Source organism: Jatrophihabitans endophyticus (assembly GCF_900129455.1).
Taxonomy (GTDB): domain Bacteria; phylum Actinomycetota; class Actinomycetes; order Mycobacteriales; family Jatrophihabitantaceae; genus Jatrophihabitans; species Jatrophihabitans endophyticus.
Map to the genome: position 1 here is coordinate 222704 of NZ_FQVU01000005.1, position 55835 is coordinate 278538.

The following is a 55835-nucleotide window of genomic DNA, read 5'->3' on the forward strand; positions in this document are numbered from 1 at the left end:
CGTCCTGGACGCGCTCGTCCCGGCGATCCTCGAGCAGAAGGTGACCGGGGTCGAGGCGCGGCGGGCCTGGCGCCTGCTGCTGTACCGCTTCGGCGGCGTCGCGCCCGGGCCCGGTCCCGAGCTGCGGGTGCCGCCGTCGCCGCAGCAGCTGCTCGACCTGCCGGGCTGGGAGTGGCACCGGCTCGGTGTCGACCTGAAACGCCAGCGTGCCATCCGCGCCGCGGCCCTCCATTCCCGCCGGCTGGAGGAGTGCGCGGCCATGACCCCGGCCGACGCCGCGGCCCGGCTGCAGCTCGTCCCCGGCATCGGCGTCTGGACGGCGGCCGAGACCACGCAGCGCGCGCTCGGCGATCCCGACGCCGTCAGCGTGGGCGACTACCACCTCAAGAACATGATCGTGCACCTGCTCACCGGCCGCGCCCGCGGCACCGACGACGAGATGCTGGCGCTGCTCGCGGCCTGGCCCGGGCAGCGGCAGCGCGTCATGCGCCTCGCCGAGCGCACCGGCATCGGCGCCCCCCGCTTCGGTCCGAAGTTCCGCTACACCGACATCAGGGCGATCTGAGCGGCTCGGTCGCGGCGGCCAGTCGGTCCGCGAGCGCCCGGACGAGCGTGCGCAGGGCGTCCGGACGTTCGACGACGAACGGCAGCCCGAGCCCGGCGAGCACCCCCGGCACCCAGTCCAGCTCCTCGACGCGCAGGGCGACGCGCACCCAACCGGGCCGCTCGTCGGCCGGCTCGACCGTCGCGACGCCGACGGGCAGCGTGGCCGCCACCCGGTCCGCCGGTCCCTGCACGAGCACGGACACCTCGTGGCGGTGGGGCGCCCGGGCGATCGCGGTCAGCACCTGGGCCGCGGCGTCGAAGTCGGCGGGGACGTCGAAGCCGCCGTCGAGCACGCGCGGCGCGGCGACGCGGTCGACACGGAACGTCCGCCGCGCGCCGCTCGTGCCGTCCTCGCCGGCCACGTACCAGCGTCCCGCGTGCGCGACGAGGCCGAACGGACGGACGATCCGCTCGCTGTGCCGCCCGTCGGCCGAGGTGTAGCGCACCGCCACCGGGCGCCGGTCGCGCACCGCCTCGGCGAACAGCAGCAGGGTGCCGGCCGCCGGCTCCACGACCGGCCGTGGCGGCGCGGTGAACGCGGTGGCCGTCTCGATCGCGTCCAGCCGCCGGTCGACGCCCCGGGGGAGCACGCGCCGCAGCTTCGCCGCCGCGCTCTGCGCCGCGGTCACCGACGTCGTGACGAGCCCGGCCCGCCGGCCGGCGACGAGGCCGAGGAGCACGGCCAGCGCCTCCTCCTCGGTGAGCAGCAACGGGGGCATGCGGTAGCCCGTCGCCAGCCGGTAACCGCCGTAGCGGCCACGGGTGACCTCGAGCGGGATGCCGAGCTCGCCGAGGTGGCCCGCGTAGCGCCGCAGCGTGCGCTCGTCGACGCCGACGCGGCGCGCCAGTTCGGCGACGGTGTGGGTGCCGCCGGACTGCAGGATCTCCAGCAGCGCGAGGACGCGGGCGGTGGGCCGGGGCACGAGCCCGAGTATCGCGCGAACTACCGGGCGGATCCTGCCCGGTATCGCGCCTACCGTCCTCGGCATGACAGCTGACAGCACTCCTGCCGCCCGTCCCGTCACTCTCGTCTCGATCCGCGTGATCACCGACGACGTCGCCCGCCTGGCCGACTTCTACCAGGAGCTGACCGCCGTCCCGGCGCGCTGGTTCACGCCCGACTTCGCCGAACTGAACACGCCCGTGGGCACGTTGGCGATCGGCAGCGTGCGGACGGTCGCGCTGTTCGGCGAAGGCACCGCCGCGCCGGCCGCCAACCGCAGCGTCATCGTCGAGTTCCTGGTCGACGACGTGGACGCGGTGCACGACCGCCTCGCCGCGGCCGGGACGCCGGTCGTCCAGGAGCCGACGACGATGCCGTGGGGCAACCGCTCCCTGCTGTTGCGCGACCCGGACGGCAACCTGGTCAACGTCTTCACGCCCGTCACCGAGGCGGCGATCGCCAAGTTCGCCCGCTGACCGGTGCCCTTCGCGGCGGTGTCACTCGGCCCGCATACGGCCCGTATACGGGGCGTAGACGGGGCGTACGACACTCGGCGGAGAGGCGCCGGTGCCGAGCCGCCGGTCCCCGCCGCGGTCAGCCGAACTCGGCGAGGACGGCGTCGGCGAGCGCCGGCCACGCTGCGCGGGCCCAGTCGCCGAAGTCGCGGTCGGCCAGCGCGACGAGGGCGAGGCCGGCCTCGGGGTCGACCCAGAACATCGTCCCGCGCTGACCGAAGTGGCCGTAGGTGGCCGGCGAGTTGTGGCTGCCCGTCCAGTGCGGCGACTTGTCGCCACGCAGCTCGAAGCCCAGCCCCCAGTCGTTGGGCGACTGGCCGCCGTACCCGGGCAGCACGCCGCGCAGGCCCGGGAACTGGACCTCACGCAGGGCGGTGAGCGTGGCCGCGCCGAGCAGGCCCGAGGGCGCCAGCAGTTCGCTCACCACGTGGGCGAGATCGGCGACCGTCGAACGCCCGGCGTGGGCGGGTGACCCGGCCAGGTCGGACGAGCGCATGCCGAGCGGCTCGAACACCGCCTCGCGCAGGTAGTCGGCGAACGGGATGCCGGTGGCGCGCGTGACGAGGTCGCCGGCCAGCTCGAAGCCGGCGTTGGAGTACACCCGTCGGTCACCGGGTGGGCGTTCGCGGCGGCGCTCGTCCGCGGCGACGCCCGAGGCGTGGGCGAGCAGGTGACGCAGGGTCGCGCCGGGGAGCAGGTCGGCGTCCGCGGGATCGTCCAGCGACACCGCCTCCTCCTCGACCGCGACGAGAACGGCGAGCGCGGCCAGCGGCTTGGTCACGGACGCGAGCGCGAACTCGTGGTCGACCCGACCGTGGGTGGCGAGCACGCCGTCCGGACCGACGACCGCCGCGGCGGCGGTGGGGACGGGCCAGCCGTCGAGCCCCACGAGGGCGCGGCTGCCGCCCCCGCTGCGGCCACTGCCCGCGCCGCCGGTCATGCCCCGATCCGGGCGCGGGCCGCCGCCACGAGGCGGGGCAGCTCGGGCGAGGTGGTGCCGGGCAGATCGGCCCACGGGAACCAGCGCAGGTCCAGCGACTCCGCGCTGCGCACCGGCTCGGCGCCCGGCGCGCTCAGGGCGAGGAAGCGGACGTCGAAGTGCCGGGTCGCGACGCCGAGCGAGCAGGTGATGGGGTGCACGTCCAGGCCGAGCGGGGTCGGGTCGAACGACAGTGACCCCAGCCCGCTCTCCTCGCGGGCCTCGCGGGCGGCGGCATCGAGCATCGTCTGGTCCCCCGGTTCGCAGTGCCCGCCCAGCTGCACCCACATGCCGACGCGCGGGTGCAGCGTCAGCAGCACCGCCTCGCGCGTCGGGTCGACCACGAGCGTGCTGGCGGTGAGGTGCCCCGGCACGCAGGAGCGCCACGTCGCGTCCGAGCGCGCGGCGAGGAAGCCGAGGAAGGCCTGCCGCACCGCGGCCTCGACGACGTCGTCGGTGGCGAGCGCGGTGACGACCTCCACCGCGTCGTCGTGCAGCGGCGGCGGCGGCCCGGACGAGCGCTCCGCGTCGGCGCGGCCGACCGCGATCGCCTCGGCGGTGCCGAGCCGGAACATGTCGCTGTCGGCCCCGCGACGCAGCTCGGCGCCGCCGCGCCCGTCGTCGGGCAGCCGGCCGCCGGTCGCCAGGCCGCGCACGATCGCCACCGGCACCCCACCGAGCTTGCCCTTGACGAGGTCGGCGGCCGACGCGATCTCGTCGGCCAACGCGACCTGCGTCGAGGCGATGACGTTGCCGTAGGCGTCGGTGTGCCCGCGCGGGTCGGTGACCGCGGTGAGACCGGCCACGCCAATGGCCTGGTCGATCACGCCGCCGCGCCAGGGGCGGCCCAACGTGTCGGTGACCACGACGCCGACCGTCACGCCCAGCCGCTCGCGCAGCTGCTCGCGCAGCAGCGCGGCCGACGCGTCGGGATCGACGGGCAGCAGCGCGAGCTCGTTGCGCGCGACGTTGGACGCGTCCACCCCCGCCGCGGCCAGCACGAGGCCCTGCCGGTTCTCGACGATGCGCAGCGACCCGCGGCGGGCCACCACCCGGACCGTCTCGGCGTCGATCGCCGCCTGCCGCGCGGCCTCGCGGACGTCCGCGTCGGTGGAGTCGAGCACGACCATGCGGCCCTCGGCCTTCGACACCACCTTCGAGGTGACGACCACGACGTCGCCGTCCTGCAGCGTCGCGTGGCTCGCGACGATCTCGGCGAGGTCGTCGCCGGGGTGCACCTCGCCGATGCCGGTGACCGGCAGCAGCTCGAGCCGTGCGGCCGCGTGGTCGCCGTTCACGCGACCAGCTCCAGCGCCGTCTTCACCATCGCCGCCGTCGCGTCGTCGTCGCTCATCAGCAGCGGGACGGCCGCCACCGCCACGCCGGGCACCCGGGCGGTATCGGTCTCGTGCACGAGCCAGCCGTCGAGCAGACCGCCCTCGGAGCGGGCGCCGTAGTGCCGCCCGACGCCCTCGGCGCTGACCTCGACGCCGATGGCGGGCAGGCACGAGTCGGCCATGCCGCGCACCGGTGCGTTGCCGACGATGGGGGACAGCCCGACGACCGGTGCGGAACCGGACACCAGGGCGTCGCGGATGCCCGGAACGCCGAGGACGGTGCCGATCGAGACGACCGGGTTGCTGGGGGCGAGCAGCACGACGTCGGCACCGGTGATCGTCTCGAGCACGCCGGGCGCGGGAGTGGCGTGCTCGGCGCCGACCTGGACGAACGCCTGCGCCGGCACCGACGCGCGGTGTCGCACCCACCACTCCTGGAAGTGGATCGCCCGCCGACGTGGCGTGCTGCCCTCGGCATCACCGGGCTCGGCCAGCTCGACGACCACGTGCGTCTCGCAGCGGTCGTCGGTCATTGGCAGCAGGGTCACCCCTGGTTGCCATCGTTCGCACAGCGCCGCGGTGACCTCGCTCAGCGGAAAGCCCGCCTCGAGCATGCGGGTGCGGACGAGGTGCGTGGCGACGTCGAGGTCGCCGAGACCGAACCAGGACGGCTCGGCGCCGTAGGCGGTGAGCTCGTCCTTGATCCGCCACGTCTCGTCCTTGCGGCCCCACCCCCGCTCGCCGTCGTGCACGCCGCCGAGGGTGTACATGACGCTGTCGAGGTCGGGGCAGATGCGCAGGCCGTGCAGCGTGACGTCGTCGCCGGTGTTCACGACGGCGGTGATGTCGTCGTCCGGGCGGGCCGCCCGCACGCCGCGCAGGAAGCGGGCACCGCCGATGCCTCCGGCCAGCACTGCTATTCGCACGGGTACCGAACCTACGCGATGCCGCGCGGCGCGACGCCGCGAGACGCGGTCAGCGCCGGGCGGCGACGAGCAGGCCGTCGCCCACGGGCAGCAGGGCCGGGATCAGCCGCTCGTCGTCGCGCACCGTCCGGCCCAGCTCGCGCAGCACCGTGGTGTCGGGGTCGCGCTGCGAGGGGTCGGCCACGCGGTCGTGCCAGAGCGCGTTGTCGAACGCGACGATGCCGCCCGGACGCAGCAGTCGCAGCGCCTGCTCGTAGTAGACGGCGTAGGCGGTCTTGTCGGCGTCGACGAAGACGAGGTCGTAGGCGGCGTCGCGCAGCCGGGGCAGCACCTCGGCCGCCGAGCCGTTGATGAGCCGGTAGCGCGACGCGCCGATGCCGGCCTCGCCGAACGCCTCCTTGGCCGCGCGCTGGTGCTCGCCTTCGACGTCGATGGTGGTGAGGACGCCCCCGGGCGCCATGCCGCCGAGCAGGTAGAGCCCGCTCACGCCCGCACCGGTGCCCACCTCGACGACGGTGCGCGCGGCGGTGGCGGCCGCGAGCAGGCGCAGCGTCGCGCCGCCGGCCGGTCCGATCGGGGTGCAGCCGAATTCGGCGGCCCGGCCGCGGGCGCGGGCGGTGACGTCGTCCTCGATGGCGAACGACTCCGCGTACGCCAAGCTCGCACCGTTCAGCATCGCGTCGGCCATGGAGGAACCCTAGCGCCGCGGCGGCCGGCCGGTGACTAGCCGAGCGGGTCGGCCATCGAGTCGACGAGCAGTTCCAGGTCGGCGACGGTCGTCTCCGGGTTGACGATCGCGAAGCGGGTGCAGACCCGGCCCTGATGCTTGGTCGGCGTCACGAACCCGACCTGCTCGTCGAGGATGCGGCTGCTCCAGCGCGCGTAGTCCCCGGCCTCCCAGCCGACGCGCTCGAAGACCACCACGCTGAGCTCGGGTTCGAGCAGCAGCCGGACGTGCTCGCGGGAGCGGATGACCTCGGCCCCGGCCCGCGCGACGGCGATGGTCCGTTCGATCGCGTCGGCGTAGGCGGCGGTGCCGTGGACAGCGAGGGAGAACCAGAACGGCAGCCCCCGGGCGCGTCGCGTCAACTGGATGGCGAAGTCCGACGGGTTCCACTCACCCTCGACGTTGACCGGGTCGAGGTAGCTGGCGTGTTGGGTGTGGGCGGCGCGGGCCTGCACCGGATCGCGGTAGATCAGCGCGCACGAGTCGAACGGTGCGAACAGCCACTTGTGCGGGTCGACGATGAAGGAGTCGGCGTGCTCGGTGCCCGCGAACAGCGGCCGGACGCTGGGGGCGGCGAGGCCGGCGCCGCCGTACGCGCCGTCCACGTGCAGCCACCAGCCGTGCTCGCGGGCGACGTCACCCACGCCGGCGATGTCGTCGACGATCCCGAGATTGGTCGTGCCGGCGGTCGCGACGACGGCGAAGATGCCGTCCCGCGTCGTCTCGTCGAGCCCGGCGACCGTGTCGCGCAGGGCCGTGCCGGTCATCCGTCCCCGCGCGTCGCCGGGGACGACGACCACGTCGACGTCCATGACGATGCGCAGGGCGTGCTCGACCGAGGAGTGGGTCTGCTCGGTGATGCACACCGCCCAGCGGGCCGGCCGGGTGCCGCGCCGGTGCAGGGCCGACTCGCGGGCGGCCACGAGCGCGGACAGGTTGCCGATCGTCCCGCCCTGCACGAACGCGCCCCCGGCCTGCGCCGGCAGCCCCGCGAGGTCGGCCAGCCAGCGCAGCGCCTGGTTCTCCGCGTAGACCGCGCCGCCGCCCTCGAGCCAGGACCCCGAGTACATGCTCGTGGCCCCGACGAGCATGTCGAACGCGGCCGCCGCCTTGGTCGGCGCGCTGGGGATGAAGGACAGGTAGCGAGGATTGTCGACCGACAGGCAGGCCGGCCCCAGCACCTCGCTCCACACGCGGGTCGCCTCGGCGTGGCCGATGCCCGCGGCGGTCACCGTCTGCCCGGCGCGCTTCTCGAGCTCCTCCGGGGTCCGGGGCCGGTCGAGCGGGGCCTGCATCGCGAGCCGGTCCAGGCACAGCTGCGCGAGCACCTGCGAGAGGTGTTCCTCGTCCGCGGTGAAACGGTGCACGGCGGGTCAGCGTACGGCGGTCGCCCGCGCTCACCGCCCGCGGGCAGGTGCGGGAACGCTGAGAGCCGCGCCGGCGTTTAGGACAGGTACAGGTTGCCCTGGTTCCCTCGACATGCGGGTTCGCCGCAACCGTACGACGAGCGAGGTGAGCAGATGGCGGTCGACACGGCCACCACCGACAACCAGGTGTGGCAGCCCCCCACCTGGGACGAGGTGGTGCGCGAGCACGCCGACCGCGTGTACCGACTCGCCTACCGCCTGGCGGGCAACCGCGCCGATGCCGAGGACCTGACGCAGGAGACCTTCGTCCGCGTGTTCCGCTCGCTCGCCGAGTACAAGCCGGGCACGTTCGAGGGCTGGCTGCACCGCATCACCACGAACCTCTTCCTCGACATGGTGCGCCGCCGGCAGCGCATCCGCTTCGACACCCTCCCCGAGGACGCGAACGACCGGCTCGCCGGTGCCGACCCCGGCCCCGAGCACGTCTACGACGAGATGCACCTCGATCCCGAGATCCAGGCCGCCCTGGACGACCTGCCGCCGGACTTCCGCGTCGCCGTCGTGCTGTGCGACCTCGAGCAGCTCTCCTACGAGGAGATCGCCGCCACGCTGGGCATCAAGGTCGGCACCGTCCGCTCCCGCATCCACCGCGGGCGGGTGCTGCTGCGCGAGGCCCTCGCCCACCGGGCGCCGGGCGTGCGTCCCGCCGAGCCGGGGGTCGAGCTCGTCGGATGAACCCCTCCTCCCAGCACCTGTCCGACGAGGCCGTCGCGGCCTTCGCCGACGGCGTCCTGTGCGGTCTCGCCCGGGCGCGCGCCACGCGTCATACGGCGGCGTGCACGGAGTGTGCCGAGGCCGTCCGGGTGCAGCGCGAGGCGGCCGCGGCGCTGCGGGCCGCGCCCGCTCCGGAGCTGCCGACCGAGCTGCTGGCACGGCTGTGCGGGCTGCCGCAGGTGACCCCGCTCGAGGCGTCGGCGCCGCCGGCCACCGTCGTCATGCCGGACGGCACCACGATGTTCGCCACGGCCGGCCGGGCACTCGGCACGCTGGCCGCCCCGGCCGCGGCCCTCGTCCCGTCGCCGGAGCGACCACGACACCGGGGCGGTTCGCTGCTCACCGCCGCGACCCTGGCCGTCGTCACCGCGGGCACGCTGGCCGTCGGGGCGGTGGCGACGACCGATGACGATCCGACGACCGGCGGGGTCGGCGTGAACACGGTCGGCTACCGCGGGCCGGCCGGTGCAGGCGTCTCGCACGGCCCGACCCTCGGCGTCACCGACGCCTCGCGCACCGGCCTGCTGGACCCGGCCGGATTCGGCAGCGAGCGCTTCGGACTCGCCGTGTTCCGTGCAGGGGGACGCTGAGCGTGTCCGCACCGGCTGTCCGCAGCCGCCGCCGCTGGGGCAGACTCGACGGGAACCGGGATCGACCGAGCAGCAGGACGGGAGTTGGCGCGTGACCGAGCGCAGCGACGAGGGCAGGCACGCCGCGCCCGAACCGCCCGCCGCCCCCAACGCTGCCGACGCCAAAGACGACGCGTACGGCCGGCCCGCGGGCGTCAGCGGCGGGTTCGCGCCCCATGACGCGCCCGAGGCCTACCAACCGCCGCCCCCCACCGTGTCGCCCGACGAGCGCGCCACCTACGGGCGACCGGCCGGCGCGGACGCCTTCGAGCCCGGGCCGGGCGAGCGCCTCGTACCCAAGCACAGTGCGCCCCCTCCCGTCCCGCGGGCGTTCGCCGACTCCTTCGGCGAGACCGCCGGCGCCCGGGACGGGTTCGACCCGGCACCGGGCGACCGGCTGCCGCCGAGCGGCCGCGGCCCGGAGTCGCCCTGGTGGAAGAGCGACGCCGGTCGCGATCCGTGGCGCGATCCGTCCTCGCAGTTCTGGCTCGGCCGCGGCGCCGTGTTCGGCCCGGCGGGCCCGGCCCAGCTCGGCCCGGACGAGGACAGCGAGAGCGCGCCGGACGAGCTCGCCGAGGCCGGCGAGGACGAGGACCTCGACGAGCCGGGCAAGGACGACAACGTCCGTCGCGTCCGCTTCGGCATGCGCACCTCGCTGGTGCTGGCGCTCGTGCTGCTGCTGGCCGGCGCGATCGGCGGTGCCGTCGGCTACTTCCTGACCGACAAGCTGGACGACGAGCTGCACCGTCCCGACGCGAACATCGCGCAGGTCGAGACACCGATCAGCCGGCCGGCCGGGTCGGTAGCCGGCATCGCCAAGCGCGTGGGGCCGGCCGTCGTCTCGATCTCGGTGACGACGAAGACCGAGTTCTCGATCGGTTCCGGCGTGGTCATCGACTCCTCCGGTGACGTCCTCACCAACAACCACGTCATCGCCGGCGCCGTGGGCGCCGGATCGGCCGCGACCATCATCGTCACCTTCAGCAACGAGGCGACCGCGCAGGCCCGCATCGTCGGGCACGATCCACAGAGCGACCTGGCCGTGATCCGCGTGCCGAACGACGACCTGACGGTCGCCACGCTCGGCAAGTCCGCGAAGCTGGCGGTCGGTGACCCGGTCATCGCGATCGGCTCGCCGCTCGGGCTGCAGGGCACGGTCACCTCGGGCATCGTGTCGGCGCTGAACCGTCCCGTGCACGTCAGCAGCGAGGACGGCGGCTCCGGCGCCTATCTGAACGCCATCCAGACCGATGCCCCGATCAACCCCGGCAACAGCGGCGGCGCGCTCGTCAACGGCAGCGGCGCGCTCATCGGGATCAACTCGGCCGCGGCGCTCGGCACGGTGGGCCCGGGCGGCTCGGGCACGGCGATCACCGGCATCGGGTACGCGATCCCCATCGACTACGCCCGCGGCATCGCACTCCAGCTGATCCGCACCGGCAAGGCCGAGCACGCTGCGATCGGGTTGCAGGGCCGGACCGTCGTCTCGCCGACGCCGGGCAAGCAGGTCGGCGGTTACATCGTGCAGGTGTCGCCGAACGGGCCGGGCGCGAAGGCCGGCCTGAAGCAGGGCGACGTCGTGGTCGCCGCGGACAGCCAGGTCATCCAGACCTTCGATCAGCTGACGGTCATCGTCTCGCAACACAAGCCCGGCGACCGTATCGACCTGACGTATTACCGTAAGGGGACCACGCAGAAGAAGACGGTGACGGTCACGCTCGACAAAGGGTGAGTGATGTTCAACCTCGGGCCGATGGAGCTGTTGGTGCTCGCCGTCGTCGGCATCGTCGTGATCGGCCCCGAGAAGCTCCCCGGCCTGGCCCGCGACGCCGCCGCGATGCTGCGTACGTTGCGTGACGTCGCCACCGGTGCGCGCCAGCAGCTGCGCGACGAGCTGGGCCCGGAGTTCGCCGACATCGACCTGCGCAATCTGAACCCCCGCACCGCGGTACGGCGGATGGTGTTCGGCGACGACGACGACGTCACCCGGTTCGACCCGCGCACGATGATGCGCGACGTCGTCTTCGGTGACGACGCCCACGACGACCTGCGCGCCGCCGATCCGCGGGCGGTGTGGCGCGAGGCCAAGGCGTCGTACGCCGACGCGGACCGGGTCGATCCCGCCTCACCGGGGGTCGCCGGGGTGGACGGCGACAACCACACCGGCGGCGTCCGGTTCGACAAGCCGACCCGGCCGCGGCCCCGCCCCCGCCCGCGCTACGACGACGACGTCACCTGAGCCTCCGGTTCCCCTCGCTTGTGGCGGCTGGACGCAGCATGCTGCGTCCAGCCGCCAAAAGTGACGGGTGAGAGCGGGCGCGAGGGCGGGCAGGTACTCGACATGCGCGTCGTCATCGCCGGAGGTCACGGCAAGATCGCCCTGCTGCTCGCCCGTCGCCTCGCCGCGGCGGGACACCACGCCGTCGGCCTGATCCGCAACGCCGATCACGAGGCCGACGTCGTCGCGGCCGGCGGCGAGGCCGTGGTGCTGGATCTCGAGACCCGCACCGTCGACGACGTGGCCGCGGCGCTGGTCGGGGCCGACGCGGTCGTCTTCGCCGCCGGCGCCGGGCCGGGGAGTGGGCCGGAACGCAAGCTGACCGTCGACCGCGACGGCGCGGTGAACCTGGCGCGGGCCGCCGCGGCGGCGCGGGTCAGCCGCTACGTCCTCGTCTCGGCCATCGCCACCGACGACTTCGACGCGGACTCCGAGGACGTCTACCAGGTCTACAAGCGGGCCAAGAGCGAGGCGGACGCCGCCGTGCGCGCGAGCGACCTCGACTGGACGATCGTGCGGCCCGGCGGCCTCACCGACGACCCGGCCACCGGCCGCGTTCGGGTGGCCGAGACGGTCGAGCGCGCCAAGATCCCGCGCGACGACGTCGCGGCCGTCGTCCTCGCCTGCCTCGAGGAGCCCGCCACCGTGGGCCGACAGTTCGAGCTGGTCGCCGGCGACACCCCGATCGGCGAGGCGCTCGCGGCGCTCTAGTCGCCTGCTCAGCGGACGGGCGTCAGCCCCAGCGAGCGGCCGACCAGGCTGCGGGAACGGGCCGCGAGCGCGTCGGCGATGCCGTCGAGAGCGCGCGCGGCGGGCGAGTCCGGCCGGCTGAGGACGACCGGGAGGCCGTCGTCGCCGCCCTCGCGCACCTGCTGGTCGAGCGGAACCTGGCCCAGCAGCGGCACGGTGGTGCCGGTCGACGTGGCGAGCGAGTCGGCCACGGCCTGCCCGCCGCCGGCGCCGAAGAGCTCCATCCGGCTGCCGTCGGGCATCTCCAGCCAGCTCATGTTCTCCACGACGCCGACGATCTGCTGATGCGTCTGCAGCGCGATGGACCCGGCCCGCTCGGCGACCTCGCGGGCGGCGAGCTGCGGCGTGGTGACGACCAACAGCTCGGCGGACGGGACGAGCTGCGCGACCGAGATCGCGATGTCGCCGGTGCCGGGCGGGAGGTCCATCAGCAGGACGTCGAGGTCGCCCCAGTAGACGTCGGCGAGGAACTGGTTGAGCGCGCGGTGCAGCATCGGCCCGCGCCACACGACGGCGGTGTTGCCGGGCGTGAACATGCCGATCGAGATGACCTTCACGTCGTGGGCGACCGGCGGCACGATCATCTGCTCGACCTGGGTCGGCCGGGTCGTCACGCCGAGCATGCGCGGCACGGAGAAGCCGTAGATGTCGGCGTCCACGACGCCGACCGAGAGCCCCTTCCTGGCCAGCGCGACGGCGAGGTTGACGGTCACCGAGGACTTGCCGACGCCGCCCTTGCCGGACGCGACCGCGTAGACGCGGGTCCGCGATCCGGGCTGCGCGAAGGGGATCTCGTTGGCCGGCGCGTCACCCTTGAGCTGCTCGCGCAACGCCGTGCGTTGCGCGTCGGTCATCACGCCGAGGGTGACGTCCACACCGGTGACGCCGTCGACCCGACTGACGGCCGCCGTGACGTCGCGGGTCAGCTGCTCCTTCATGGGGCAGCCGGGCACCGTCAGCAGGACGGCGACGGCGACCCGGCCGGACTCCTGGATCGCGACGGACTCGACCATGCCCAGTTCGGTGATGGGCTTGCGGATCTCGGGGTCGTCGACCGTGGCCAGGGCTTCGCGGACGGCGGACTCAATCGGCTGTGACACGTCCTCGATGGTACGGAGCGTCTCGTAGGATCTCGCATCGTGACCTCGCAGCACCCGGCCGACGCCGGCCCGCCGCTGCGACCGTCGGACTGGCGCGTCGGGGTGTGGCGCTCCTTCCTGCGCGCGCACGCGACCGTCGTCGGCAAGCTCGAACGCGAGCTCGTGGACGCGGGCCTGCCCATCGGCTGGTACGACGTGCTGTTGCAGCTCGTGGAGGCACCGAACCACCGGCTGCGGATGGCGCAGCTCGCCGATCGGGTGCTGCTGTCGCGCTCCGGGCTGACGCGCGTGGTCGACCGGTTGCAGAACGAGGGGTACGTCCGACGCGAACGGGCGGCCCACGACGCGCGCGGCACGTTCACGGTGCTGACCCGGGCCGGGTTCGAGGCCCTGCGGGCCGCGGCGCCGGTGCACCTCGCCGGGGTGCGCGACCACTGGCTCACGCACTACACCGACGACGAGCTGCGCACGCTCGGCACGCTGCTCGGCCGGCTGAGCGCCGAGCCGGAGTGACGCGGCGCCGCCTCGATCCCGTCGTCCGCGACTCGCTGGGGGTCGGCCTGGCGGTGGGCTCGTACGGGTTCGCGTTCGGCGCGGCCTCGGTCGCGGCCGGGCTGTCGGTGCTGCAGAGCTGCCTGCTGTCGCTGCTCGCCTTCACCGGCGGGACGCAGTTCGCGGTGGTCGGCGTCGTCGCCGGCGGGGGGAGCGTGCTGGCGGCGCTGGCCGGCGGCCTGCTGCTCGGCTCGCGCAACACGCTCTACGCGATGCGCCTCGCCCCGCTGCTGGGCGTCCGTGGCCCCCGCCGGCTGCTCGCCGCGCACGGGACGATCGACGAGTCGACCGCGATGGCGGTGGGCCAGGCGCGCCCGCGTGACGCGCGCGTGGCGTTCTGGTGGACCTTCGGCGGGGTCTTCGCCTGCTGGAACCTCACCACCCTGGCCGGGGCGCTCGTCGGCTCGATCGTCGAGCCGGCCGACTTCGGGCTGGACGCGGTCGTGCCGGCGGCGTTCCTCGCGCTGCTCGCGCCGCGGTTGCGCGCCGGGGCGCTGGAGAAGCGGATCGCCGTCGCGGGCGCGCTCGTGGCAGGGGTGCTCGTGCCCTTCACGCCGCCGGGCGTCCCGGTGCTCGCGTCGTGCGCCGCGCTGCTGCTCGCGACCGAGCCACGGTGGCGACGATGACGCTGTGGGTGCTCGTCGCGGCGACCGCGCTGGGCTGCTACCTGGAGAAGGTCGCGGGCTACCTCGTCCCCGCGGACGTGCTCGCGCGGCCGCGGGTGCGCCGGGTGGTCGAGCTGCTGCCGGTGGCGCTGCTCGCCGCGCTCGTGGTCGTGCAGGCCGTGGCCGACGGCCGCCGGTGGGACTTCGACGGCCCGCGGCTGGCCGGCGTCGCCGCGGGTGCGCTCGCGGTGTGGCGGCGGGCGCCGTTCCTGGTCGTCGTGCTCGCCGCGGCCGCGACCGCGGCGTTGCTACGCCTGCTCGGCTGAGGCGGTGTCGGCGGTCTCGGCCGCGTCGACCGTCTCGACGGGCTCGACGGTCTCGACGGTCTCGCCACCGGCGTCGCGCTTCTTGCGCTCCTTCTTCGGCGCCTTGATGTCGTCGACGCGGTCCTCGATGCGCTGCAGCTCCGAACGGACGAAGTCGCGCGTCGCGACCTCGCCGAGCGCCATGCGGATCGCCGCGATCTCGCGGGCGAGGTACTCGAGGTCGGCCTTCGACTCGCGCGCCTCCTCGCGGTCGGCGTCGAGGTTGACGCGGTCGCGATCGTCCTGCCGGTTCTGGGCGAGCAGGATCAGCGGCGCGGCGTAGGACGCCTGCAGCGACAGGACCAGCGTGAGGAAGCCGAGCGGGTATGCGTCGAAGTGCGGGATGCCGGGCACCAGGTTCACGATGAGCCAGACGCCGATGATCACCGTCTGGACGACGAGGTAGCGGCCGGTGCCCAGGAAGCGCGCGATGGCCTCGGTCAGCTTGCCGAACGCCTCGGCGTCGAAGCGCACGCGCGGGCCGCGACGCTCCGCGCGGGGCTGGTCCAGCCGGGCGCGTTCGGGCCGCCCGCGCCGCTCAGCCATGGGCCTCGGCCCGGTCGTCGCGCCACCCCTCGGGCAGCAGGTGATCGAGGACGTCGTCGACCGACACCGCGCCGAGCAGCCGCTCGTGCTCGTCGACGACGGGGACGGCGACGAGGTTGTACGTCGCGAGGTGACGGGTGACCTCGTCGATCGTCGAGTCGGGGCGCAGCGAGCCGGTGTCCTTCTCGCAGAGGCCGCTGACGAGCGAGGACGGCGGCTCGCGCAGCAGGCGCTGCACGTGCGCGGTGCCGAGGAAGCGACCGGTCGGCGTGCCCTGCGGCGGCCGGACGACGTACACCTGCGCCGCGACCGCGGGCGAGAGCTCGGGGTTGCGGATGCGGGCGAGGGCCTCGGCCACGGTGGCGTCGGGCAGCATGATGAGCGGCTCGGAGGTCATCAGGCCACCGGCGGTGTAGTCGGCGTAGGTCATCAGCCGGCGGACGGGCTCGGCCTCCTCGGGCTCCATCAGCCCGAGCAGCCGCTGCTGGTCGGCGGCGGGCAGGTCGCCGAGCAGGTCGGCCGCGTCGTCGTCGTCCATCGCCTCGAGGACGTCGGCGGCGCGCTCGTCGGCCAGCTGCCGCACGAGCTCCACCTGGTCGTCCTCGGACATCTCCTGCAGCACGTCGGCGAGCCGCTCGTCGTCCAGTGCGGTGGCGATCTCGAGCCGCCGCTTGGGGGTCATGTCCGTCAGCGCCGCCGCGACGTCCGCGGCGCGCAGGTCGGACAGCACCGCGAGCACGGCGTCGGTGCCCTGGCTCTCGCTCTGCTCGTGCGGCTCGGAGAGCGTGAGGCCCGCGACCTCGTTCCACTCGACCTGCGACAGCTGCCCGCGGCGCCGGGCGAGGCGAGCCGTCTGCGTACGGACCGCGAGCCGCGAGATCACCCAGTCGCGTGACCGGTTGGTCTCCATGCCGGCGTCGACGACGGTGACGCGCTGCTGGCCGTCGCGCAGGGTCACGGTGCGGTCGAGCAGGTCGGCGAGCACCAGCACCTCGTTGGTGCGGCGGTCGAAGCGCTTCATGTTGATCGTCCCCGAGGCGAGGACGACCTGATCGACCTCGATGCGGGTGACCCGTCCCATCGGCACGAAGATGCGATGCCGCTGCGCGACCTCGACCACCAGGCCGATCACCCGCGGCGGCTGTCGGTCGGCGCGCAACATCGTGACGGCGTCGCGGACCTTGCCCAGCTGATCGCCGGACGGGTCGAAGACCTCGATGCCGGCGAGCCGGGCGACGAAGACACGGTCGCCGGAACTCACCCGACGAGGTTAGCCGTAGCGCTCGCCGGCCGGCCGGACCGCCCGAGCGATGTCGCCGCGCGTCAGTCGAGCGCGGCGATCGCGTCGGCGACGGCGAGCGTGCGCTGCGCGGTGGCGACGTGCAGGTTCTCGATCATGCGCCCGTTGTAGGTGACGACGCCGGAGCCGGCGCCGTCCTCCCACGCCGCGAGGATGCCGCGGGCCTCCTCGACCGCCTGCTCCGACGGCGCGAACGTGGTGTTGGCGCCGTCGAGCTGACCGGGGTGGATGAGCGTCTTTCCGTCGAAGCCGAGCTCGCGGCCCTGCCGGCACTCGGCGAGGAAGCCGTCGACGTCCTTCACGTCGTTGTAGACGCCGTCGAGGATCGCGATGCCGGCCGCTCGGGCGGCGAGCACGGCGAGGGACAGGCTGGTGAGGACGGGGGCGCGGCCGGGCACGTGCTCGGCGTAGAGCTCCTTCACCAGGTCGTTGGTGCCGAGGACGAAGCAGGTCAACCGGCCCGAGGCCCGGGCAATCTCCTCGGCGTGCAGGATGGCGACCGGCGTCTCGATCATCGCCCAGAGCTTGGTGCGCTCGGGTGCGCCGGCCCGCTCGAGCGCGGCGACGAGGGCGCGCACCTCGTCGGCGCTGTTCACCTTCGGGACGACGACGGCGTCGGGGCCGGCCTGCGCGGCCGCGGCGAGGTCGTCGTCGTGCCACTCGGTGCCGATGCCGTTGACGCGGATCGTCAGCTCGCGGCGGCCGTACTCGCCGCTCGCGGCCGCGGCCGCCGCGGCCTCGCGGGCCGCGGGCTTGGCGTCGGGGGCGACGGCGTCCTCGAGGTCGAGGATGATCGCGTCGGCGGCGAGACCCTTCGCCTTCTCCAGTGCCTTGGCGTTGGACGAGGGCATGTACAGCACCGAACGGCGCGGCCGGAACCCGCTCACGCGGACACCTCTTTCGATTGAGTGGCGACTTGGTACGTCGACTGGCGACTTGGGAGGTTGACTGGCGAGATGTCACGCGACTGGCGAGCTATAGCTCGCCAGTCGCGCCCGAAGTCGCCAGTCAACGGACGAAGTCGCCAGTCGGTCGGACGGGGACACGGGGACGGGCTCATGCCTCGATCGCGTCGTACTGCGCCTTGAGCTCGGGGTCGACGGCGGCGAGCCGCTCGGCGAGCTCGACCATCACCAGGCACTGCTTGGTCGAGGCGTCGTCCTCCATCTTGCCGTCGAGCATGACGGCCCCGGTGCCGTCGCCCATGGCGGCGACGACCCGACGCGCGTGCTCGACGTCCTCGACGCTCGGGCTGAAGACCTTCTTGGCGATGGCGATCTGCTTGGGGTGCAGGCTCCACGCGCCGACGCAGCCGAGCAGGTAGGCGTTGCGGAACTGGTCCTCGCACGCGACGACGTCGGCGATGTCGCCGAACGGGCCGTAGTGCGCGTAGATACCGTGCATCGCGCACGCGTCGACCATCCGCGCGATCGTGTAGTGCCAGAGATCCTGCTGGTAGGTGGGACGGTCGGCGTCGATGTCGCCACCGGTCGGGTCCTGCCGCACCAGGTAGCCGGGGTGGCCGCCGCCGACACGGGTGGTCTTCATGCGGCGGTCGGCGGCGAGGTCGGCCGGCCCCAGCGAGAGGCCGTGCATGCGCGGCGAGGCGCCGCAGATCTCCTCGATGTTCGCCACGCCGCGCGCCGTCTCGAGGATCGCGTGCACCAGGATGGGCCGCTCGAGCTTCGCCTTGGCCTCGAGCTGGGCCAGCAGCCGGTCGACGTAGTGGATGTCCTCGGCGCCCTGCACCTTGGGGACCATGATCACGTCGAGCTTGTGCCCGATCTCGGTGACCAGCGTCGTCAGGTCGTCGAGCACCCACGGCGAGTCGAGCGCGTTGACGCGCGTCCACAGCTGGGTGGGGCCGAAGTCGGTGTTCGTGGCGATCTCGACGAGGCCGTGGCGGGCGGCCTCCTTGTTCTCGGCCTTGACGGCGTCCTCGAGGTTGCCGAGCAGGACGTCGACCGTGCCCACCATGTCGGGGATCTTCGCCGCCATCTTGGCGTTGCTGGGGTCGAAGAAGTGGATCGCGCGAGACGGCCGGGCCGGGATCTCGCGCAGCGGGGCCGGGGCTCCGACGGCCAGCGGGGTGAAGAAGTCCTTGGCGGTACGCATGCTCTCCCTCTCGGACGGCGACGTTTCCGGAACGTAGCAGTCGCCCCCGAATGGCCCGGCTCACATGCGGCCACTGCTCGCCTGCCCGGTCCCGGGTCGATTCCGACCCGGGACCGGGGACGAGCTGGACGGTCAGTACAGGTAGGGCTGGCCCTTGCTGTTCCACTTCAGCACGCCGACCCAGGCGCGGCGGGTGTTCGAGTCCTTCACGCCGTTCTTGTTCTTGTCGACGTAGGCGTGGAACGCGATGCGCGTCGTCTTGCCGTCCTGCAGGACGGTGGCGCCACCGGGCCCGCACAGACCGGTGTTCGCGCGGTTCATCACGGTGCGGACGGGCTTGAAGTGTCCACCCCACAACGTGGGTGCCGACCAGGCCTCGGTCGAGTAGGAGCAGTCCTGGTAGTCCTTGCGCGAGACGAACAGCCAGACCCGGCCGCCGTGCGAGATGACCGACGGCGCCTCGATGCGGGCCTTGGGCGCGGCCAGGCTGCGGCTCGCGACCTTGGCCACCCGCTTCGTCCCGGTGGCGCTGTCCATCTGCACGGCGCGGATGTCGAAGCCGCTCTTGTTCCGGTAGTTGATCTTGTAGATCAGGTAGCGCTTGCCGTCCTTGGCCCGGTAGGCCGACGGGTCGATGGCCTCGTACCCCTTTTGCTTCGCGCACAGCACGGCCTTCGACTGGGCCTTGAAGTTGCTGCTGGGCGACCGCGACGTGGCGATGCCGAGGCAGTTCGCGCCCTTCTTCGGCGAGTACCCGTTGAAGTACATGACGTAGAGCGCCTTGCCCTTGTAGGTCATGGCGAACACGTGCGGTGCCCACAGGTGTCGCTTGCCGTCCGAGGCCTTGCCGACCCAGGCCGGTACCTTCGGCATCGAGGTGCGGGCGGGCGCGTACTGCCGGTTCGGGTACACCGAGGTGCGTTCGCCGAAGCCCTGACCGGTCTTGTAGATGTAGTAGTAGGTGCCGAACTTGGCGAAGCCGGGATCGGGGAAGTCCCCGGCGGTCACGGCCTTGATGTGCTTGGCGGGAGCCGCGGTGGCCGTGGCGGTCAGCGCCGGCGCCGCGCACAGGGCGGCGGTGACGAGACCGGTGGCAACGAGCGTCAGTGGTCGTCTCATGCCCGGGTGTCTACCGACCGCCCGTCCCGTTGGCGATGGGGACCTTTGCCCGGTCCGCGGCCGTCGGGCCCGTGCGAGGTGCGTCACCGACGCCCGCGATCGGGTGGAGGGGACGGCCGGGTGCGCGATACTCGGGCCAACCGACCAGGAGGACTCGCATGGCTCGCCTTGCCCAGACCGCCGGACTCACCGACGTCCAGACCGAGATCCTGTCGGCGGTGAGGACGTTCGTCGACAAGGAGATCCTGCCCTACGCCAACGAGCTCGAGCACAAGGACGAGTTCCCCGAGGCCATCGTCGAGGGCATGAAGGAGATGGGGCTGTTCGGCCTCATGATCGACGAGGAGTACGGCGGCCTCGGCGAGTCGCTCTTGACCTACGCGCTCGTCGTCGAGCAGATCGCCCGCGGCTGGATGTCGGTCTCGGGTGTCATCAACACCCACTTCATCGTCGCGTACATGGTCGCGCAGCACGGCACCCCCGAGCAGAAGCAGCGGCTGCTGCCCAAGATGGCGACCGGTGAGGTGCGCGGCGCGTTCTCGATGAGCGAGCCCGACCTCGGCTCCGACGTCTCGGCCATCAAGAGCCGCGCCGTCGTCGAGGGCGACGAGTTCGTCGTCAACGGCTCGAAGATGTGGCTGACGAACGGGGCGCGCGCGGGCGTCGTTGCCACCCTCGTCAAGGACGACCAGGGCGCCGACTCGGTCTACCGGAACATGACGACGTTCCTGATCGAGAAGGAGCCCGGCTTCGGCGAGACCCGGCCCGGCCTGACCATCCCCGGCAAGATCGACAAGATGGGCTACAAGGGCGTCGAGACCACCGAGATGATCCTCGACGGGGTCCGGGTGGGGGCCGACGCGATCCTCGGCGGCGCGGACGCTCGCGGTCGCGGCTTCGCCCAGATGATGGACGGCGTCGAGGTCGGCCGGGTCAACGTCGCCGCCCGGGCCTGCGGCATCTCGATCCGCGCGTTCGAGCTCGCGGTCGCCTACGCCCAGCAGCGCAAGACCTTCGGCAAGGCGATCTCCGAGCACCAGGCCATCGCGTTCAAGCTGGCGGAGATGGCGACCAAGGTCGAGGCCGCGCACCTGATGATGGTCAACGCCGCCCGGCTCAAGGACGCCGGCACCCGCAACGACGTCGAGGCCGGCATGGCCAAGCTCATCGCGTCCGAGTACTGCGCCGAGGTCACCCAGGAGTCGTTCCGCATCCACGGCGGGTACGGCTACTCCAAGGAGTACGAGATCGAGCGGCTCATGCGCGAGGCGCCGTTCCTGCTCATCGGCGAGGGCACGTCGGAGATCCAGAAGACGATCATCAGCCGCGGCCTGCTCAAGGAGTACCGCGTCTAGCCCGGCGATACGGCTCAGTAACCTTCCGGCCGTGATCGGAGTACTCGAGGTCGGCGGGACCCACGTCAGCGCCGCGGTCGTCGACCCGGCCACCTGGCGCGTCGTGCGGACCGCGCGCGCCGACGTCGACGCCGACGCGCCCGAGCACGTGCTGCTCGACTCGTTCGTCGCCGCGGCCGGCTCGGTCGACGCCCCGCCGGCCGGCGTGTGGGGCGTCGCGATGCCCGACCCGTTCGACTACGCCGCCGGCATCGGCAACTTCGCCGGCGTCGCCAAGTTCGCCGCGTTGGACGGCGTCGACGTCGGTGCTGCGCTGCGTGCGCGGCTGCGGGCCGACGTCGTGTTCCTCAACGACGCCGACGCCTTCGTGCTGGGGGAGTGGGCGGCCGGCGTTGCCCGGGGCGCGGGGCGGTGCGTCGGCATGACGCTGGGCACCGGCATCGGATCGGGCTGGCTGGTCGGCGGCGTCGTGGCCGACCCCGGTGACCCTCGCGGCGGGCGCATCCACACCGTCACCGTCGACGGGGCGCCGCTCGAGGACGTCGTGTCACGACGGGCACTGCGGCGGGCCTTCACCGCGGCGGGCGGTGACCCGGCGGCCGACGTCCGAGAGATCACCGCGCTGGCGCGCGACGGCGACGCGACCGCCCGTGACGTCGTCGCGCGTTCCTACACCGTGCTCGGGTCGGTGCTGGGGCCGCGGCTCGCCGCCTTCGGTGCCGACCTCTTCGTCGTCGGCGGCTCCATCGCGGCGTCCTGGGACGTGCTGGAGCCGCCGTTCCGTGCCGGGGCGGGGGCGCTGCCGCCCGTCCGCGTCGTCGTCGACTCCGACCACTCCGCGCTCGTCGGCGCCGCCGTCCACGCGTCCCGCGCCGGCTGACCGGGCGGCTGGTGCCGCGGTTGGCCCCATGCCCTCGCGGCTGGCGCCGCGGTTGGCCCCATGCCGGCGCGGCCACGGAGATCAACTGACCGCCCCCGCATGGGGCCAGGCGCGGACCCGCCAGCGCCGCACCGCGCGATCGGGTCGCGACCCGCGTGCGAACGCGGCCCGCAGCCGTCGCGCGACGACGTCGAAGGTGGCCAGGTCGCCCCAACCCCAGCGCACGACGATCAGCCCAGCCTGCTCGAGTCGTTCCTGGCGACGCTTCTCGTCGTACAGCGCGGCCGGACTGCTGTACTTGCGCAGCCCGTCGGCCTCGCCGACGACACCGAACTCGTCCCAGTAGAAGTCGACCCGGCCGACGAACGCGCCGCGGCGGTCGAGGACGGTGGCCTGCGCCTGCGGGATCGGTAGCCCGGCGCGGGCCATCCGCAGCCGGCTGATCGACTCCAGCGCCGACTCGGCGGAAGCGTCGGCCAGCGCGAGGGCCTCGTGCGTCGCCGCGATTCCCGGCCAGGCCGCGGTGGCCAGGACGACCGCGTCGAGCCGGGCGCGGTCGGTGGCACCGAGCCGCAGCGCCGAATCGGCCGCGGTGATGGCGGCGTCGGCGCCGTGTTCGTGTCCGATGTCGAGCACGGTGCGGGCGGCGCTCGTCAGCGCCACACGACCGCAGCGACCGACGTCCCACGGCCCGAGGCGGCCGCGATGTCGGTGCACACCGGACATCGGGCCTCGCCCTCCTCGCCGGAACGACGCGCAGACGTGGACGGGCACGTCCAGCAGCTCCACGCCGAGGAGCGCGCCGGCGGCGGTGTGGCTGACGGGCACCGCCGGATTGGTGAGCGCGAACGCCGTGGCCGCCTGCCGCAGGTTCGCTACAGCGACGTGATGCGGGTCACCGGGCACGGGCGGGGTCGCGTAGACGCCGGCGCGGATGCGGCGGAGCGCACCGCATGCGACGGCGTGCCGCAGGGCATGGGACGTCCACCCGTCGGCCAGGGCCTGCGCGCTGGTGAACACGCCGTGTTGGGCGAGGCTGACGGCGGGAGGCGGACGCACGCAGGCACGGTGACACAGGACGCGACCGCGTCCGCGGCGTTGTCCACAGGCGCCATGTTGGCCCCATGCCCGCGCGGCTGGCGCCGCGGTTGGCCCCATGCCAGCGCGGCAATGGAGATCAACTGACCGCGCGGGGATGGGGCCAAGCCCGCGCCCGCGCGGGGATGGGGCCGAGCCCTGCCCGCTCAGCCCCGGGTCGCGACCGCGCAGTAGTCCCAGAGCCGTTCCGCCTCCTGCGGAGTGGACCGGGTGAACGGCAGGTAGGACGTGGGGCGGGGCCGCCGGTCGTGCCAGAAGAGCCCGGACGTCCGTCCCGCGGCGGGGGCACCGAGCAGCCACACCGCGGTGTCGGCGCCCTGCTCGGCCGAGCGCAGGATCGGCCCCACGAGGCGGGCGAACCGCGGCAGCGAGTCGGTGATCCCCGGCGTGCCGGCCCACCCCGGATGCATGGCGTGCACGCCGACCCCGGGCAGTCGCTGCGCCCACAGCTGGGCGAGCACGACCTGCATCCGCTTCGTCCGGGCGTACGCCGCGGCGCCGCCGTACGTGCCCTCGTGGAACTCGGGGTCGTCGGTACGCAACCGCGACGTGTACATGCCGCCGGAGGACACGAAGACGACGCGAGCGTCGGAGTCGGCGGCGAGCAGCGGCTGCAGCTCGGCGGTGAGCAGGTGCGGGCCGAGGACGTGCGTCGCCACCGTGAGCTCGTGGCCGTCGTCGGTCTCGGTGCGCTCGGGCGGCATCACGCCCGCGTTGTGGACGAGCCCGCGCAGCGAGGGCAGCTCGTCGCGCAACCGGGCCGCCGCGGCGCGCACCGACTTCAGCGAGCTGAGATCGCACTCGTCGACCACGACGGTCGCGTCGGGGCAGTCGGCCAGGATCTCTTCGCGCGCCCGCTGCCCGCGCCCGAGATCACGACACAGCATCCGGACGGTCGCGCCCAGCCGCGCCGCCCCGGCCGCGGTCGCCCGGCCCAGCCCGGAGTTCGCGCCGGTGACGACGACGCAGTGCCCGAGCAGCGCGTCCGCCGGCAGGTCGGCGTCCCACCACGACCGCCGCAGCGCATACCCGAGCTTGGAGTAGCCGGGCACGACGGCGCGGTCGAGCAGGGTGTCGACGACGGGCAGGAGCGGGCGCAGCGCGCGGCTCATCGGCGGACCGTGCGGCCGGTGACGGACATGCTCGTCACCCTACGGGCGGGTAGGCCTTGCCCCTGCCTGTGACAGCCGTTACATTGTGGAAACGCGGACGATGTCCGTTTCCCGGGCCCGCATCGGCAGTGTCGCCGATGCGGGCCCGTCATCGTCGACGGGCCTCGTCGGCGCCGGATCAGGCCGCGACCGGGCGCTGCGACGTGATCACGTTGTGCGCGAAGCGCAGCTTCTCCAGCACCGGCGGCGTGAGCACGAACGGGTACAGGTCGTCCTTGCCCATGCTGCGGTTCAACGCGTTGAGGACGAGCTGCAGGGCCGTCCACGACCGCGCGAGCTCGTCGAAGGAGTGCGGGTCCTCCACCGGGTCGACGTCGAGCGTCGCGTCCCAGGCCACCGACAGGTCGAGGTCGGGCCCGTCGGTGTGCACGCCCCACTCGGCCGCGGTCTGGGTGGTGTCGCGGATGTGCAGGTAGTGCGCGAAGGTCTCGGCCCAGTCCTCCCACGGGTGCGCCGCCGCGTAATGGCTGACGTGGGTGTCCTTCCAGTCCGTGGTGCTCGTGCCCTTGCCGTAGTGCTCCTCGAGGGCCTGGGCGTAGTCGGCGCGCTCGTCGCCGAACAGGTCCCGGAACCGGTCGAGGTAGGGCGTGCCGTCGATCAGGACCTCCCAGTACCAGTGCCCGATCTCGTGGCGCAGGTGCCCGAGCATCGTGCGGTACGGCTCGGCGAGGTCGACGCGCATGGCCTCGCGGTGCGCGTCGTCGCCCTCGGCGAGGTCGATGGTCACGATGCCGGACGCGTGCCCGGTGATGACGTGCTCGTTCGCGCTCGACAGCAGGTCGAACGCGAGGCCACCCTCCGGATCCTCCGACCGTGGTGTCGTGGGCAGTCCCAGGTGGTCGAGCTGGAAGACAAGCATGCGCTTGGCGGCCTCGGTGACGGCGAACGCGGCGAGGCCCGCCGGGTCGTTGTCGTTCGGGCGGGTCCGGGTGAGCCGGCACGAGCCGCAGTACCCGTCGTGCTCGGGCAGCCAATTGCAGTGGGCGAGCACGGCGTTGCGACACCGGTCGCGGCCGTCGAGGGCGACCAGCTGCTGGGACGGTCGGTCGTAGGCGAGCACGGTGTCGCAGGTCAGGCAGACGTCGTTGTCGAAGAAGACCAGGCTGCGACAGGTGGGGCAGGCGAAGGCGCGCACGTCAGCCCTTCGCGGCCGGCTGCGGACGGTCGGCAGCCTGGTCGCGTTCGGTTCGCTCGTCACGCTCGGCCAGCGCGGGGTCGGCGTTGTCGGGCAGCTGCGCGGCCCGGACGGCGTTGCGGCCGACCAGCTGCTGGTTCGTCGTCGTGCGCTGGCTGCGACCGCGGCCGAGGAAGCTGACCGCCCAGTGCAGCACGGTCGTCACCCGGTTCTTGAAGCCGACGAGGTAGAGCACGTGGATGACGAGCCAGAGGAACCAGGCGATCACGCCGCCGAAGCGCAGCCGGTCGCCGATGCTGGCGACCGCCTTGAACCGGCTGATCGTCGCCATGCTGCCCTTGTCGAAGTAGTGGAAGTCCTCGGCGCGGGCCTTGCCGCCGATGTGGCGCTTGATCTGGTCGGCGGCGTACTTGCCCTGCTGCATGGCGACCTGCGCGACGCCGGGGTAGCCCTTGAGCGACATCATGTCGCCGATGACGTAGACCTCGGGGTGGCCGGGCAGGGTGCAGTCGCCCTGCACCTTGATGCGGTTGCCGCGGTCCAGCTCGGCACCGGTCTGCGCGGCGAGGCTGTTCGCGAGGTCGGAGCCCTTGACCCCCGCCGCCCACACGACGGTGCGGGACTGGATGCGCGTGCGTAGGCCGGACTTGTCCTCGACGGTGATGCCGCGTTCGTCGACCTCGACGACCTTCTCGCTGAGCCACACGTCGACGCCCAGCTTCTCCAGCTGGTGCGCGGCGCTGTTGGACAGCTTGCTGCCGAAGCTGCCCAGCACGTCGTCGAGGGCGTCGACGAGGACGATGCGCGAGCGGCGCGGGTCGATGGCGCGGAAGTCGTTGCGCAGCGTGCGGTGCGAGAGCTCGCTGATCTGACCGGCCATCTCGACGCCCGTCGCGCCGGCCCCGACCACGACGAAGGTCTGCCACTCGTCGCGGATCCGCTCGTCCTGCTCCAGCTCGGCGAACTCGAACGCGGACAGGATGCGGCCGCGCAGCTCGAGCGCGTCGTCGATCGACTTGAGGCCGGGGGCGTAGGTCGCGAAGTCGTCGTTGCCGAAGTAGCTGGTGGTGGCGCCCGCGGCCACGATGAGCGAGTCGTAGGCGGTGACGGTTCGCACGCCGCCGGCCTCGGAGGTCACCGTGCGGGCGTTGACGTCGATGGCCGACACGTCGCCGAGCAGCGTCTGCACGTTCTCCTGACGCTTGAGGATCTCGCGGGTGGACGGCGCGATCTCGCCCTCGGACAGGATGCCGGTGGCCACCTGGTAGAGCAGCGGCTGGAACAGGTGGTGCGTCGTCCTGCTGATGAGCGTGACGTCGACGTTGGCACGTCGGAGGCGCTTGGCCGCGAACAGGCCGCCGAAGCCCGATCCGATCACCACCACGCGGTGGCGGCGGGACATCGTGGTCGTCATCGTGATCTGCCTTTCCGGCGGGAGTCTCGGGTTCGTGGAACGGTGTACCCGGCGGGTGGCACGCGATAGTGGCGCTGTGAGCGACACGTCGTGCGGGGTTTCGTCGGCGCGAGGTACGACGTCGCGGCGATCTGGCGGCGGTACGCCGACGACGTCGCCGCCGCCGCCCTCGACCGCGGGCACTTCCTGCCCGAGGAGCGCCCGGACGAGACCGCCCGGGCGCTGCGCGAGTTCCTCGGCTGAGCTGTCGGCCGGCCGGGTCAGACGGCGAGCGGAACCGGCGGGGCGTCCTGCGCCGGACGGGCGCGGGCGGGCAGGGCCACCGCGACGATCGCCGCGCCGACCAGCGTGGCGCCGGCCGCGACCAGCGACGCGTCGTGCATCCCGGCGAGGAACGCCTGCCGGACCGCGTCGGCCAGCCCGGCGTCACGCCGCGCGGCGGCGGCGTCCAGCCCGCCGACGACCGAGGAGCGCACCGTGTCGCGGACGCCCGAGGGCAGCGCCGCGGCGGTGTCGGACACCCGGCTCGCGTACAACGACGCGAGCACCGAGCCGAGCACGGCGACGCCCAGCGTGCCGCCCAGCTCGCGGGTGGTGTCGTTGACGGCCGAGCCGGCGCCGGCCTGGTGCAGCGGCAGGGCACCCATGATGGCCTCGGTGGCCGGCCCGCTCACCAGCGCCAGCCCGGCCGCCATGAGCACCATCGAGGCGATGATGCGACCGAAGAACGGCGAGTCGGCCTGCGCCGTGCTGGCCAGTGCGAAACCACCCGACATCAGCACCAGGCCGCCGGTCACGACGACCGTCGTGCCGATGCGCTGGGCGACCTGCAGCGCGACGGGCGACAGCGCGCCGATGACGATCGCGAACGGCAGCGTGCGCACCCCCGCCGCCAGCGTCCCGTAGCCCTTGACCGCCTGGAAGTACTGGGTGACCAGGAAGATGAAGCCGAAGAGTCCGAAGAACGCGACCGAGATGGCGCCGGCGGCGGCGCTGAACCGGCGGTTCGCGAAGAGCGTGACGTCGAGCACCGGCGCGACGACGCGGCGCTCGTGGACCATGAAGAGGGCCAGCAACGCGGCGGCGGCGGTGAAGCCGGCCAGGCTCGCTCCGGACGTCCAGCCGTGGTGGGGTCCCTCGATCACCGTCCACACCAGCGTGGTCAGACCTGCCACGGACAGCACGACGCCGCCCAGGTCGAAGCCGCCGGCGTGCGGGGCGCGCGACTCGGGCACCCAGCGCACCGTCGCGAGGACGGCGACCGCCGCGAGCGGGACGTTCACCCAGAAGACCGAGTGCCAGCTGAAGTGCTCCAGCAGCCAGCCGCCGCTGACCGGGCCGACGGCGACGGCGACGCCGGCCACCGCGCTCCAGATGCCGACGGCGGCGACCCGTTCCCTCGTCTCGGTGAAGATGTTCGTGACGATCGCCAGCGTGGCCGGGAAGATCAGCGCCGCGAACGCGCCCATGACCGCACGGGCCGAGACGAGCCCGGCCAGCGAGTCGGTGGTGGCGGCCCCGACGGAGACGGCACCGAACCCGACCAGCCCGACGAGCAGCGCGCGGCGGCGGCCGAGCCGGTCGCCGAGATGTCCACCGACGAGCAGCAGCCCGGTGAACACCAGCGTGTAGGCGTCGACGATCCACTGCAGCCCCGAGGTCGACGCCGACAGCTGCCGGGCCAGGCTCGGCAGTGCGACGTTGACGATGGTGTTGTCGATGCTCACCAGCAGTTCGGCAACGCACAGCACCACCAGGGCGACCCAGCGCGACGAGGTCCTCATGACGACTCCTGTAGTACGAAGCTCTACTGTTGTAGAACAACGTGCTACTAAGGCGGCTGGATGTCAAGTGCTTGGATCGGGCGATGACCAGTCGCCGCACACCGTCGGGCGACGTCCGGCGCGCGCTGGTCGACGCCGCGGTCACCGTGCTGGAGCGTGACGGCGTCGCGGGCTTGACGGTGCGGGCGGTCGCGGGCGAGGCGAAGGTCGCGCCCATGGGCGTCTACAACCACCTCGACGGCAAGGCGGGCCTGCTGCTCGCCGTACTGCAGCGCGGTTTCGACGCGCTGCGCGACGCGGTGACGCCGCCGCGCTCGGTGCCGGCGACGCAGGCGTTGCTCGAGTCCGGCCGGGGTTATCGCCGCTTCGCCCTCGCCGGGCCGACGACCTACGCGCTGATGTTCAGCACCGCCCGGCCCGAGTCGCTCGACCTCGACGCGCTGCTGCCGCACGCGGCGCCCGCATTCCAGGCGCTCGTCGACGTCGTCGTCGAGTCACAGCGCGTCGGGGTGGTGCGGCCGGGCGACCCGGGCGGGCTCGCCCTGCAGATCTGGTCGGCCGTGCACGGCGGCATCGGCCTCGAGCTCACCGGCAACGTCGGCGACGCCATGCAGGCCGATCGGGCGTACGAGCAGCTGCTCGCCATGATCCAGCGCGGGGTCGCGCCGGATGCGGGGTGAGCGGGATCAGTCCTCGGTCTCGCCCATGACGAGCCCCTCGATGTCGTGCTTCTGCACGATGGGCTGCAGCTCGTCGACGATCGGGCAGGCGAGGTGCCGCCGGACGTGCTCGGGCAGCGCCGCGTAGTAGTCCCGGGTCACGGCGAGGTCGTGGTGGGCGGCGTTGTCGGCCTCGGGGCCGTCGATGCCCAGCACCAGCACCGGCCGGGACTTCGTCGAGTGGTTGGCCGTCCCGCGGTGCAGGGTGAGCGCGGAGCGGGCGGAGATGTCGCCGCGCGACGGGTACTTGCGCACGGCGCGCTCGAGGTAGCGCGGGGCGTTCTCCTTCGGCGGGAACATCTCGTGGTCGAAGTCGGCGCCGTCGTCGTACTGCGTGCCGAGGGCGATCTCGAACGGCCCCATGTCCGCCTCGGTGTCCACGAGGGTGACGTTGAAGGCGAGCGACGTCAGTCGCCGGTCGCGCACGGTCGCCTCGGGGGCGCGGAAGTCGCGGTGCCACGGCTGGTTCTGCGCGCCCTCGAACGGGATGTCGTAGCCGATCTCGACGATCGTCCAGTCCGGGCCGAGGACGGCGTCGCTGATCGCCTGCACCCACGGGTGGCCGGCCAGCTCGGCGAAGCCGCCGAGCGCCTCGGGGTGCAGCTCGCTGTACCACCGCTTCGGGCCCCGGCCGATGGTGCCGCCCGGACGTGACCGGGCGTCGGCGAACGCGGCCTCGACGTCGTCGCGCAGCCCGTCGACGAGGGCCACCGGCAGGGCGCCCCTGGCGCCGACGATGCCGTCGCGCAGCAGGGTCGCGACATCCTCGGTGGCGTCGCCGGCGACGTCGGTGGTGGCCGGGGCGGTGGGGGCGGGCATGGCGTCTCCTGTCGGTCGCGTCCCTTTATATTGCAACGTTGCAACACGATCGGCAAGGAGGACGGCATACTGGTCTCGATGTCCGCCCCCGCCCGTCCGGCCACCCTGCGCGCGGTGGCCGAGCGGGCCGGCGTCTCGGTGCGGACCGTCTCCAACGTCGTCAACGACTACGTCCACGTCGCGCCGACCACCCGGGCCGCGGTCCAGCGGGCCATCGACGAGTTGGGCTACCGCCCGAACCTGGCCGCCCGGCAGCTGCGCCGAGGTCGTACCGGCCTGCTCGGCCTGGTGCTGCCCGAGCTCGTGTCGCCGTACTTCGCCGAGGTCGCCGCGCTCGTCGTGCGCCACGCCGCCGGGCGCGGGTGGACGGTGCTCGTGGACGAGACGGGTGGGGACGCCGCGCGTGAGGGCGCGCTGCTCGGGCGGGTCGGGACGAGCATGGTCGACGGCCTCGTCGTCAGCCCGTGGAGCCTCTCGCCCGACGACATCGCCGGCGCGGCCGGTGACCTGCCGGTCGTGATCCTGGGCGAGCGCGCGGCCGCGACCGTCGACCGTGTGGCGATCGACAACGTGGCCGCCGCCCGTGACGCGACGGCGCACCTGCTCGCGACCGGGCGTCGCCGGCTCGGCGTGATCGGCCTGCAGCCGCACCTGGCCAACGCGACCGCGGTGCAGCGGCTGCGAGGTGTGCACGAGGCGCTGGCCGCCGCGGGCGTCGCACCCGACCCGGCCCGTGAGATCGCCACGCGCACCCTGCACCGCGACGACGGTGCGACCGCGACGGCGGACCTGCTCGCGCGGGCGCCGGACGTCGACGGCGTCGTCTGCTTCACCGACGAGCTCGCGCTCGGGGTGCTGCGGGCGCTGGCCGATCGCGGCCGCTCGGTGCCCGGCGACGTCGCGGTGATCGGCATCGACGACATCGAGGACGGCCGCTTCTCCGTCCCGCGTCTCAGCACCGTCGCTCCGGACAAGGCGCGCATCGCCGAGGTCGCGGTCGACACGTTGCTGCGCCGCGTCACCGGGGCGCCCGGCGATCCGACCGACGTCGTCGCGGCGCACCGGCTGATCGTGCGCGAGAGCAGCTGACCGCGCCGTCGCGACGGTTCAGTCGCGCGGCCCGTGGCGCATGAGGCCCTCGAGGCCGCCGGGCAGTGACGCGGCGAGGTCCTCGGCGAAGGCGCCGTCGACGAGCACGAAGACCACCCTCGCGACCGTGTCGCCGCGGTTGGCCCAGGCGTGGTCGGTGCCCCGCTGCACGACGATGTCACCGGCCCGCAACGTCACCTCCGAGTCGTCGAGGACCAGCGTGATCTCGCCCTCGAGCACGATCCCGTAGTCGACGGACGCGGTGCGGTGGACCGGCGACTGCAGCCCACGCTCGTCCAGGCAGCCGGGGGCGAACTCGTTGACGCGGATCTTCGTGCCGTGCCGCGGCGGCGGCACGGCGAGCGTGCGCTGCGTCGGCTCGTCCTCGACGGCGGTGATCGGCGCGGGCGCACCCTCGGTGTTCCAGATCTCGTGGAAGTGCACGCCGTCGCCGGGCAGCTCGCGGCTGACCGGGACCGGGCCGTCGGACACCACCACCGAGACCCCCTCCGGGGTGTGGCCGGTGACGACGCGACGAGGACGCTGGTCGGCGCTCACGCGTGGCTCGCGATCGGGCCGCCGTTGAGCTCGACCATCGCGGCCATGAGACCCGGCACGGTCAGGGGCACGTCCGGTCGGTAGTCGGTCAGCTCGACGTACGCGCGGGTCAGGTTGCCCACGACGCGCTCGCCCTCGGACCAGTCGCGGTACGGGTCGTCCCCGGCCACCCGGCGGGCCGCCTCGAGCGGTGTCAAGCCGTCGGCGCGCGACGACGTGGCGAGCTCCGCGGTCCAGTCGACGTAGGCGATCAGCTCATCGAGCACGCGGGCGACGTCGTCGCCGACGCAGGCGGGGCCGTGGCCCGGCAGCAGGGCGACCGGGTCGAGCGCGCGCAGCCGGGTCAGGGCGGTGCGGAAACCGTGCATCGATCCCTCCAGGAACATCGGATGGCTGCCGCTGGTGACGAGGTCGCCGGCGAACAGGACGCGCTGGGACGGCAGCCACACCGCGACGTCGCCGGGCGTGTGTGCCGGGCCCATCGTGATCAGGTCGACGGCGAAGTCGGCCAGGTGCAGGGTCAGCCCGTCGGTGAACGTCAGCTCCGGGGCTCGCACGGTGAGCTCGCCGTAGTCGGCGGCGATCTCCGCCGTGGCCGCCAGCCCCGCCCGCAGCACGCCGTCGCGCGCGAGTCGGTGACCGACGACGACGGTGGTCGCCGGCAGGCACCCGTTGCCGTAGGTGTGGTCCGGGTGGTGATGGGTGTTCACCGCGAATCGCGGCGGGCGGGTGGCGACGCCGGCCGTCGCCGCGAGCAGGGCTCGGGTGCGCTTCTCCGTCGAGGTCGTGTCGATGAGCAGGACGTCACCGGCCGCGTCGGTGACGACGCCGCAGTTGTTGACCATCCAGCCGCCCGTGGGCTGCAGGTAGCCCAGGACGCCCGGCGCCAGCTCTCGCAGGTGCGGCGAACCGTCGTCCCAGGTCACCGTCGTCCCCCTCTCGCGCCGGAGCGTGGACCCAGTCAGCCGGAACGCGGCGGGCGAGGCAATGGGCGGCGTCATCGTCAGCACCGATCGCTGGCATCGACGGGCACCGGTCAGGGCCGTTCGTCCTCCACGGTGACCGCCACGTCGTAGAGCAGTCGACGCAACCACACGACCGACGGGTCGTTCTCGCGCCGGGGATGCCAGTGCGCGGCCTCGGTGATGTCGACGGCGCCGAGCGGGGTGCGCGCGATCGTGAGCCCGAGCAGGTCGGCGCACCGACGGGCGAGCCGCGACGGCACGAAGCAGCACATGTCGGTGCCGGCGACGGCGAACGGCAGCGTGAGCAGGCTGCGCACCCGCACGAGGACGCTGCGGTCGGCGAGACCGTGCTTCTCGAGCTCCACCTCCAGCGGCCGGCGGACCGGGCCGGCCGCCGGGAACTCGGCGACGGCGTGCTGCATCTCGTGCAGGTCGTCGAGGGCGAGCGCGCCGTCGCGCAGCCGGGGATGGTCACGGTCCACGAGACAGACGAGGGTGTCGGTGGAGACCGGCTGCGACCGGCCCGGGAACTCGAAGTAGATCGGCGCGACGATGAGGTCGCGGCGCATCAACTGGGTGTCGAGCTGGTCGCGGTCCATGTCGAGCGGGTCGAGGGTGACGGAGCACTCGGGCGCCTGCTCGGTCAGCAATCGGGTGAGCGGCTCCGCGAGCACCGTCATCGCGTACTCGGACATGCTCACCGCGAAGCGCTTCGCGCTGGTCGCCGGCGAGAACGCCCGCTCGTGACCGAGCAGCCCCTCGGCCGCCCCCAACGCGTCGGTCACCGCCGGGCGCAGGCGCTGGGCGAGGGCGGTGAGCTCGAAGCCGTGGGACGCGCGCACCAGCAGCTCGTCGTCGAAGTGCTTGCGCAGCCGCGCGAGCGCGCCGCTCATCGCCGGCTGGCTCATCAGCAACCGCTCGCCGGCGCGGGTCAGGTTGCGTTCCTCGATGAGCGCGTGCAGGGCGAACAACAGGTTGGCGTCCACCTCGCGCAACGGCTCACGCGACACGTGCTCCTGTGTGACCATGGCCATACGACTCTAGGCTCCGTGGTCATGCGCCGGAAGTGCGCGCGACGACGTGGCGAGCGGAGGCAGGGATGGCCCTGGGCGGAACCGACCTCAACCTGCTGCTGCCGCTCAAGGCGTTGCTTGAGGAAGGCAACGTGACGCGCGCCGGCCAGCGGTTGAACCTGAGCCAGCCCGCGATGAGTGCGACCCTCGCCCGACTACGGCGGCGCTTCGACGACGAGCTCCTCGTCCGCGCCGGCCGCGAGTACGAGCTGACGCCGTTCGCGCGCGACCTGCTCACCGAGACGCAGCAGGCCGTCCGCTTGGTCGCGCTCGCGCTCGACCTCGAGGACGAGTTCGACCCGAGCACGGCCAACCGCACGTTCCGGCTGGTGATGAGCGACTACGCGATCGCGGTGATCCACGAGCCGTTGGTGCGCATGGTCGAGGCGGACGCGCCCAACGTCCGGCTCGTGATCGGCAACCTGAGCGCCGGCGCGCACGAGTCCGAACGGCTCCTGGTCGACCACGACGCCGTGCTGGCGCCGATGGGGTTCGGCTTCCAGGGGGCGTCCCGACCGCTGTGGACCGATCGCATGGTGGTGCTCGCCGACCGGCGCAACTCGCGTCTCGTCGACGGTGCGCTGACGCTCGAGGACCTGAAGGCGTTGCCCTACGCCGCGGGCAACTTCGGCGCCGGCGTGCTCACGCCCGTCGACCGGATCTTCGGTGAGCTGCGCATCGACCGGCGCCCGGTGCTCACCGTATTCGGCTTCCTGCCGCTGCCCTTCGTCATCGAGGGCACCGACATGTTCGCGGTGGTGCCGGAGAAGCTCGCGCGGCTGCACGCCCGGCGCGACGGCCCGCTGGTCATGGTCGAGCCGCCCTTCGGCGAGGTGCTGCTCGCCGAGGGCTACTGGTACGCCGAGCACCGCCTCGCCGACCCGGCGTACCGCTGGATCTTCGGTCGGCTGGAGGCCGCCTGCGCCGAGCTGTCGACGGTCTAGCGTCCGAGGGCGTCAGTGCCAGTGGTTGGCGTTGGTCGCGCCCGTCGGGCCGGCGAGGTAGCCGACGAACAGCGCGTCGGGATCGCGCTCGGCGCGGATCTTCGCCAGCCGCTCCCACGCGTCGTCGGACAGGAAGCGCAGCTGCCGGTGGGCGAGGTCGCCGTCGCCGAGGTACTGGCCGACGGTGACGGGTTCCAGATCGGCCATCGCCCGGTCGAGCCAGGCGCGGTGCTGCGCGTCCTCGGCCGGGTCGGTCCACAGGACGTAGCTGGCCAGGTAGATCTCCGACTGCACGGAGAACGCCATGTCCGGCAGCTCGCGCAGCGGCGCCATGCTGAACCAGATCGTGAACGCCGCGTCGTTGGGCAGCGTCGTGTAGACCCGCCGGGCGGCGGGGACGACCTCGTCTGGCGTCCCGGCGAGCCAGGCGTTGTCGACGACCCACCGATGACCCTCCGGGTTGTCCTCGAGCTGGGTGGCCCGTTCCTTGTCGAAGGTGGTGGGTTCGGCGTCGACGTGCAGCAGCGCGCGTCCGAGGGCCGGGTTGGTGCGGTACGGGGCGAGGGCGCGGTCGGCCTCCTCGGCGTCGTCGACCAGCGCCAGACCGGTGACGATCAGGATCGGGTCCGGCGAGATGGTCGGGTCGGTCTTGGTGACCGCCACGATCTCGACGGTGTCGGCGACGGTGCCGTGGATCTGCTGCAGCCACGTCATCACCTCGTCGTACTCGTCGAGCGCGAAGACCTGCACGGTGTGCGCGAGGTGGCGCGGGTGCGGGCGGGTGCGCAGGTGGAAGCGGGTGACGACGCCGAAGAAGCCGGGCCCCGAGCCGCGGGCGGCCCAGAACAGGTCGTCGTGGTGCTCGGCGTCGGCGTGGACGAGCTCGCCGTCGGCGGTGACGACGTCGATCGCCTCGACCCACTCGGCCGCCCAGCCCCACCCGCGGGCGTTCCAGCCCTGCCCGCCCTGCAGCAGGAAGCCGCCGATGCCCACGGTGGGGCAGTGCCCGCCGGGGAACATCCGGCCGCGCGCGGCGAGGAAGGGGGCGAGCTCGGCGCCGCCCTGGACCGCGGGCGACGCGGTGGCGATGCCGGTGGTCTCGTCGTAGCCGAGCTCTCGCAGCGCTCCCAGGTCGAGCACCAGCGCGTCCTCGCGCACCGACCAGTGCGCCCAGCTGTGCCCGCCCGAGCGGACCGCAACCCGCCAGCCGCGCTCGCGGGCCAGCCGGACACCGGCGACGACGTCCTGCTCGCTCCCCACCCGCAGCACCGCGGCCGGCGTGCGGTCCGGGAGGCGGCGGTTGAAGATCCGCTCGACCCGCGCGTCGTCGAAGCCGGGCTCGCCGCGCAGGATCAGCTCGCCGTCGAAGGAGTACGAGGTCACGCGGGCTCCACCAGCGCGGTCAGCGTCTCGCCCATGAGACGCCCCGGATCCTCGTCGGGGTCGACGCCGGGGTGGATCTCCCACTCGGCCAGCTTGAGCGAGTTGTCGAGCACCAGCTTCACCCGCGGGAACCGGCGTGCCCAGAAGGCCGGCAGCACGTCGTCGACCGGGTCCCCTGACGTGAGCATCTCGGCCAGGATCACCGCGTCCTCGGCGCACATCGCGGCGCCCTGCGCGATCAGCGGCGGGCAGGCATGCGCGGCGTCGCCGACGATGATCGTCCGACCGCGGAACCAGGGCTCGTCGACGCAGATCGCCTCGATCCACTGGTAGTTGACGACGGCGTCGTCGGCCAGGCTGTCGCGGACCTCGCCCCACGTGCCGCCGTAGCCCTGCCCGCGCTCCTTCAGCTCCCCGCCGCGCGGACCCTCGCCGACGAACGAGCGGTCCAGGTTCTCCTCCAACAGGAACGCGTAGCAGAGGTCCTCGGAGATGGGCGTGTACCCCGCCTTGAACTTGGGGCCGCCGTAGTACAGCTCGGAGCAGTCCATCTGCTGCGGCCGCTGCGCGACGGTGCGCCAGATGCCCATGCCGACCGGCCGCGGCTGCGTCTCGATGCCGATCATCGCGCGCACCTTCGAGCGGATGCCGTCGGCACCGACGACGAGGTCCACCGTCTCGGTGCTGCCGTCGGAGAGCGTGACCGTCACCGCGTCGCCGTGGTCGTCGAGGGCGGTGAGCGTGGTGCCCAGCCGGACGTCGACGCCGGCGGCGGCGATCTCGTCGGCCAGGATGTCGGCGATGTCGCCGCGGACGGCACCCATCGTCCCGGGCAGCCCGGGCCCGCCCATCGGCGGCGTGGGTATCTCGGCGATCAACGCGCCGTCGGCCGCGCGCAGCCGCAGCTTGTCGAACGGGTAGGCGCCGTCGGCGAGGCGGTCGTAGACGCCGACGCTGCGCAGGGCCTTGAGCGCGTTGCCCTGCAGCGTGATGCCGTGCCCCACCCCGCGCAGGGTGTGGCGCAGGTCCACGAGCACGACGGCGACGCCCCGCTGCGCCAGGGACAGCGACAGCACGCCGCCGGTGATGCCGCCACCGACGACGAGGACCCGTCGGGTGCTGGATTCGGGCACGGGGGCCCCCTTTCGCTGTTGCGGCTCAGCAAACCGCCGGCGCGCCGGTGCGAGAACCCCCCTCGCGGTGATGGCAACCATCGCCCGCGCCACCGACCGCGGCCCTCGCACGAATGGTTGGCATCGGCATCGGCTGGTTCCCATTCGCATCGCGCTCAGTCACTCTCGCTGCGGTGACGCCAATCACAGGCGTCGGCGACGGGGCGTGCCCTCCGGTGACGAAGGAGCAACAGATGAGCCAGCAACCCAGCACGGACGGGCGATCCGCGCGGTCGAGTCGACCCCGCCGCGGTCGGCGGGTGGGGGCGGTCGTCGCCGGCGGCGCCGTGCTCGCGCTCGCGCTGACGGCGTGCAGCAGCTCGAGTTCGTCGAGTGGCTCGTCCGGCGGCGGGGCGGGCGAGGTCAGCGCGGCCGCGAAGACCGCGCTCGCCCAGGCCTACAAGGGCGTCGGCGCCGATCTCGCGAACCTGCCGTCCGTCACGCCGAAGGCCGGCGTCAACTTCTACGTGATCTCGTGCGGCCAGTCGGTCTCCAGCTGTTCGGCCCCGACCGCCGCGATGCAGCAGGCCGCCACGGCCGCCGGCTGGTCGGCGCACATGGCCGACGGCAAGCTCAGCCCCAGCGGCTTCGCCGCGGCCATCCGGCAGGCGATCGCCGGCGGCGCGAAGGTCATCGTCCCGATCGGCTTCGACTGCCAGGCCGCGCAGGCCGCCTTCAAGGAGGCCGTGGACGCCGGCATCACCGTCGTCGGCGGCGGCGGGCCCGACGACTGCAGACCGGGACTGTGGAAGTCCGAGCGGCTCTGGCTCAAGGGCTACACCGGCATCCAGGAGTGGAACACCTTCGGCAAGTACGGCGCCGACTGGGCCTACGGGCAGAACAACGGCAAGGTCAAGGCGATCACGCTGACGGCGACCACCAACTCGTGGGGGCCGTGGATCACCGACGGCTTCAAGACCGAGATGACCAAGCTCGGCGGCAGCATCGAGACGAACATCAACGTGACCGACCCGGAGACCGCGGACGGCTCCTTCGTGCAGAAGGTGACGACGGCGCTGCTGGCCCACCCCGACGTCAACGTGCTGCAGGTGCCGGTGGGCGGCTGGCTCAACGCCGGCCTCTACCAGGCCATACAGTCCTCCGGACGCAAGAACCTGACCGTCGTGGTCGGCGGCCAGTCCGACGCCACCACGCTGGCCCTCGTCCGCGGCGGCACCAGGAACGGCATGAAGCTCGGCGCCACCCCGCAGGCTCAGGCGTGGGGCGCCTGGGGGTCGGTCGACACGGCCATCCGCGTGCTGGCAGGCCAGCAGCCGGTCCACATCGGCGAACAGATCCAGGCCGTCGACGCGACGCACAACCTGCCGAAGACGGGCGCGTACCAGGGCACCGTGCAGTGGAAGTCGGCCTTCCTCACGTCGTGGGGCAAGGGCTGACCGTGGTTCCCACCTCGCAGCAGGCGGCGGCCGGGGAGCAGCCCTCGGCCGCCGCCCCGGCGACGGACGTCGCGCTCCGGGTGACGGGCCTCGACAAGAGCTTCGGGGCGGTCCAGGTGCTCAGGAACGCGTCGTTGGTCGTGCGCCACGGCACGATCCACGCCCTGCTCGGCGGGAACGGGTCGGGCAAGAGCACCACGATCAAGATCCTCGCCGGCGTCTACCAGGCGGACGCCGGTCGGCTCGAGATCCGTGGGCAGGGCTATGACCTGGCCGGCTACACCCCGGCGACGGCCGAGCGGTCCGGCCTGCGCTTCGTGCACCAGGACCTCGGCCTGTTCGACGACCTGAGCGTCGAGGAGAACTTCGCGTTCGACGCGGGCTTCCCCCGGACGTCCGGCGGCCGCATCGACTGGAAGACGCTGCGGGCCCGGGTGGCGGAGCTCATGCGCGCCTACGGGATCCACGGCACGCCGCGCACGCCGGTGAACCGGCTGCGCCCGGCCGATCGCACGCTGGTGGCGATCGCCCGTGCCCTGCAGGACGACGCCGCCGGCGACTGCGTGGTCGTGCTCGACGAACCGACCGCCTCGCTCGGCAAGAAGGAGTCCGAGGAGCTGCTCGGCCACGTCCGCCGTCGCGCCGATCTCGGCCAGACCTTCGTCGTCGTCAGCCACCGCATGCAGGAGGTGCTCTCGGTGGCGCAGGACTTCACGGTGTTCCGCGACGGCGCCGTCGTCGGCGAGCTGGTCGACGCGCAGCCGACCGAGGACGAGATCGTGGCGATCATGGCGGGCCGGTCCGTCACCGCGCTGCGGCCGACCGGCTCCATCAGCCACGCCACCAACGACACGGTCCTGGAGTTCCGGCAGATCGCGGCCGGACCGCTGACCGGTGTCGACCTCGCCGTGCATCGGGGCGAGATCGTCGGCATCGCGGGGCTCGCCGGGTCAGGCCGCTCCACGCTGCTGTCCGTCGCCTTCGGCGACCGCGCGCCCGACTCCGGGCAGATGCTGCTCGACGGCCGCCCCTACGCGCCGAGGTCCATCGGCGCGGCCATGGCGGCGGGGGTGGCGCTCGTGCCCGAGGACCGCGCCCACGAAGCGGCCTTCGCCGACCTCACCACCGACGAGAACCTGTCGATGAGCGTCCTCGGCCGGCTCTGGCACGGCGGCCTGCTGCGCAAGCGCGAGTCGCGGGCCAACGCGCGGGCGCTGATCGAGAAGTTCGGCGTGCACGTGGCCGGCCCGGACGCGCTGTTCAGCTCGATGTCTGGCGGCAACCAGCAGAAGGTTGTCCTGGCCCGCTGGTTGCAACGCGACCCGCAGGTGATCCTGCTCGACGAACCCACCCAGGGCGTCGACGTCATGTCCCGGGCCGACATCTACGCGGTGATCCGCGACGCCGCCGCCACGATCGGCGCCTGCGTGCTCATCGCGTCGAGCGACATCGGCGAGCTGCACGCGCTGTGCGACCGCGTCGTCGTCCTCGGGGGAGGACGGATCGTCCACGAGGTCGCAGCGCGCGACGTCGACGTCGACGACCTCACCGCCCTCGTCCTCAAAGCCCCCAGTGCCCCCGGTGACGTCGGCGCGGGAACGATCACGGAAGGCGCCCTGTCATGACCGACACCTCGCACGCGGTCGCGAAACCTGCGTCGACCGACCCGTCCCCGGAGCCGCCGGCGGGCACGTCGACCCCCGGCCGCCGGCTCGACGGCGGTTCCGCCGTCCAGTTCCTGGAGCGCTACGCGCTCCTCGTGATCACGGCGGCCGTCGCCGTCTTCTTCGCGGTGACCTCGCCGGCCAGCGAGGCCTTCCCGACCCTGGACAACGCCAACGTCGTCCTCGGCAACAACGCGGTGACGGCACTGATCGCGCTGGCCGCGCTGTTCCCGCTGGTCAGCGGCTTCTTCGACTTCTCCATCGGCTCGGTCGCCATCCTGACCTCGGTCCTGTGCGCCGGTCTGCAGACCAAGACCGGCCTGCCGCTGTGGTTGGCGATCGTGATCCCGATGGCGGTCTCGATCGGGATCGGCCTCGTCAACGGGCTGCTGGTCACGACCTTCCGGATGAGTCCCTTCGTGACGACGCTGGGCATGGCGACCCTGCTCACCGGCATCACCACCTGGTACTGCTCGGGAACGACCTTCACCCTCGACAGCTCGTCGTCGCTGATCTCTTTCGGCTCGCAGCGTTGGATCCAGCTGCCGGTCGTCTTCTTCGTGGTGCTGATCGTGGCGGCCGTCGTCTGGTACTTCTTCCGGCACACGCCCTACGGTCGCTCGCTCTACGCCATCGGCTCGAACGTGACGAGCGCCCGGCTCGTCGGCATGCCCGTCGACCGCAACGTGCGCTTCGCCTTCGTCGCCTCCTCGACCATCTCCGGATTCGCCGGGATCGTCGAGCTCGCCCGGCAGGGGAGTGCCACGGCGGTCGACGGGGGCTCGCTGCTGTTTCCCGCCCTCGCTGCCGTGTTCCTTGGCGCCACGGCCATCACACCGGGCTTCTTCAACGTCGTCGGCACGATCGTCAGCGCGATCTTCGTGTCGATCACGGTCAGCGGCCTGACCCTGATGGGCGCGAGCGGCTGGGTGACCAACGTCTTCAACGGCGCCGCGCTGCTCGTCGCCGTCGGCCTGTCGACCTGGCTCGGCCGCCGCAAGCTGCGCGGCAAGGCCTAGCGCGACCCCCACCGCCCGTCCCCCGTCACGAGGAGAACCCCATGGCCTACGTCGTCAGCGCAACCTGGACCGCGCACCCCGGCAAGGAGGACGTCGTCCGCGACGCCATCGAGAAGCTGACCCCGCCGTCGCGCGCGGAGCCCGGGAACCGCTGCTACCAGGCGTTCCAGGACCCGGCCGAGCCGCAGGTCTTCCGGCTGTTCGAGATCTACGACGACGAGCAGGCCTACGCCGCGCACGGTGCGTCGGAGCATTTCGCGCAGTTCGGCCACGGCCAGGCGATCCCGGTGCTCGCGGATCGGCAGCGCGCGTTCTACGAGACCATCGGCTGAGCGGACATGCGCTTGGCGACGTTCCGCGGGATCGGCGAGCCGGCCGCCACCCGCCGGGTCGGTCTCGTGGTCGGGGACAGCAGCCGGTGGTGGCTGCACCCGTTCGCCGACGGCACCGATCTCCTCGCGCTGCTGACGGCGCCGGTGGCGGAGCGGGAGCGGGCCGCCGACGAGGCGGCCCAGGGCGACGGCCTGTCGGCGGCCGAGGTCGTCCTGCTGCCCCCGGTGTACCCGGTGGCGATGCGTGACTTCCTGACCTTCGAGGCGCACGTCGACGGCATGGAGCGTGGTCACGGCAATCCCGGGCCGCCGGCGGCGTGGTACGACGCGCCCGTCTTCCTCTTCATGGCGCCCCACGCCGTGGTGGGTGCGTACGACGACGTGCCGATGCCGCCGGACACCGCGCAGTTCGACTTCGAGCTCGAGATCGCGGCGGTGATCTGCCGGGACGTCCACGACGTCACGCCCGAGCAGGCGCGGGACGCGATCGGCGGCTACTGCGTGATGAACGACTGGTCGGCGCGCGACGTGCAGGGCAAGGAGATGACCTTGAAGCTGGGGCCGTCCAAGGGCAAGGACTTCGCCACCACCATCGGGCCGTGGATCGTCACTGCCGACGAGCTCGACGACTGCCGCGACGCCGACGGCCTGCTGGACCTGCGGATGTCGGTGCAGGTCAACGGCCGACGGCTGGGTTCGGACCGTTCCGGGCACATGGGCTGGTCCTTCGAGCAGCTGGTGTCCCACGCGTCGCGCGCGTCGTGGGTCAAGGCCGGCGAGGTGCTCGCGTCGGGCACCTGCTCGGGCGGGTCGCTGGCCGAGTCGTGGGGACGCAACGGGTCGCTCACACCGGCTCCGCTGCAGGTGGGCGACGTGGTGGAGATGACGATCGAACGGCTCGGCACGATCCGCAACGTCGTCACCCCGCAGCGCGACACGGTGGCCGCCGTCGCGCCCGCGCGGCGCCGCGCCCGGGTGGCGGAGTCGGCATGACGAACAAGTCGGTGACGACGCGCAACCCTGCGACCGGCGAGGCGCTCGCGACCTACGCCGCGCACGACGAGGCGGCGGTCGAGGAGGCGCTCGCGCAGGCGAGCGCGGCCGCGCAGGCCTGGGGCGCGACCTCGCTGACCGATCGGCTCGCCATGCTGCGCGCCTTGGGCGCGCTGCTCACTGAACGGCGTGCCGAGTACGCCGCGCTGATCACCGCGGAGATGGGCAAGCCGATCACCGAAGCACTCGGTGAGATCGACAAGTGTGCGGGGAACTGCGAGGTCGTCGCCGATCTCGCGCCGCACTGGCTCGCCGATCACGAGGTCGCGTCCGGCGCCACCCGGTCCTGGCTGTCCTACGAGCCGCTGGGCGTCGTGTTCGCGGTCATGCCGTGGAACTTCCCGTTCTGGCAGGTGCTGCGCTTCGCCTGCGCGGCGCTCTCGGCCGGCAATGCCGCCCTGCTCAAGCACAGTCCGGACGTGACGGGGTCGGCGCTGGCGATCGAGACGCTCTTCGCCGACGCCGGGGCGCCGGCCGGGCTGTTCCGCAGCCTCGTCGTCCCGGCCGAGGACGTCGCCGCCGTGTCCCGCCGGGTCGTCGAGGACGCCCGCGTCGCGGCGGTGACCCTGACCGGCAGCGAGCGCGCCGGCTCGTCGCTCGCTTCGCTGGCCGCGGCGCAGATCAAGAAGTCCGTCCTGGAGCTCGGCGGCTCGGACCCGTTCGTGGTGCTGGCCGACGCCGACGTGCCGGCGGCCGCCGCGACGGCGGTCCGCGCGCGCTTCACCAACACCGGCCAGAGCTGCGTGTGCGCCAAGCGGTTCGTCGTCCACCAGGACGTCGCGGACGAGTTCGTCGAGCACTTCCTGCGTGGCGTCGCGGCGCTGACCGTGGGGGACCCGACCGACGCTGCGACGACCGTCGGACCGATGGCGCGGCCGGACCTGCGCGACGGCATCGTCGACCAGGTCGAGCGGAGCGTCGCGCAGGGCGCGCGGCTGGTCACCGGGGGCGGGGCCATCGACGCGCCGGGCTGCTGGGTCGAGCCGACCGTCCTCGACGACGTCCGGCCCGGTATGGCCGCGTTCGACGAGGAGACGTTCGGGCCGGTCGCCGCGATCAGCCGGGCCCGCGACGACGATGACGCGGTCGAGCTCGCCAACGCCACCACCTTCGGCCTCGGCGCCTCGGTGTGGGGCGGCGACGAGCACGCGCTGGCGATCGGGCGCCGCATCAGGTCGGGCGCGCTGTTCGTCAACGCCATGGTCGCCTCCGACCCCCGCCTGCCCTTCGGCGGTGTCGGCCGAAGCGGGTACGGCCGCGAGCTGTCGGCCGAGGGCGTGCGCGAGTTCACCAACGTCCGCACGGTGGTCGTCGCCTGATGCGGCTCGACCACGTCGGCCTCAGCGTCGCCGACCTGCCCGCGATGACCACGTGGTACGTGCGCGCGCTCGAGCTGCAGGTCGAGTTCGAGTTCGCGCTCGACGGTGTCGACTTCCGCGGTGCGATGCTCCGCTCGGCGGACGGGTGGCGCCTGGAGCTGCTGCATCGTCCGGAAGGGCGCCCCGGCCTGCAGGCGGCGAACCCGGTCGAGGCGGCGCTGACCCACGGCTTCGGTCACATCGCGCTCGACGTCGCGGTGGTGGACGACGCCTACGACGCGCTGCTCGACGCGGGCGCCACCGACCGCATGAGCCCGCGGCCGTCCCCGGAGCCGGGGGTGCGGATGGCCTTCGTCGCCGACCCCGAGGGCAACCTGGTCGAACTGCTCGACCGCACGACGTCAGGGGGAACACGATGACCGGGCGACTCGACGACAGGATCGCGCTGATCACGGGGATCGGTGGTGGCATGGGGCGCACCGCCGCGCTGCGGTTCGCCGCCGAGGGTGCCCGAATCGTGGGCTGCGACGTGAACGAGCAGACCCTCGCGGAGACGCTGACGCTCGTCCGCGCGGCGGGCGGCGAGATCGCGGGCTTCGCGCCCGTCGACCTGTCCGACGCCGACGCGGCGGGGCGATGGGTGGAGTCGGCGGCGGCGGTGTTCGGCGGCATCGACATCCTCTACAACAACGCCTCACACCCCGTGTTCGGCGCGATCGACGAGCTGTCGGTCGAGTCGTGGGACCACGGCATCGCCAACGAGCTGAACCTGATCTTCTACACGACCCGGGTCGCGTGGGCGCACCTCAAGAAGTCCGGCGCCGGTGTCGTGGTCAACATCGGCTCGATCGCCGGCATGCGCGGGGTCGAGTTCATGCCGCAGAACGTCCACGGCGCGGCCAAGGCCGGTGTCATCAACCTGACCCAGCAGCTCGCCGTCGAGGGCGCGCCGCACGGCATCCGCGCGGTCTCGATCAGCCCGGGGTTCGTCGTCACCCCGGCGACCGAATGGCTGCTCGACGGCGGGGACGAGGCGTTCCGCAGCAACCTCGCCCGGATCCCGCTCGGCCGCCCGGGACGTCCGGACGACATCGTCAACGCCGCCGTGTTCCTCGCCTCCGACGAGGCGTCCTGGATCACCGGTCACAACCTGGTCGTCGACGGGGGCGGCACCGTCCTCGGTTGACGGTCGCGTCGTCGGTCCCGCTGCCACCACGTAGGAACGAAGGAAGAAGCGCATGAACACCACCCCGAACGAGCACGGCATCACCCACCTGCGCCACGTCGACCTCGCGGTGCCCGACTTCGCCACGCAGCGGACGTTCTACAAGGACACCTGGGGCCTGACCGAGGTCGGCACCGACGGTGAGCTGTCCTACCTCGCCGCCGAGGGCTCGCCGGAGCAGTACATCGTGCGGCTGCGCAGGGCGGCCGAGAAGCGGCTGGACCTCATCGCGTTCGGCATGGACAGCACCGCGTCGGTCGACGCGTTCGCGCAGACGCTCGCCGGCAGGGGCGTGCAGCTGGTCGGCGAGCCGGCCGCCCTGCAGACCGCCGGTGGCGGGTACGGCTTCCGGTTCTTCGACATCGACGGGCGCACCATCGAGGTCAGCGCCGACGTCGAGACCCGCCGGCACCGCCCGATCGAGGAACGCGAGGCCATCCCGGTGCGGCTGTCGCACGCGGTCATGAACAGCACCGACATCCACCGCACCCGCGACTTCTACGCCGCGGTGCTCGGCTTCCGGCTCACCGACACCCTCTACACGCCGCACATGGGCCAGGTCATGCACTTCATGCGGTGCAACGACTGGCACCACAGCCTGGCGATCGCCCACGGCCCGCACCCGTCGGTGCACCACGTCTCGTTCGAGATGCGGGGCATCGACGAGTACCTGCGCGGCACCGGGCGCGTGCTGCAGGCCGGCACCAAGAAGATCTGGGGCCCCGGCCGGCACACCGCCGGCGACAACACCTTCACCTACTTCCTCGACCCCAGCGGCAACACGATGGAGTACACCACCGCGCTGGAGACGATCACGACCGACGAGTGGCACCCCACCGTGTACGACGTCACGCAGCCCGGGGTGCAGGACCAGTGGGGGATCGCCGACCCGTTCAGCGAGATCGTCGCGAAGGACAGCTTCAACGATCCCGACCGCGGCGTCTTCGTCGCCCCGCCGGTCTGACCGCCGTGACCGAGCAGGCGGCGCACCCGCTGCACACCGGCCGGCTGGCCGGCAAGATCGTGGTCGTCACCGGGGCAGCCCGGGGGCAGGGCGCCGCCGAGGCGCGGGCGCTGGCCGCCGAGGGCGCGCTCGTCATCTCCACCGACGTGCTCGACTTCGACGCCGACGGTGCCGAGAGCCAGCCCTGGGCGCAGGGCAACGTCGTCGAGCGACGTCTGGACGTCACCGACGCCGACGGCTGGGCGCAGCTGGCCGACTGGCTGCGGGGCGAGCACGGTCGGGTCGACGCGCTGGTCAACAACGCCGGCGTCGCCGCCCGCGAGCGACTGCCGCACGTCTCGCTCGACCAGTGGCACCGGACGTTCGACGTCAACGTCACCGGTCCGCTGCTCGGCATGCAGGCACTGGTGCCGCTGATGGCGCCGGGGTCGAGCATCGTCAACATCTGCTCGGTCGCGGCCGTCTCCGGCCATGCGGCCGCGGCGTACACGGCCAGCAAGTGGGCGCTGCGCGGACTCTCCCGCTCGGCGTCGCTCGAGCTCGGCGAGCGCGGCATCCGCGTCAACGCGATCATGCCCGGGCTGATCGACACGCCGCTGATGGCGTCGGCGTCACCGGCCTTCGCCGACGCGGCCGTCGCCGAGGTGCCGCTCGGACGCATGGGCGTGCCCGCGGACATCGCGCCGACCGTCGTCTTCCTCGTCTCCGACGACTCGGCGTACTACAACGGCGCCGAGATCGTCATCGACGGCGGGCTGACCGCCCACGTCTCGCACAAGGGGATCGCCGACGCCACCAGACCGCCCGGGCCACCCGGGTGAGGTTCGCGACCGTCGCGCACGGGGGACGCACCGTGGCGGCCGTGGTCGCCCGCGACCGGGTGCACGAGCTCCCCGACCGGACGGTGGCCGACCTCGTGGCGTCGGGGCTGGCGGCCGCCCTCGAGGCAGGTGGGGCGGCCCTGGCCGGGCCGGGTGTGCCGCTTGCCGACGTCACGCTCGCGCTGCCGTACCGGCCGGCCAGCGTGCGTGACTTCGTGACGTTCGAGAGCCACGTCGAGGGCGTGCGGCGCAGCGTCGAGGGCGCAGCCGGCGTCCCGTCGGCGTGGTACGACGCGCCGACGTTCTACTTCACCAACCCGCATGCGCTCTACGGCCCGGGTGCGGCAATACGCCGCCCGGCGCACTCGCGCGCCCTCGACTTCGAGCTGGAGGTCGGGGTTGTGCTCGGCCGCGACGGGGCGTCGCTGTCCGAGGCCGAGGCGCACGACGCGATCTTCGGCTACACCGTCGTCAACGACTGGTCGGCGCGTGACCTGCAGGCGCGCGAGATGCAGGTCGGCCTCGGCCCGGCCAAGGGCAAGGACTTCGCCACCTCGATCGGCCCGTGGCTCGTCACGGCCGACGAGCTCGCACCGCGCCTCGACGGGAGCGGCCGGCTCGACCTCGACTGCCGGGTGTCCGTGAACGGCGTCCCGATCGGTCGGGACCGGCTCGCGCACATGCACTGGACCTTCCCGCAGCTGATCGCCTACGCCTCCCGTGACTCCGTGGTGCGTGCCGGCGACCTGCTCGCCTCCGGCACCACCGGGGGTGGCGGCTGCCTGGCCGAGCTGTGGGGCCGGCGCGGCAGCCAGGACCCGCCGCCGCTCGAGCCGGGTGACGAGGTGGTCATGCGGGTCGAGGGGATCGGCGAGCTCGCCGGCACGGTGGCCGACGACGCCGGCGGACGCGGATGACCTGGTGATCCGGTTGCTGTCAGTCGTCGGAGACCGGTCGCCCGGCGCGGCGGCCCGTCCGTTCACCTCGCTCCGATGCGTCCAACGCGTCCGCCCAGGTTCGCAGTAGCCGTTCGAGCGCGCGGCGGTCCTCCCGCCGCAGCCCGGCCACCAGACGCTTCTCGTTCGCCATGTGCGCGGTGTACGCCTCATCGATGAGGGCGCGGCCGGTCTCGGTCAGCTCGACGACCAGCCGCCCGCGCCCGTCGTCGCGGTGCGGTGTGCGCCGCACCCAGCCCGCCTGCTCGAGCCGGTCGAGCCGCTTGGTGACGGCGCCCGTGGTCACCATGGTGCGTTCGGCGAGGTCGATGGGGCTCACCCCGGCGCCGTGACCCTCCCTGCGGAGGGTCGCCAGGATGTCGAACTCGCCCTCGCCGAGGCCGAACTGCCGGTACCCGGCGACGAGTTCCGCGGTCAGCCGTCCGGCCAACCGGTGCAGGCGCGCGACGACGGCCATGGGAGCGGTGTCGAGATCCGGGCGCTCGCGTCGCCACTGCGCCCGGATCTCGTCGACGCGGTCGGTCGAGGTCACCACGCCAGTATAGCTTCCACGGAAGCTACACTGGCTTCCATGGAAGCCAGCTCGTTGCGCGTCACGGCGGTGACCGCCGTCGCGCCGATCTCGTGGGGGTCGACCTACGTCGTCACGCGCCACCTCCTGCCCATGGACGCGCCACTGTGGGGCGCGACGCTCCGCGCGCTGCCGGCCGGGCTGCTGCTGCTCGCGTTGTGTCGGCGGCTGCCGCAGGAAAGCTGGTGGTGGCGCTCGTTCGTCCTCGGCGCGATCAACTTCGCGGCGTTCTTCGTCCTCGTCTACGTCGCTGCCCAGCTGCTGCCCTCGTCGGTGGCGGCGTCCGTGATGGCTCTCGCCCCGCTCGCGCTCGGCGGGTTCGCCTTCGTGCTGCTCGGGCAACGACTGGACGCCCGGTTCTTCCTCGCGGCCGTGACGGGCGTGGTCGGCGTGGCCCTGCTCGTGGGGCTCCCGACCAGCGGGATCGACGCGCGCGGGGTTGCCGCCTCGGTGGGCGCGCTGCTGCTCTCCGCGGGCGGCTCGGTGTTGTCGACGAGATGGCGCGGTGACCTCCCGCTGCTCGCGTCCACCTGCTGGCAACTCCTCGCGGGCGGCCTGCTGCTGCTCGTGGCCGCCGCGCTCGTCGAAGGGACGCCACCTCGTCTCGGTCCGGTCGGCATCGTCGCGGTCACCTACGTCAGCGTCGTCGCGACCGCCGGCGCCTTCTGCTGCTGGTTCTTCGGCCTGTCACGGTCGACCGCCGGCAACGTCGGGCTGATCGGCCTGCTCAACCCGGCGACCGGCATCGCCCTCGGCGTCGTCCTGGCCGGCGAGACCCTCGGCCCATGGCAGGTCGTCGGCGCCGGGCTCGTGCTCGGCGCCATCGTCACCACGGTGACGTCGCGGGGTGGGGCCCGGCAGATCGGTCGACCTCGGCCCGGCAGGCACGAGCCGCGCTGACCGTCCCGCGCGAGCGATCGGGCGCGGCTATGCCCGCCATCACAACCGCGGACTTCCGACCTGGACGGGGCGGCGGCACAGTCGGGTCATGTTCGAGTACTTCAGCGGGCCCAAGTACGTCTGGAATCTCGGCGTGTGCGCCACGTTGAACAACGGCGGTGCCATCGACGAGGTGGACCGCGCCTGTCGGCCGGCCCGTGACGCCACCGACGTCGACTCGGGCAGCGCGCTCTACATGCGGTCGTGGAAGGCGGTCGCCGATCAGGTCGCCGAGCAGGCCCGGGCCTCGGAGGCCGCGGGGCACCGCCGCACCGCCGGTCAGGAGTGGTACCGCGCCGGCCTCTACGTCTGCCAGTCCGAACGGCTGCTGAGCAACACCGACCCGGGACGCCGGGAGTACTACCGACAGGCGCTGGACGCGTTCGCGAAGGTCTTCGAGCTCGCCGACCCGGCGACGTCCCGGGTCGCGGTGCCGTTCGAGGGCACCACCCTGCCGGCGTACTTCTCGAATGCCAGCACCGACGGCGAACCTCGGCCCTGCGTGATCATGTGGAACGGGCTGGACTCCACCAAGGAGCACCTCTACTGCTCGGGCTGGCCGGCCGAGATGCGGGCGCGCGGGGTCTCGGTGCTGATGGTCGACTGCCCGGGCTCGGGCGAGACCCTGCGCTTCGGCGACCTGAAGGCACGCATCGAGACCGAGGACTGGGCCACGGCCTGCGTCGACTACCTCGAGACGCGCGACGACGTGGACCCCGAGCGGATCGGCCTTGCCGCGCAGTCGCTGGGCGGCTACTACGCGCCGCGGGCGGCCGCGTTCGAGAAGCGCATCAAGTTCGTCGCTGTCTGGGGCGCGAACCACAACTGGGGCGAGGTGCAGAAGAAGCGGCTGCAACGCGAGGGCGCGAACCCCGTGCCGCACTACTGGGCGCACGTGCTGTGGGTGTGGGGTTTCGACGACGTCGAGAAGTTCGTCGAGTACGCCGAGGGCATCACCCTCGACGGGGTGGTCGAGAAGATCACCTGCCCCTTCCTCATCGCCCACGGCGCCAACGACCGGCAGATCTCGGTCGCCTACGCGCACCGGTCCTACGACCAGGCGATCAACTCCAGCAAGCGCGAGCTGCGGATATTCACCGCCGAGGAGGGCGCGGCGGAGCACGTCGGCCTCGACCATATGCCGCATATCAACGCCTACATCGCCGACTGGGTCGAGGACACGCTGGCCGAGCTCGACGCGGCCCCGTCGGCCTGACCGCGGGCCGCCGACGACCCTCGTGCTCGACGACCCTCGTGCTCGACGACGCGACGGTGCGCTCGGTCTTCGACCGGCGCAGCGCCGTCGGCGCGCTGCGGGCCGCGTACGGGGCGGACGCCGCTGTGGCACGTTTCCCGCCCCGCCGCATGGCCCGCGGTGACCACGGCTGGCTGCGAACGTTCGGCGGCGTCCCCGGCGGCGACCGACGCAGCGAATCCACGATCCGCAGATGAACGCCCTGCGCAAGGGCCTCGTCGACGCCGGCCTCGACCCGACCACCGACCCGTTCCGCGAGTTCTTCGTCGGCCGGAACCCCGGCTGAACCGTGCGCCTACGTGTGTCGAACGGGGCGTCGCTTATCCCAGCCATGCGGTGCCGCTATTTCCGCCACGTTTCGTCGCGCTGTTCACTCCTGCTACGCCGACCGGCGTGCCCCGTCGCAACCGCAGGAGGTCCCATGCCCCAGGCTCGCCGGAGGAGGTCACCGATGACGGTGACCCGGAGACGTTCCGCCGCCGCTTTGTTGGCCGTGCTGTGCAGCGCCGGTACCGGCGCCATCGGTATCCCGACCGCCGCGGCGCGCGGCGGCAGCGTCGACGTGCAGTCGGGCGAGACGTGGACGGTGGCGCGGACGACGCAGCTGCACCGGCTCACCGTCGAGGCCGACGGTGCGATCACCGCGCCCGACGGCTACGACGTCACGCTCACCGTCGACGGCGTCGAGACCGGCCAGGTCATCCCGACGGCCGGCGCGGTCGACACGGTCTTCACCGCCGGCACGTACACCGGGGACGTCGTCCTCACCGTCACCGCGCAGAATCCCGTCACCGACAGCGGGCTGACCTATCCGTTCCGGCAGGCGCTGTACGTGGACTCGACGGGTGTGGTGAACACGAAGTCGGTGCTGGCCGCGGTGCGCCGCGGCCGCGTCTCCGACACGGTGGCCAGGAACGTCCGCCTGGTGTCGACGGGTGAAGCGTTCAACGGCGTGTATGTCTCGGGTGGGTCGTACGCACTGCAGCACCCGACCATCAAGTTCACCGGCAACGGCCGGTCGGACTTCGCCGGGTACGGCGCATCCGTGATGGGAACCAACGGCGCACGCCTCGTCGTCGACAAGGCCGACATCGACAACACCGGCACGGTCCGCGCGGGGGTCGTCGCCGCCGGTGGCAGCAACGTCGTCGTGAAGAACTCGCGCATCGCCACCCACGACGGGACGCTCCCGGCCGGCTACCAACCCACCGTCGACACCTCTTTGATGGAGCAGGTGCCGTGGATGCTGAGCCTGTCCGGGAACGTGCGGGCCACCAACCTGCTCGGGACGAACACCAAGGCGACGTACCTCAACGACAAGGTCTCCTCGACCGGCTGGGGCGTGCTCTCGACCGACAACGGGCAGGACGGCCAGCTGACCTCGATCAACAGTGACCTGGCGATCACGGGTGCGGACGGTTACGGCTCCTACGCCATCGGCAACGCCACCGAGCGCTTCCTCGGCACGCGCGAGAACGTCGCGACGTACGCGCTCATCAACCGCGGTGGCGCCGTCCACTACGGCGACAGCACGCGGTCGGCCGTGGCCGCGCTGAACACCAGCCTGGATCTCGGGCTGACCAGCCGCGAGCTGCGGGCGATCCCGCGACGCAACACCGTCATCAACTCCCGCCGCTTCGGGATGATGTGGCACGGCGCCGGCACCGTCGCCATCGACGGCGGCACCGTGGTGAACACGAAGGAGGCGACGTTCCTCGACAAGGGCCAGCAGATCGGCGTCGACGTCGACGGCTCGTCCGGCGCGCGACTGAACCCGGCCAACGGCGTGCTGCTGCAGCTGATGGAGGACGACGACCCGGGCCCGCAGATGGTGAACGGCAAGCTGCTCAACACCGGCGTCTACCACGAGCCCACGACCGCACCGACGAAGGTGGACAGCTTCGACACCACCGTCGCCCACGACGCCGACGCGACGACGACGTTCGCCGACATCGCGCTGAAGGGCGACTTCTACAACGGCATGCGCGGCGGCTCGACGAGCACGGCACCGGGCCCGGGCGCGGGCGTCGCCGGCAAGAACCTGGTGCTGACGCTGAACAACGCCAGCCTGCGAGGTGTCGTCTCCGCGTCGACCACCCGGCACCACCAGGACACCATCGCCGCCGCGGACTACGAGCAGCTCGGTGAGGTGACGAACACGGTCTCGCCGGTGGTCAACAACGGTGTGGTCGTGACCGTCGGCAACGACTCGCGCTGGACCGTCACCGGCACGTCGTACCTCTCGAAGCTGACCGTGGCCGCCAACGGCCGGGTCACCGCACCCGCGGGCAAGCACCTGACGCTGCGGGTCGACGGCGTGAAGACCGTCCTCGTGCCCGGTGCCACCTACACCGGAGCGGTCACGCTGACCGTCGGCTGATCGGCCGGAACAACCGGCACGGCAGGGGCCGGGTCACCGCACGGTGACCCGGCTCTTCGCCGTCCCGCCGCCGCCCCCTCGTCAATTCTGACGATGCGAGGCACAGCCACCGGTCGCGATGCTGTGGTCACATCCCAGCGAGTGTCGGAGGCGGGTCGCAGTGGCGGTCAAGCACTTCATGTTGTTCCTCGACAAGAACGCGAGCATGCACGGGCTCGAGCACGACAAGATCGTGCGGGGGACCGGAGACGGCGGCATGGCCGTGTTCACCATCGTGGACGTCCGGGCGCCCGGAGAGGGCTTCGACAAGGACATCACCGTGCACGTCAAGTCGAGCGACGCGCCGCACTTCGACGGCGCGCACCCGATCACGCGCATCGAGTACGGACCGAGGCTGACGCGAGCCGACGTCACCGAGTGCCATTTCCTGAACAAGCGTTAGCGCGTCGCACTGACGAGCGGCGGGCGCGCGCCGGCGACCTTCCTCGCGACGACCGGTCACGCACTCTCTCGCGGCCTCGACATCAGGTACGTCTTCGGGTCGGACGCGGTCCCGAGCTCGACTCGGTCGTCGAGCCGGCATCGCAGGAGGACAGCGCGCCGGCGCGGCCACCTCGCCGGCTCCGGACGCTCGGCTCGCGGTAGAGCGAGCCGACGAACGAGCGCGAGCCTTCGCTGCGCCTCATCCGTCTCAGCGACACCACCCGTTCCGAGTTGTCCACAGGCTCGATCCTCCAACTCCCGAAATGTCCGGATCTGTCCTACAGTTCGTTCGCTGGACAGGGGCTTCGGGCGCGGGGAGGGTGGTCATGGCGGCGACGGCGCACGCGATCGTCGAGGACGAGGTCCGCGAGCTCGTGCGTCGCCGTGGGATCGACCCGATCGCCGAGCCCGAGGCCGTCGCCCGGCTGGTCGACGAGGTCCTCAACGACTACCACGATCGCTCGATCACCTCGTCGCTGCCGCCGATGGGCGACGCGACCCTCGCCGGTCGGGCGGTTCTGGACGCCGTCGCCGGGTTCGGCCCACTGCAGCCCCTGCTCGACGACTCGGGCATCGAGGAGATCTGGATCAACGAGCCGGGGCGGGTCTTCGTGGCGCGGCGCGGCCGCTCCGAGCTGACGACCGTCATCCTCACCGCCGACCAGGTCGCCGAACTCGTCGAGCGCATGCTGCGCCCCACCGGGCGGCGCATCGACCTGAGCACGCCCTTCGTCGACGCCATGCTGCCCGACGGCTCCCGGTTGCACGTCGTCATCCCGACCATCACCCGCCGCCACATGGCGGTGAACATCCGCAAGTTCGCGGTGGGCCTGCGCAGCCTCGACGAGTTGGTGCGCGTCGGGTCGGTCACCGGGCAGGCCGCGCGTTTCCTCGACGCATCCGTGGCTGCGGGGCTGAACATCCTGGTCGCGGGCGGGACGCAGGCGGGCAAGACGACGATGTTGAACGCCCTCTGCGGCGCGGTCCCGGCGCGCGAGCGGATCGTGACGGTCGAGGAGGTGTTCGAGCTCAACCTCGGCCTGCCCGACGTCGTCGCGATGCAGACAAGGCAGGCAAATCTCGAGGGAACGGGCGAGATCCCGCTGCGCCGGCTGGTCAAGGAAGCACTGCGCATGCGGCCGTCCCGACTCATCGTCGGCGAGGTACGTCAGGAGGAGTGCCTCGACCTGCTGATCGCGCTCAACAGCGGGCTGCCCGGCATGTGCACGCTGCACGCCAACTCGGCGCGCGAGGCCCTGGTCAAGATGTGCACGCTGCCGCTGCTCGCCGGCGAGAACGTGTCGGCGGCCTTCGTCGTGCCGACGGTCGCGGCGAGCGTCGACCTCGTCGTGCACCTGGGTCTCGAGGCGTCGGGTCAGCGGCGGGTGCGCGAGATCGTCGGCGTCACCGGTCGGGTCGAGGGGGATGTGATCGAGACGGCCGAGATCTTCGGCACGCGGCGCGGCCGCCTCGAGCGTGCCGACGGCTACCCGCCCCACGCCGAGCGTTACGCGGCGGCCGGCATCGACCTCGTGCGGGCGCTCGGCCAGGGAATCGACCCCGCCGCCACCACACCGGCGACTCCGGCGACCGCCCCGGCGGCCTCGACGGCGGGGCGCTGACGTGGGCGCGCTGATCGGTCTGCTGGGCGGCCTCGGCATCCTGCTGATCTGGCGCAGCGGGCCACGCGCCCCGGTCCGGACCGGCACGGGGTCGCCGACGTGGGCGGTGCGGCGCCGAGACATGCTGCGCCAGGCGGGGATCGAGGGCGTCGGGCCGGCCCAGCTCGCGGCTGCGCAGGTCCTCGCCGCCCTTATCGCCTTCGTCCTCGTGGTGGCGCTGACCGCCACCGTCTCCGTCGCCGCGTGCTTCGGTGCGTTCGGCTTCGCGTTGCCCGTGCTCGTGGTGCGACGTTTGCGCAAGCGCCGGCAGACGGTGCTCCGCGAGCTGTGGCCCGAGGCCATCGACAACCTCGCGTCGGCGGTGCGTGCGGGCATGTCGCTGCCGGAGGGCCTCTCGGCGCTGGCCGTCCGCGGCCCGGCCGAACTGCGGCCGCCCTTCGCGCGGTTCGCCGCGTCCTACCGCGCGACCGGCCGCTTCGGCGACTGCCTGGACGCGCTCAAGGACGACCTGAGCGACCCCGTCGGCGATCGCGTGTGCGAGACCATGCGCGTGGCCCGCGAGGTCGGCGGCAGCGATCTGGGCACCGTGCTGCGTACGCTTTCCGAGCTTTTGCGCGCAGACGCGCGAACCCGGGCGGAGCTCGAGACGCGGCAGGGCTGGGTGGTCAACGCGGCGCGGCTGGCCGTGGCCGCACCCTGGGTCGTGCTGCTCCTGCTGGGAACGCAGTCCGAGACTTTGCAT

The 55835-nt window shown here is 72.7% G+C and carries 57 protein-coding genes (2 of these 57 running past the window's edge); 33 read left to right on the forward strand and 24 right to left on the reverse strand.

Going from position 1 to position 55835, the window contains the following annotated elements:
- Positions 1–565, forward strand: the 3' portion of a protein-coding gene (locus BUE29_RS17715; protein WP_200800295.1) for a DNA-3-methyladenine glycosylase family protein. It extends 350 nt beyond the left edge of the window; 565 of the gene's 915 nt are visible here — the last part of the coding sequence; its start codon lies beyond the left edge, outside the window; it ends in the stop codon at positions 563–565.
- On the opposite strand, the gene BUE29_RS17720 is transcribed toward BUE29_RS17715, so the two are convergent.
- Entirely contained in the window at positions 552–1529 is a 978-nt protein-coding gene (locus BUE29_RS17720; protein WP_073391761.1) for a helix-turn-helix transcriptional regulator, read from the reverse strand. The two genes, BUE29_RS17715 and BUE29_RS17720, sit on opposite strands and share 14 nt — an antisense overlap.
- A 64-nt stretch (positions 1530–1593) precedes the next feature.
- Here BUE29_RS17720 and BUE29_RS17725 point away from each other — a divergent pair, with 64 nt between their 5' ends.
- A complete protein-coding gene (locus BUE29_RS17725) occupies positions 1594–2025 on the forward strand; it encodes a VOC family protein (RefSeq protein ID WP_073391762.1) in 432 nt (143 codons plus the stop codon).
- 118 nt (positions 2026–2143) lie between these two features.
- Here the strand turns inward: BUE29_RS17725 and BUE29_RS17730 are convergent, their stop codons facing one another.
- Genes BUE29_RS17730 through BUE29_RS17750 form a run of 5 tightly spaced genes read right to left on the reverse strand, consistent with a single transcriptional unit; the run spans position 2144 to position 7400 of the window.
- Positions 2144–3004 (reverse strand): serine hydrolase domain-containing protein, encoded by an 861-nt coding sequence (locus tag BUE29_RS17730; protein WP_073391763.1) that lies wholly within the window; start codon positions 3002–3004, stop codon positions 2144–2146.
- Positions 3001–4341, reverse strand: coding sequence for a coenzyme F420-0:L-glutamate ligase (locus BUE29_RS17735; protein WP_073391764.1), 1341 nt, complete (start codon positions 4339–4341; stop codon positions 3001–3003). The genes BUE29_RS17730 and BUE29_RS17735 overlap by 4 nt, the downstream gene beginning before the upstream one ends.
- Positions 4338–5306 carry a 2-phospho-L-lactate transferase gene (gene cofD, locus BUE29_RS17740; RefSeq protein WP_073391765.1) on the reverse strand — a complete coding sequence of 323 codons (969 nt, stop codon included), beginning with the start codon at positions 5304–5306 and terminating at the stop codon, positions 4338–4340. The genes BUE29_RS17735 and cofD overlap by 4 nt, the downstream gene beginning before the upstream one ends.
- A 49-nt stretch (positions 5307–5355) precedes the next feature.
- The gene (locus BUE29_RS17745; protein WP_073391766.1) at positions 5356–5994 is read right to left on the reverse strand and encodes an O-methyltransferase; all 639 of its coding nucleotides are present in this window, start codon (positions 5992–5994) and stop codon (positions 5356–5358) included.
- Between the two features lie 35 nt (positions 5995–6029).
- Positions 6030–7400, reverse strand: coding sequence for a pyridoxal phosphate-dependent decarboxylase family protein (locus BUE29_RS17750; protein WP_073391767.1), 1371 nt, complete (start codon positions 7398–7400; stop codon positions 6030–6032).
- 153 nt (positions 7401–7553) lie between these two features.
- Between BUE29_RS17750 and sigE the strand changes: the two genes are divergently transcribed.
- From sigE to BUE29_RS17775, 5 genes are all read left to right on the forward strand, one after another.
- The gene (gene sigE / locus BUE29_RS17755) at positions 7554–8135 is read left to right on the forward strand and encodes an RNA polymerase sigma factor SigE (RefSeq protein ID WP_073391768.1); all 582 of its coding nucleotides are present in this window, start codon (positions 7554–7556) and stop codon (positions 8133–8135) included.
- Complete coding sequence (locus BUE29_RS17760; protein WP_073391769.1) at positions 8132–8764, forward strand: hypothetical protein; 633 nt, start codon at positions 8132–8134, stop codon at positions 8762–8764. The genes sigE and BUE29_RS17760 overlap by 4 nt, the downstream gene beginning before the upstream one ends.
- A gap of 91 nt (positions 8765–8855) precedes the next feature.
- Positions 8856–10535 carry a trypsin-like peptidase domain-containing protein gene (locus BUE29_RS17765; protein WP_073391770.1) on the forward strand — a complete coding sequence of 560 codons (1680 nt, stop codon included), beginning with the start codon at positions 8856–8858 and terminating at the stop codon, positions 10533–10535.
- Positions 10536–10538: 3 nt separating this feature from the next.
- Positions 10539–11042, forward strand: a complete 504-nt coding sequence (locus BUE29_RS17770; protein ID WP_234971517.1) for a sec-independent translocase — start codon at positions 10539–10541, stop codon at positions 11040–11042.
- A gap of 102 nt (positions 11043–11144) precedes the next feature.
- Positions 11145–11792: an SDR family oxidoreductase gene (locus tag BUE29_RS17775; protein WP_073391953.1), complete on the forward strand. Its 648-nt coding sequence runs from the start codon at positions 11145–11147 to the stop codon at positions 11790–11792.
- Positions 11793–11800: 8 nt separating this feature from the next.
- Here BUE29_RS17775 and BUE29_RS17780 read toward each other — a convergent pair whose 3' ends face one another.
- Complete coding sequence (locus tag BUE29_RS17780) at positions 11801–12931, reverse strand: Mrp/NBP35 family ATP-binding protein (RefSeq protein ID WP_073391954.1); 1131 nt, start codon at positions 12929–12931, stop codon at positions 11801–11803.
- A gap of 39 nt (positions 12932–12970) precedes the next feature.
- Between BUE29_RS17780 and BUE29_RS17785 the strand changes: the two genes are divergently transcribed.
- The 3 genes from BUE29_RS17785 to BUE29_RS17795 are packed head-to-tail and all read left to right on the forward strand — an operon-like array spanning position 12971 to position 14414.
- Positions 12971–13444: a MarR family winged helix-turn-helix transcriptional regulator gene (locus BUE29_RS17785; RefSeq protein WP_234971509.1), complete on the forward strand. Its 474-nt coding sequence runs from the start codon at positions 12971–12973 to the stop codon at positions 13442–13444.
- Complete coding sequence (locus BUE29_RS17790) at positions 13441–14109, forward strand: AzlC family ABC transporter permease (protein ID WP_073391772.1); 669 nt, start codon at positions 13441–13443, stop codon at positions 14107–14109. The genes BUE29_RS17785 and BUE29_RS17790 overlap by 4 nt, the downstream gene beginning before the upstream one ends.
- A complete protein-coding gene (locus BUE29_RS17795; protein ID WP_073391956.1) occupies positions 14106–14414 on the forward strand; it encodes an AzlD domain-containing protein in 309 nt (102 codons plus the stop codon). Before BUE29_RS17790 ends, BUE29_RS17795 begins: the two co-directional genes overlap by 4 nt.
- On the opposite strand, the gene BUE29_RS17800 is transcribed toward BUE29_RS17795, so the two are convergent.
- The 5 genes from BUE29_RS17800 to BUE29_RS17820 all read right to left on the reverse strand — a co-directional run bounded on the left by BUE29_RS17800 (position 14397) and on the right by BUE29_RS17820 (position 19533).
- Positions 14397–14999 (reverse strand): DUF1003 domain-containing protein, encoded by a 603-nt coding sequence (locus tag BUE29_RS17800; protein ID WP_073391773.1) that lies wholly within the window; start codon positions 14997–14999, stop codon positions 14397–14399. The genes BUE29_RS17795 and BUE29_RS17800 overlap by 18 nt on opposite strands.
- On the reverse strand, positions 14992–16260 hold the full coding sequence (locus tag BUE29_RS17805; protein WP_073391774.1) for a magnesium transporter MgtE N-terminal domain-containing protein: 1269 nt from the start codon (positions 16258–16260) through the stop codon (positions 14992–14994). Before BUE29_RS17805 ends, BUE29_RS17800 begins: the two co-directional genes overlap by 8 nt.
- Positions 16261–16322: 62 nt before the next feature.
- A complete protein-coding gene (locus BUE29_RS17810; protein WP_234971510.1) occupies positions 16323–17186 on the reverse strand; it encodes an HpcH/HpaI aldolase/citrate lyase family protein in 864 nt (287 codons plus the stop codon).
- Positions 17187–17355: 169 nt separating this feature from the next.
- Positions 17356–18414 (reverse strand): HpcH/HpaI aldolase/citrate lyase family protein, encoded by a 1059-nt coding sequence (locus BUE29_RS17815; RefSeq protein ID WP_073391775.1) that lies wholly within the window; start codon positions 18412–18414, stop codon positions 17356–17358.
- A gap of 132 nt (positions 18415–18546) precedes the next feature.
- Positions 18547–19533, reverse strand: a complete 987-nt coding sequence (locus BUE29_RS17820) for a family 43 glycosylhydrolase (RefSeq protein WP_073391776.1) — start codon at positions 19531–19533, stop codon at positions 18547–18549.
- 158 nt (positions 19534–19691) lie between these two features.
- On the opposite strand from BUE29_RS17820, the gene BUE29_RS17825 reads away from it, so the two are divergent.
- On the forward strand, positions 19692–20888 hold the full coding sequence (locus BUE29_RS17825) for an acyl-CoA dehydrogenase family protein (protein ID WP_073391777.1): 1197 nt from the start codon (positions 19692–19694) through the stop codon (positions 20886–20888).
- 31 nt (positions 20889–20919) lie between these two features.
- A complete protein-coding gene (locus BUE29_RS17830) occupies positions 20920–21768 on the forward strand; it encodes an ROK family protein (RefSeq protein WP_073391778.1) in 849 nt (282 codons plus the stop codon).
- A gap of 81 nt (positions 21769–21849) precedes the next feature.
- On the opposite strand, the gene BUE29_RS17835 is transcribed toward BUE29_RS17830, so the two are convergent.
- The 4 genes from BUE29_RS17835 to BUE29_RS17850 all read right to left on the reverse strand — a co-directional run bounded on the left by BUE29_RS17835 (position 21850) and on the right by BUE29_RS17850 (position 26587).
- Positions 21850–22827 (reverse strand): type IV toxin-antitoxin system AbiEi family antitoxin domain-containing protein, encoded by a 978-nt coding sequence (locus BUE29_RS17835; protein WP_159440896.1) that lies wholly within the window; start codon positions 22825–22827, stop codon positions 21850–21852.
- A gap of 185 nt (positions 22828–23012) precedes the next feature.
- Entirely contained in the window at positions 23013–23978 is a 966-nt protein-coding gene (locus BUE29_RS17840; protein ID WP_073391780.1) for an SDR family NAD(P)-dependent oxidoreductase, read from the reverse strand.
- Between the two features lie 178 nt (positions 23979–24156).
- On the reverse strand, positions 24157–25173 hold the full coding sequence (locus BUE29_RS17845) for a zinc-binding metallopeptidase family protein (protein ID WP_073391781.1): 1017 nt from the start codon (positions 25171–25173) through the stop codon (positions 24157–24159).
- Position 25174: 1 nt separating this feature from the next.
- A complete protein-coding gene (locus tag BUE29_RS17850; RefSeq protein WP_073391782.1) occupies positions 25175–26587 on the reverse strand; it encodes an NAD(P)/FAD-dependent oxidoreductase in 1413 nt (470 codons plus the stop codon).
- Positions 26588–26677: 90 nt separating this feature from the next.
- On the opposite strand from BUE29_RS17850, the gene BUE29_RS22600 reads away from it, so the two are divergent.
- The gene (locus BUE29_RS22600) at positions 26678–26830 is read left to right on the forward strand and encodes a hypothetical protein (protein WP_159440897.1); all 153 of its coding nucleotides are present in this window, start codon (positions 26678–26680) and stop codon (positions 26828–26830) included.
- 17 nt (positions 26831–26847) lie between these two features.
- Here the strand turns inward: BUE29_RS22600 and BUE29_RS17855 are convergent, their stop codons facing one another.
- The gene (locus tag BUE29_RS17855; RefSeq protein ID WP_073391783.1) at positions 26848–28371 is read right to left on the reverse strand and encodes a DHA2 family efflux MFS transporter permease subunit; all 1524 of its coding nucleotides are present in this window, start codon (positions 28369–28371) and stop codon (positions 26848–26850) included.
- An 83-nt stretch (positions 28372–28454) separates the two neighbouring features.
- Between BUE29_RS17855 and BUE29_RS17860 the strand changes: the two genes are divergently transcribed.
- Positions 28455–29051, forward strand: a complete 597-nt coding sequence (locus tag BUE29_RS17860; RefSeq protein WP_073391784.1) for a TetR/AcrR family transcriptional regulator — start codon at positions 28455–28457, stop codon at positions 29049–29051.
- A gap of 6 nt (positions 29052–29057) precedes the next feature.
- Here the strand turns inward: BUE29_RS17860 and BUE29_RS17865 are convergent, their stop codons facing one another.
- On the reverse strand, positions 29058–29909 hold the full coding sequence (locus BUE29_RS17865; RefSeq protein WP_073391785.1) for a phytanoyl-CoA dioxygenase family protein: 852 nt from the start codon (positions 29907–29909) through the stop codon (positions 29058–29060).
- Positions 29910–29987: 78 nt separating this feature from the next.
- Between BUE29_RS17865 and BUE29_RS17870 the strand changes: the two genes are divergently transcribed.
- Entirely contained in the window at positions 29988–30998 is a 1011-nt protein-coding gene (locus tag BUE29_RS17870) for a LacI family DNA-binding transcriptional regulator (protein ID WP_073391786.1), read from the forward strand.
- A gap of 18 nt (positions 30999–31016) precedes the next feature.
- Here the strand turns inward: BUE29_RS17870 and BUE29_RS17875 are convergent, their stop codons facing one another.
- From BUE29_RS17875 to BUE29_RS17885, 3 genes are all read right to left on the reverse strand, one after another.
- A complete protein-coding gene (locus BUE29_RS17875) occupies positions 31017–31556 on the reverse strand; it encodes a cupin domain-containing protein (protein ID WP_073391787.1) in 540 nt (179 codons plus the stop codon).
- On the reverse strand, positions 31553–32482 hold the full coding sequence (locus tag BUE29_RS17880) for an MBL fold metallo-hydrolase (RefSeq protein ID WP_073391788.1): 930 nt from the start codon (positions 32480–32482) through the stop codon (positions 31553–31555). The genes BUE29_RS17875 and BUE29_RS17880 overlap by 4 nt, the downstream gene beginning before the upstream one ends.
- Before the next feature lie 110 nt (positions 32483–32592).
- A complete protein-coding gene (locus BUE29_RS17885) occupies positions 32593–33555 on the reverse strand; it encodes a LysR family transcriptional regulator (protein WP_073391789.1) in 963 nt (320 codons plus the stop codon).
- Between the two features lie 65 nt (positions 33556–33620).
- Between BUE29_RS17885 and BUE29_RS17890 the strand changes: the two genes are divergently transcribed.
- On the forward strand, positions 33621–34538 hold the full coding sequence (locus tag BUE29_RS17890) for a LysR family transcriptional regulator (RefSeq protein WP_073391790.1): 918 nt from the start codon (positions 33621–33623) through the stop codon (positions 34536–34538).
- Positions 34539–34550: 12 nt separating this feature from the next.
- On the opposite strand, the gene BUE29_RS17895 is transcribed toward BUE29_RS17890, so the two are convergent.
- Both BUE29_RS17895 and BUE29_RS17900 read right to left on the reverse strand, forming a co-directional pair.
- On the reverse strand, positions 34551–35921 hold the full coding sequence (locus BUE29_RS17895) for an FAD-binding oxidoreductase (protein ID WP_073391791.1): 1371 nt from the start codon (positions 35919–35921) through the stop codon (positions 34551–34553).
- Positions 35918–37054 carry an FAD-dependent monooxygenase gene (locus BUE29_RS17900; RefSeq protein WP_073391792.1) on the reverse strand — a complete coding sequence of 379 codons (1137 nt, stop codon included), beginning with the start codon at positions 37052–37054 and terminating at the stop codon, positions 35918–35920. Before BUE29_RS17900 ends, BUE29_RS17895 begins: the two co-directional genes overlap by 4 nt.
- A 233-nt stretch (positions 37055–37287) precedes the next feature.
- On the opposite strand from BUE29_RS17900, the gene BUE29_RS17905 reads away from it, so the two are divergent.
- Genes BUE29_RS17905 through BUE29_RS17955 form a run of 11 tightly spaced genes read left to right on the forward strand, consistent with a single transcriptional unit; the run spans position 37288 to position 47804 of the window.
- Complete coding sequence (locus BUE29_RS17905; RefSeq protein WP_143168235.1) at positions 37288–38490, forward strand: sugar ABC transporter substrate-binding protein; 1203 nt, start codon at positions 37288–37290, stop codon at positions 38488–38490.
- 2 nt (positions 38491–38492) lie between these two features.
- Positions 38493–40115: a sugar ABC transporter ATP-binding protein gene (locus tag BUE29_RS17910; RefSeq protein ID WP_084181357.1), complete on the forward strand. Its 1623-nt coding sequence runs from the start codon at positions 38493–38495 to the stop codon at positions 40113–40115.
- On the forward strand, positions 40112–41173 hold the full coding sequence (locus BUE29_RS17915; RefSeq protein WP_073391794.1) for an ABC transporter permease: 1062 nt from the start codon (positions 40112–40114) through the stop codon (positions 41171–41173). The genes BUE29_RS17910 and BUE29_RS17915 overlap by 4 nt, the downstream gene beginning before the upstream one ends.
- A gap of 41 nt (positions 41174–41214) precedes the next feature.
- Positions 41215–41505, forward strand: a complete 291-nt coding sequence (locus BUE29_RS17920; RefSeq protein WP_073391795.1) for a putative quinol monooxygenase — start codon at positions 41215–41217, stop codon at positions 41503–41505.
- 6 nt (positions 41506–41511) lie between these two features.
- Positions 41512–42498, forward strand: a complete 987-nt coding sequence (locus BUE29_RS17925; protein WP_073391796.1) for a fumarylacetoacetate hydrolase family protein — start codon at positions 41512–41514, stop codon at positions 42496–42498.
- A complete protein-coding gene (locus BUE29_RS17930) occupies positions 42495–43877 on the forward strand; it encodes an NAD-dependent succinate-semialdehyde dehydrogenase (RefSeq protein ID WP_073391797.1) in 1383 nt (460 codons plus the stop codon). Before BUE29_RS17925 ends, BUE29_RS17930 begins: the two co-directional genes overlap by 4 nt.
- A complete protein-coding gene (locus tag BUE29_RS17935) occupies positions 43877–44296 on the forward strand; it encodes a VOC family protein (protein WP_200800296.1) in 420 nt (139 codons plus the stop codon). Before BUE29_RS17930 ends, BUE29_RS17935 begins: the two co-directional genes overlap by 1 nt.
- Positions 44293–45063, forward strand: a complete 771-nt coding sequence (locus tag BUE29_RS17940; RefSeq protein WP_073391798.1) for an SDR family NAD(P)-dependent oxidoreductase — start codon at positions 44293–44295, stop codon at positions 45061–45063. The genes BUE29_RS17935 and BUE29_RS17940 overlap by 4 nt, the downstream gene beginning before the upstream one ends.
- Before the next feature lie 52 nt (positions 45064–45115).
- Entirely contained in the window at positions 45116–46066 is a 951-nt protein-coding gene (locus BUE29_RS17945; RefSeq protein ID WP_073391799.1) for a VOC family protein, read from the forward strand.
- 5 nt (positions 46067–46071) lie between these two features.
- Positions 46072–46887 (forward strand): SDR family NAD(P)-dependent oxidoreductase, encoded by an 816-nt coding sequence (locus BUE29_RS17950; RefSeq protein ID WP_234971511.1) that lies wholly within the window; start codon positions 46072–46074, stop codon positions 46885–46887.
- Positions 46884–47804 carry a fumarylacetoacetate hydrolase family protein gene (locus BUE29_RS17955; RefSeq protein ID WP_073391800.1) on the forward strand — a complete coding sequence of 307 codons (921 nt, stop codon included), beginning with the start codon at positions 46884–46886 and terminating at the stop codon, positions 47802–47804. The genes BUE29_RS17950 and BUE29_RS17955 overlap by 4 nt, the downstream gene beginning before the upstream one ends.
- A 19-nt stretch (positions 47805–47823) precedes the next feature.
- On the opposite strand, the gene BUE29_RS17960 is transcribed toward BUE29_RS17955, so the two are convergent.
- Entirely contained in the window at positions 47824–48375 is a 552-nt protein-coding gene (locus BUE29_RS17960; RefSeq protein ID WP_073391961.1) for a MarR family winged helix-turn-helix transcriptional regulator, read from the reverse strand.
- A gap of 39 nt (positions 48376–48414) precedes the next feature.
- Between BUE29_RS17960 and BUE29_RS17965 the strand changes: the two genes are divergently transcribed.
- The 6 genes from BUE29_RS17965 to BUE29_RS17990 form a co-directional block, all read left to right on the forward strand.
- Positions 48415–49314, forward strand: coding sequence for a DMT family transporter (locus tag BUE29_RS17965; protein WP_073391801.1), 900 nt, complete (start codon positions 48415–48417; stop codon positions 49312–49314).
- A gap of 88 nt (positions 49315–49402) precedes the next feature.
- The gene (locus BUE29_RS17970) at positions 49403–50569 is read left to right on the forward strand and encodes an alpha/beta hydrolase family protein (RefSeq protein ID WP_073391802.1); all 1167 of its coding nucleotides are present in this window, start codon (positions 49403–49405) and stop codon (positions 50567–50569) included.
- A gap of 490 nt (positions 50570–51059) precedes the next feature.
- Positions 51060–52988: a hypothetical protein gene (locus BUE29_RS17975; protein ID WP_073391803.1), complete on the forward strand. Its 1929-nt coding sequence runs from the start codon at positions 51060–51062 to the stop codon at positions 52986–52988.
- 160 nt (positions 52989–53148) lie between these two features.
- A complete protein-coding gene (locus BUE29_RS17980) occupies positions 53149–53430 on the forward strand; it encodes a hypothetical protein (RefSeq protein WP_073391804.1) in 282 nt (93 codons plus the stop codon).
- A gap of 367 nt (positions 53431–53797) precedes the next feature.
- A complete protein-coding gene (locus tag BUE29_RS17985; protein ID WP_084181359.1) occupies positions 53798–55093 on the forward strand; it encodes a TadA family conjugal transfer-associated ATPase in 1296 nt (431 codons plus the stop codon).
- A 1-nt stretch (position 55094) separates the two neighbouring features.
- Positions 55095–55835 carry the 5' portion of a type II secretion system F family protein gene (locus BUE29_RS17990; RefSeq protein ID WP_073391805.1) on the forward strand. The gene runs 120 nt beyond the window's last position, so 741 of the gene's 861 nt are visible here — the first part of the coding sequence; it begins with the start codon at positions 55095–55097; its stop codon lies off the right edge, out of view.

Coding starts and splice junctions, on each gene's coding strand:
- BUE29_RS17725 (WP_073391762.1), top strand. CDS start 1,594: ATGACAGCTGACAGCACTCCTGCCGCCCGTCCCGTCACTCTCGTCTCG.
- BUE29_RS17730 (WP_073391763.1), bottom strand. CDS start 3,004: ATGACCGGCGGCGCGGGCAGTGGCCGCAGCGGGGGCGGCAGCCGCGCC.
- BUE29_RS17745 (WP_073391766.1), bottom strand. CDS start 5,994: ATGGCCGACGCGATGCTGAACGGTGCGAGCTTGGCGTACGCGGAGTCG.
- sigE (WP_073391768.1), top strand. CDS start 7,554: ATGGCGGTCGACACGGCCACCACCGACAACCAGGTGTGGCAGCCCCCC.
- BUE29_RS17760 (WP_073391769.1), top strand. CDS start 8,132: ATGAACCCCTCCTCCCAGCACCTGTCCGACGAGGCCGTCGCGGCCTTC.
- BUE29_RS17770 (WP_234971517.1), top strand. CDS start 10,539: ATGTTCAACCTCGGGCCGATGGAGCTGTTGGTGCTCGCCGTCGTCGGC.
- BUE29_RS17775 (WP_073391953.1), top strand. CDS start 11,145: ATGCGCGTCGTCATCGCCGGAGGTCACGGCAAGATCGCCCTGCTGCTC.
- BUE29_RS17795 (WP_073391956.1), top strand. CDS start 14,106: ATGACGCTGTGGGTGCTCGTCGCGGCGACCGCGCTGGGCTGCTACCTG.
- BUE29_RS17800 (WP_073391773.1), bottom strand. CDS start 14,999: ATGGCTGAGCGGCGCGGGCGGCCCGAACGCGCCCGGCTGGACCAGCCC.
- BUE29_RS17815 (WP_073391775.1), bottom strand. CDS start 18,414: ATGCGTACCGCCAAGGACTTCTTCACCCCGCTGGCCGTCGGAGCCCCG.
- BUE29_RS17820 (WP_073391776.1), bottom strand. CDS start 19,533: ATGAGACGACCACTGACGCTCGTTGCCACCGGTCTCGTCACCGCCGCC.
- BUE29_RS17825 (WP_073391777.1), top strand. CDS start 19,692: ATGGCTCGCCTTGCCCAGACCGCCGGACTCACCGACGTCCAGACCGAG.
- BUE29_RS17840 (WP_073391780.1), bottom strand. CDS start 23,978: ATGAGCCGCGCGCTGCGCCCGCTCCTGCCCGTCGTCGACACCCTGCTC.
- BUE29_RS17850 (WP_073391782.1), bottom strand. CDS start 26,587: ATGACGACCACGATGTCCCGCCGCCACCGCGTGGTGGTGATCGGATCG.
- BUE29_RS17855 (WP_073391783.1), bottom strand. CDS start 28,371: ATGAGGACCTCGTCGCGCTGGGTCGCCCTGGTGGTGCTGTGCGTTGCC.
- BUE29_RS17860 (WP_073391784.1), top strand. CDS start 28,455: ATGACCAGTCGCCGCACACCGTCGGGCGACGTCCGGCGCGCGCTGGTC.
- BUE29_RS17865 (WP_073391785.1), bottom strand. CDS start 29,909: ATGCCCGCCCCCACCGCCCCGGCCACCACCGACGTCGCCGGCGACGCC.
- BUE29_RS17870 (WP_073391786.1), top strand. CDS start 29,988: ATGTCCGCCCCCGCCCGTCCGGCCACCCTGCGCGCGGTGGCCGAGCGG.
- BUE29_RS17885 (WP_073391789.1), bottom strand. CDS start 33,555: ATGGCCATGGTCACACAGGAGCACGTGTCGCGTGAGCCGTTGCGCGAG.
- BUE29_RS17890 (WP_073391790.1), top strand. CDS start 33,621: ATGGCCCTGGGCGGAACCGACCTCAACCTGCTGCTGCCGCTCAAGGCG.
- BUE29_RS17905 (WP_143168235.1), top strand. CDS start 37,288: ATGAGCCAGCAACCCAGCACGGACGGGCGATCCGCGCGGTCGAGTCGA.
- BUE29_RS17915 (WP_073391794.1), top strand. CDS start 40,112: ATGACCGACACCTCGCACGCGGTCGCGAAACCTGCGTCGACCGACCCG.
- BUE29_RS17920 (WP_073391795.1), top strand. CDS start 41,215: ATGGCCTACGTCGTCAGCGCAACCTGGACCGCGCACCCCGGCAAGGAG.
- BUE29_RS17925 (WP_073391796.1), top strand. CDS start 41,512: ATGCGCTTGGCGACGTTCCGCGGGATCGGCGAGCCGGCCGCCACCCGC.
- BUE29_RS17930 (WP_073391797.1), top strand. CDS start 42,495: ATGACGAACAAGTCGGTGACGACGCGCAACCCTGCGACCGGCGAGGCG.
- BUE29_RS17935 (WP_200800296.1), top strand. CDS start 43,877: ATGCGGCTCGACCACGTCGGCCTCAGCGTCGCCGACCTGCCCGCGATG.
- BUE29_RS17940 (WP_073391798.1), top strand. CDS start 44,293: ATGACCGGGCGACTCGACGACAGGATCGCGCTGATCACGGGGATCGGT.
- BUE29_RS17945 (WP_073391799.1), top strand. CDS start 45,116: ATGAACACCACCCCGAACGAGCACGGCATCACCCACCTGCGCCACGTC.
- BUE29_RS17965 (WP_073391801.1), top strand. CDS start 48,415: ATGGAAGCCAGCTCGTTGCGCGTCACGGCGGTGACCGCCGTCGCGCCG.
- BUE29_RS17970 (WP_073391802.1), top strand. CDS start 49,403: ATGTTCGAGTACTTCAGCGGGCCCAAGTACGTCTGGAATCTCGGCGTG.
- BUE29_RS17975 (WP_073391803.1), top strand. CDS start 51,060: ATGACGGTGACCCGGAGACGTTCCGCCGCCGCTTTGTTGGCCGTGCTG.
- BUE29_RS17985 (WP_084181359.1), top strand. CDS start 53,798: ATGGCGGCGACGGCGCACGCGATCGTCGAGGACGAGGTCCGCGAGCTC.